Origin of the sequence: Oceanisphaera sp., from assembly GCF_048268965.1 — a bacterium.
Taxonomy (GTDB): Bacteria; Pseudomonadota; Gammaproteobacteria; order Enterobacterales; family Aeromonadaceae; genus Oceanimonas.
In genome coordinates this window covers 1-56,789 of the sequence record NZ_JBLWUK010000017.1, presented here as the reverse complement: position 1 = coordinate 56,789, position 56,789 = coordinate 1, and the positions used below count along the sequence as shown (strand labels likewise).

Sequence of the window (56,789 nt, the reverse complement as noted above, 5' to 3'; positions counted from 1 at the left end):
TTCCGGTCGCATGGCATATCAGGCCGGGTTGGCGGGCAAAAGCCAGTACGCGCAAGCTACCAGCCCACTGACAGATTTTCTGGATACGTTATGAGTTTTTTTGACGTATGGTCATCCCTGGATTGGGATGACATCAAGATGAGTATCTACGGCAAGCGGGCCCGGGATGTTGAGTTGGCGCTGGCCAAGCCCAAGCGCGATCTGCAGGATTTTATGGCGTTGATTTCGCCGGCTGCCGAACCGTACCTGGAGCAAATGGCGCAGCAGTCTTATCAATTGACTCGCCAGCGCTTTGGCAGCACGGTCGGGCTGTTTATTCCGCTGTATTTATCCAACCTGTGTGCCAATGACTGTACCTATTGCGGCTTTTCCATGAGTAACCGCATCAAACGCAAGACCCTGAGTGCCGAAGAAATCGAGCAGGAATGTCTGGCTATCAAGGCCATGGGCTTTGATACCGTGCTGCTGGTCACCGGGGAGCACGAAGGCAAGGTGGGTCTGGATTATTTCAAGCAGATGTTGCCGATCGTCAAGCGTCACTTCAGCTATGTGATGATGGAAGTGCAGCCCCTTTCTGAAGCCGAATATGCCGAGCTGCGCCAGTACGGTCTGGACAGCGTCATGGTGTATCAGGAAACCTACCAGCACCTGACCTACGACGAGCACCATATTCGTGGCAAGAAAAAGGATTTTCGCTGGCGGCTGGAGACCCCCGATCGGCTGGGCAAAGCGGGAATCGATAAAATTGGCCTGGGTGCCTTGTTTGGGCTGGAAGACTGGCGTGCCGACAGCTTCTATGTGGCGGCGCATCTGCGTTATTTGCAAAAGCAGTATTGGCAGACCCGTTATTCAGTATCCTTTCCGCGCTTGCGCCCCTGCGAGGGCGGCCTGGTACCCAAGTCGGTCATGACCGATCGTCAGCTGGTACAGCTGATTTGTGCTTATCGGCTGTTTGATAATGAGCTGGAGCTAAGCCTGTCGACGCGCGAGGCTGAGGCCTTTCGTGACAAGGTGATCCCGCTGGGGATCACCAGCATCAGCGCCGGCTCCAAGACTCAGCCCGGCGGCTATGTAGAAAACGTCAAGGAAGAGCTGGAACAGTTTGAAATAGACGACGACCGCAGCCCGAGCGACGTGGCCAGGGCCCTGGTGGCCACCGGCTTGCAACCAGTTTGGACCGACTGGGATAACAGCTACTCAGCCAGCCGTTAATCCGCAATCATGCACCATTGTAAAAGGCCCGTGAAGACGGGCTTTTTTATTGAACCACATGGAGTCGGAAAAGGGGCTTGCCTGAGCATCGGGTATGGGTGCCTTTCCCCGGGCCGCTGTCGTTAGTGCGTCGAGGAGCGACGCACCTTGTTGTCTGTTGCTCTTGATGCATGGCACTCATCAGAGGTAGCGGTTACTATGAGGCTTTAATGACATAGTGGGAGTTTGACGACATTGAACAACACGCACAGCAAGGTGATCGGCTATATCCTGTGGATCTTCGGGTTTATGGGAGCTCATCGCTTCTACTATGGTCGACCCATCAGCGGCGTTATTTATTTTTTTACTCTAGGCCTGTTTTTTATCGGCTGGATTGTGGATTTATTCTTGATCCCCGCCATGGACAGAGATGCGGACGAGCGCTATACCACAGGCGACACCGATTACAATATTGCCTGGATTCTGATGACCTTCCTCGGCATCTTTGGTATTCACCGCTTGTATATGGGTAAGTGGATTACCGCCATTATCTGGTTTTTTACCGGCGGCCTGTTTCTGCTGGGCTTCCTCTACGACTTCTGTACCCTTAACTCTCAGATCGACGAAGTTAACCGCAAAACACGACGCTTTGGCTGATATTTGTAACTGCTGATTCGTTTGAACAAAAGGCCCGTTATGACGGGCCTTTTGTTTGGTTAGCGGAACAGAGCCCTTCCCCCTCCTTGATATTACGGAGCTGCCTGCGTGGTGCCGTCTACAGATAGCTCGCCTTGGTGTTAGGGAAAAAGGATGCAGGAGTCACGGCGAGCTCTGTTACCTATTCCGGAACACCGAGTTGCCCAAGGACAGTGCTAGCAGGTGATTCTGCAGCATGAAGGAGGACAAAGGACTCTGCTCCACCGACCATCACATGACAGGGAAATCATGAGCTTAGCGCCATAGGGATGAGCTTGTAGCGAGCCGATGGAGAAGGTCGTTTACTCGACCTTTACATGAAGTAAAAACAGCTCAATTGTTGAGTGTAATTGGTATAAAATTCGTTTTGGTGGGTTTAAGTGTGACTCTTTGAAATTGATTGTTGGCGCGAACAAAATACTACGCAGGTAAGGCGCTAGGGCGTAGCACCACTTGGTTTGTAGTAGATGCTGTGGGTACAAGGTGCCACGCTATTACTATCTTGCTGCTGACTGGGCAGGTAGTGGAAGCTACCTTTTTGCACGTTGCTGAGCCTAAAAGCCGTGCCATGGCCGAAGTTACCCTCTTGGCCAGGTTGTACTCGGGACTTGCCAGTTCCACTCCCTTGTGCGGCTCGTATCGTGCTCTCACTTCGCAACGAAAAAGATTTACACCCCAAGTTCAATTGGCAATAAGCCGATTGGCGCATCTGGTTGAAAAATTATAAATAAAGATGATAGGTATTGTTAATCAGTCGAGCCGGTTTTTATGGCTATTTTTATTTGAGGAATCTAGTGACTTTTACAACATATAGACCGGATGTCGATGGTTTGAGGGCTATTGCAGTATTAACGGTGATAGTGTTCCACTTTAATAGTCAGTGGATGCCGGGTGGGTTTATTGGGGTTGATGTATTTTTTGTTATATCAGGCTATATCATCACCCGTATCATCTATGCTGAAATACAACAACAAACATTTTCTTTTGCAAGTTTTTATATTAAAAGAATAAAGAGGATATTACCGCTTTTTTATCTTGTTTCTATAGTTACACTGTTAGTGTCTTGGCTGATTCTCACACCCGATGATTTGGTGAGGCTGGCCGATAGCTTGCGCTATGCTAGCGTATTTATTGCCAATATTTATTTTGAAAAGAATTCGGGTTACTTTGCCCCCGCAGCAGATACGCTACCCTTGCTGCATATGTGGTCGCTTTCTGTCGAAGAGCAATTTTATTTTATTTGGCCGTTATTGCTTTTTTTATCAATAAGGTGTCTTTCTCCTAGATACAGAAAGTGTTTTTTTGTTTTGTTACTGCTGATACTTGTTGGTGTTTCCGAATATGCAGCTCGTGGCGGACAGGCCTCGGCCTACTATTTGATTCAGAACCGAGGGAGTGAGCTGTTGATTGGTGCTTTGCTCAGTATGTTTGTTCATGACAAAAAAGAAATATTATTTGCTCGTGAGTCTGCTTTGGCTTTGGCAGGTATGCTGGGGGCACTGATATTAGTAGGTCTATTTTTTTGGCTTGATGAGAGCGCTGTTTTTCCCGGTTTAAATGCTGCTCTCGTCTCCGTTGCCACAGCAGCCTTGATACTGAATGGTGAGTTGAGGAAAGGGCTGCTTTATCGCCTGTTAAGCTCGCGAGGATTGGCTCTTACCGGCAGACTGTCTTTTTCTTTGTATCTGTGGCATTGGCCTGTGCTGGCGCTTTATCGATACTATTTTAATGGTATCGATGCAACGGGCTACGTGACTTGCGCTGTGCTGACCTTTCTGCTTGCTTATTGCTCTTGGCAGTACTTCGAAAAGCCACTTAGGTATCTGAATATTAAGAAAAAATGGGTGTTGCTGGGTTATTTTGTTCTGCCTGTTATCATGTTGGTGGTGATAGCTAAGGATATCAAGCGACATCAGGGTTATGACGACCGACTGCCAGAGCAGGCACGGCGTCTCTACGAGATCTCCATTACCAGCTATGATGAGATTACTAAAGATGTATCGGCAGATAGTCGCTATCAGCCTTTTCAATTACTGCCTGTTGGTGATGCGTATTTGCTTCCCGAGAAACCGGGGGCCTTATTGTGGGGCGACTCTCATGCCGGACACTTTCGTCCTTTTGTTGAGGAGTTGGGGTTAAAAAACGGATTTTATAGTTTGTACGGTGGTGCTGGTGGTTGTCCTCCTTTGATTGGTGTCGACTTGATTAATAATGGTCGACCTGAGGCCGAGTGTACCGATACAAATAACAAGCTGTTTGAGGTGATTAAAAACTCTGAAGCAAAGGTTGTTTTTCTGGCGGGGCGTTGGGCCATGTATACGGAAACGACCCGTTCTGAAGGAGAAAAGGGAAGCCGTGTATTTCTTGGTGATAGTACTGACTATTCCGAATCACTTGCAAATAGTCGACGAGCATTTCGTAAGGGGATAGAGGCAACAATTCAGCAGCTAATAGCCAATAACAAACGGCCAGTATTATTCGAGCAAGTACCGTCTTATCCTTTTTTGCCCAGCAATTGCTTGATTAAAAAGGCGACATACTCTTGGATGAAGGAAGTAAGCTGTAATATTGAGCAGACTGATGTTGAACAACGGCAAGCTTATGCAAATAATATTATTACTGAGATGAGCGATAAGTATCCACAGCTGACAGTGATACGTGTTAATGATTTAATTTGTCGAGATGGGCAATGCTTCAGTGAGGTAGATACAGTTCCTCTATATAGAGATAATGATCATCTGAATAGAGAGGGGAGTAAAAAGCTGTTTGAGCTCTACTTAAAAACTGAAGGTTATCAATGGTTGCGACAGGTTTTTAAATGACCAGTGGGGCTTGCGCCCCATTCTTTTTATTTATAGGAGTTCGTCAATGTGAAGCAATGTTTGATTGATGGCTCCCTTATTATCCTCAACGACTTTACGAGCATTCCTTCCTATATGAAGCCGGTAAGATGCATCCTCGAACAGCTTTAAAAGAGCGGAGGCTAGCTCCGTACTGTTATTAACAGTGACAAGAGCATTGTTTCCCTTAAGTCGCCGATAAATATCATTGAAATTAAAGATAGAAGGCCCGGTGAGGACGGGTTTGCCCAACGCCGCTGGCTCAAGCAGGTTATGACCGCCACGTTCTATCAAGCTCCCGCCTACAAAGGCCACATCGGCGGCTGCCAGCATCACAGGTAACTCACCCATGGTATCGCCCAGATAGACCTGGGCATCAGCAACTGCCGCTTGAGTGCGACGGCTTAAAGTCAAGTTCTCGCGGATGATCAGCTCACCGACCTCGTTGAAGCGTTGCGGATGACGAGGCACCAGTATCAGTAGTGCATCGGGTCGTTGTGCGAGTAGTGTTTTATGGGCGGCCAATAGTTGTGCATCTTCCCCCTCATGAGTGGATGCTGCAATCCACACCGGACGTTCCAGGCCGAGTTGTTCGCGTAGCCGCAGCCCTTGCCGGCGGATCTCGTCGTCATAGTCGATGTCGAACTTGATGGAGCCGGTGATGCTGAGTTTGTTTCTGGCCAGGCCGAGATCGGCAAAGCGATTGGCATCATCCTGATTTTGGCAGGCAATGTGGCTAATATTCGCCGATAACAGCCGAAATATACCGTGGAAACGTTGGTATTTTTTGGCTGAACGAGCCGATAAGCGGGCATTGAGCACCATAACGGGAAGCTGTTTTCGGCCGCAGGCTAGCAGCCAGTTGGGCCAGAGTTCTGTTTCCATTATCAGTAGTGCCCGGGGATTAATCCGTCGTAAAAAAAGTGCCACCGCCCAAGGGAAGTCGAGCGGAGCATAACGATGCTCTATCAGCTCCCCGAGCTTTTCTGCCAAATCTGCCCCAGTGCGGGTGGTGGTGGTGACCAGAATGGGGAGCTCCGGATGTTCCGCCTTGATGGCTTTGATCAGCGGGGTGGCAGCAACCATTTCCCCGACACTGACCGCATGCAGCCAAACCGGATTCTGGTGTCTGGGCGCCGATACCAGCCCTAAGTGCTCCGGCCAGCGCCGGCCAAAGCCGGGCTTGCCTTTTTTAGGCCAGTACAGCAGCCCCAGCAGTAAAGGGCTGAGCAGATGAATTAGCAGGTTATATATCAAGCGATAAAGCATAAGGTTACCGAAGGCTGGCGATAAGATGTTCTGAAGCCGTCAGTTGTTTTATCGCGGCGAGGACTTTCTCTGCTGGCAGCTCTTTTAGGCACTTTAAATGGCCAAGGGGGCACTCTCGCTTGAAACAGGGGCGGCATTCAATATCGGTATGAACGATGGCGACTCGTTCTGCGAGTGGCGGTGTGTATTTAGGTGAAGTTGAACCATAAATCGCGACCAAGGGGCGTTGTAAGGCGGCTGCAATATGCATCAAGCCAGAATCATTAGAAACGACAATGGCGCTTAGCGCCATCAGGTCGATGGCCTGATGCAATGAGGTCTTACCCGCCAGAATGTGACAATGCGCTTGTAATCCAGTGGGCAGATAGTGGCGAATGGCTTCGGCAACCGGAATATCCTTGGCCGAACCAAATATCCATACCTGCTTTCCCTGCTCTATTTGATGGCGAGCGACTTCCGCATAGTGTTGCTCGGGCCAGCGTTTGGAGGGGCCAAACTCGGCGCCAGGGCATAGGCTAACGATTGGCCGCTGGACATTGAGCTGTAGCTCCTGCAAGGCGTCTTGCTGATTTGCAGTATCGGCTCGCAGACAAGGCCAGGGCAGGGCGGGAATCTGATGATTGTTCAGCATGTCTGCCTTGGGGTGGGCGAGCGCGACATAGCGTTCAACCATCAACGGAAAGTCGGTTTTGTTACTGCGCAGGTCGTTCAGTAATCCGTAGCGCGACTCGCCTTTCCAGCCGGTGCGCTTTTTGATGCCGGCGAACAGCGGTATCAGCGCCGATTTCAGGGAATTAGGCTGTACTATGGCCCAGTCGTAGCCTTCGGTGGCGAGTTGCCGGCCGAGGCGGAAGCGTTTGGCCAGTTTAAAGTCACCATGCCCCAGTGGCATGACGATGGCCTTGTCGACTTCGGGCATACGCTCTAGCAGAGCACAGCACCAGGCCGGCGCCATCACATGCAGCTCGGCATCGGGGTGCTCTTGTTTCAGGGTGATATACAGGCTCTGGGACATCACCATGTCGCCTACCCAAGAAGGGCCTATGACCAGAATTTTTTTAGACATTGAGAATGTTCCTCTTTGACAGGTAAACATTATACAATGTCAGCCAAATATTGACTCGGATTAATGCAGTTATGCTCAAAAAGTGGATCTCTTCATTGCAGTCAGCACGCGATGTCTGGCGTCGAAAGCTGGGACTAATGTTGTTTGACAGACAGAGTCAGCCTTTTGAATTGAACGGACCCTTGAAAAGGATAGTCCTGGTGCGCTGGGATGCTAAGTGGGGCGACTCTATCGTTTCTTCTTTTGTGTTTCGCGAGTGGAAAAGAGCATATCCGGGCATAAAGGTTGAAGTGATTACAACACCGAATATGTCACAGCTTTTTAAAGAATACTTTGCTGTTGACCATGTGTATGAAATAAATAAAAGGCCAAGCTATGCAGAGTTGAGTAAATTAGCGCGTGATATAGGTGAGGCTGACTTATTAGTGCATCTCAGCAAGGCACTAAAAATGAAAGATCTTTACTTCATGAGTAAAGTAAAGATTGACAATATTGCCGGTCTTGATGATGCTGTAGAACTTATTAATTTAAAGTTAGGGGGAATTACTCAAGATGAGCACTTTTCTGGTAAGTATCGCAAATTACTTGAACTGACAGGGGTTGTGGTACAAAGTGAATCCTATATTGTTCCTGATAATAAAGCATCTCAAGATAAAGTGGATCAATTCATTTCTTTAATTGATGAGCCTATTCTTGTATTTAACCCTTACGGAAGCGGCGGATCTCGGAAGTTAAATGAAAGGAAGATTAAAGAAGTTATAAGTGTAGTCAATGGTGAAAATGCTTCTGTTAATATAGTATTGTTGACTATACCGGAGAAAAAACATGAAGTAGAAAAGATATGTGCTGATTACAGTAATGTATATTATTATGCTGATAGCCAGTCTATTTATGACTCTATCGCTATTATGCGTCGAGCTGATTGGGTTGTCTCCGTAGATACAGCAACAGTACATATAGCGACAGGACTAAGAAAGCCTTTAATAGCCATATACAATCCAGATGAAGAAAACTATAAAGAGTGGCACCCAAACAGTAGTCTTTCAAAAAGTATATTCTCACAAAGAGTATACCCGCAAGATATTAACGGAATTAACCTGGGAGATTTTAAAGATTATATTTCTTATTTTATTTCATTTCATCTCGAGCATGTTAATAAGTAAGTCGCTCATTCCACGATATATTTTTTTTGATTGTCTTGGCAGGATTACCTGCTGCAATCGTATTTTTATCGTGTTGGCCAGTCACTACCGAGTTGGCACCGATTACGCAATCGCTTCCAATGCTAACCCCTTTAAGTATCATAACATTTTCTGCTAACCATACGTGATTTTTTATTATTATATCCGCAGCATAATTGATGCGCATGTTGTTTTCGTATATATCATGGCCATCACTTGTTAAAATCATTACATTGTTAGCAAGTAAACAGTCCTCTCCAATGATAATGCGAGTTTTCTTTTCTCTGCAAGAGAGCTTACATATACCAGTATTTGTTGTTCTAGCGCCAATGTGGACGATGCAGTCGTCGCCTAATATTTCTATTTTCATACTTCGTAAATTGCACAATTCATCAATTATTAAAGAGTTGTTTTCCCTTTAATAATTATTTCGCACTCTCTGATTCGAGTGCTTGGATGAATGTTAAGTGTATTCTTTTTGTCGATTCTTAACTTATTTCTTAATCGAATCTTTATTTTATTTAAATTCATGTTTTATCCAGTTAGTTATGCTGGAGTGCTTAAAGTTCACTATTGGCCCGCTTTCCTGAACACATAACTCCCTCGGATTTTCCGCCATAAACCGAATACGTCGGTGCGGGGAAAGATGGCGATGCGACGGATCTGATACGGATCTTGATGCATGGCAAGGGGGCCGCTGTTGGTGGCGACGGCAAAGGGGTAACCGAGCGCTTGGGCCAGGTCTTTGCTATCCTGGTTATGGCTACCGAACGGGTAGGCGAATGACATCAGTGGCTTGCCTAACAATTGTTCGAGTTGCGCCTTGTTTTCGGCAATCTCATGGTGCTGAGCGTCTTTGTCCAGCGAATCCAGATGGGGGTGGGTCAGGGTATGGCCACCAAATTCCACCAGCCCCGAATCGGCCATTTCTTTTATCTGGGCCGGGCTCATCAGCTCTACCCGCTTTTCGGGGTTGCTTGGGTGTTCTACGTCCCAGCGATTGAATTGCTCACCGGTCACCGCATAAATTACCGCTTTAAAGCCGTATTTTTTTAATAGTGGAAATAACAGCTCGTAATTGTCTTTATAACCGTCGTCGACGGTAATCATGATATATTTTTTGCCTGATGCCAGGCGCTCGGCCAAGCCCTGTTCGGCAAGATCGGCAAAGGTGAGCGTCTGGTAACCTAAAAACTTAAGCAGTTTAAAGTGCTTTTCCAACATGTCGACGTGCATATAAGTGCCATGTACGCCTTTCTCACTGTCATCTTTAATAAAGCGGTGGTACATGATGATGGGCATTTCACGGCGCAGGCGATGCACATACACGCTTTGGTAATCTTGCTCCAGTTGATCAACTACGGCGTGCAAGTCGTAATGGGCTTTAACCTGGGCAACCAGGCTTGCACCCGGTTGTGGTTGCTGCAAGGCCGTTGCTATTTGGCCAGGAAGGTCGGCAAAGTCGATATCCAGATCTTTGGGGCCAATATCACCAAAGTTACTGGCCATGGCAGACGCTAAATTATCGGTGGTGACAAGACCCGGCGCCATGGCTTCGCCGATCGCGAAAACAGGACGCTGCATTAATATTGTTTCCATGGCCACTCGGCCGGCGCCCATCACCAAGTCTGACTGTGCTATCAGGCCAGGAACATCCTGTACGTAACCCAAAAACCGTACTTGCGACTTAAAACGCTCAAATCTGGGCGGAACATCGGAGCCAGACGCAATTTGTACCCGGTAATTGTCCAGATCCAGACATTCATCCAGCAGGCGATAGCAGAGTTCACCCTTGGGGCCGGTGAGGCGACCGATAATGCTGATGACCGGCTTTGGGTTGTGCGGGGCAGAACAGGGCTGATATTGTTCGGTATTAATACCATTTCGGCCTATTGCAATCAGTCCGGGCGCCACGCCCAGGCTGGTGATCAACTGCTCGCGCACGGCCTCGCATACCGCTAGTGCCTTATCGCCCAGGGCATGAAACTTCTTGCGCGACGCATGTACCGGCTGGCGGCCATGCACACTGGTGATCATGGGCGTGCCGGTGAGCTTGCAGGCGACATAGCAGCTCCAGCTCGAGGCTCGACTATGGGCATGCACCAGCTGAATGCGGTGCTTTTTAATGAGATACACCAAATAGCCTACATGCCAGAAGCGGCGGGGCAGGCTGCGCTTGTTAAAGCGCAGCTTGAAGTACTGGCCTTGATGGGGCTTGGTCAGGGTGTCGGAAACATAGAATACCTTGTGGCCACGCTGACTCAGTTCATCACCTACCGTGGTGGCATAGACTTCGGCCCCAGTCACTTCCAGTTGTGACAGCGCCATCAAGATGTTCATGTAGTCGTATTACTCCCTATCCCATATCTGTAGTGAGACCAGTTCTTCACTCGTTCAATTGTTACTTATTCAAGCTGTTACTTATTTAGCCAGGCCATGTATTCACTCACGCCTTCGGCCACGGTTTTAAACGGGTGGGGGTAACCGGCGGCGCGCAGTTTGGTCAGGTCGGCCTGGGTAAAGCTCTGGTAACGACCTTTTAGCTGCTCGGGGAAGGGGATGTATTCGATGCTACCCTTGTTGTGGTGCTTGATCACGGCTTCGGCCACATTCTGGAAAGGCTCGGCCTGGCCGGTGCCGCAGTTGAAGATGCCGGATACTTCCGGGTTTTCCCAGAACCACAGGTTTACCTTGCACACATCTGCGACATAGATGAAATCGCGCATCTGGCCACCGTCAGGGAAGCCATCGCAACCTTCAAACAGCTTGGGGTTTTCCCCTTTATGCAGCTGGGTGTTGAGGTGGAAGGCCACGCTGGACATGCCGCCTTTATGCTGCTCGCGAGGGCCGTATACGTTGAAATACTTGAGGCCCACTACCTGAGAATTGATCTCGGGCAGCAGTTGACGCACATACTGGTCAAACAGTTGCTTGGAGTAGCCGTATACGTTGAGTGGCTGCTCGTATTGTGGCTCTTCAATAAAGTTGTCGTTGCGCCCGCCGTAGGTGGCGGCGGAAGAGGCATAAATGAAGGGGATTTCCCGCTCCAGGCAGTAGTGCAGCAAGTCTTTGGAATATTGATAGTTGTTTTCCATCATGAACTTGCCGTCCCACTCTGTGGTGGCCGAGCAGGCGCCTTCATGAAAGATTACTTCGATGCCGCCCCATTCTTCAAATTCGTCGCCGGAAAAGATACGCTGAATGAATTCGTCTTTGTCGAGGTAGTCGGCAATGGTGAGGTCGACCAGATTCACAAATTTGGTGCCATCGGTGAGGTCATCGATAACCACTATATCGGTGCGCCCTTGGTCGTTGAGGGTTTTTACCAGATTGCTGCCGATAAAGCCGGCGCCGCCAGTTACAATGATCATCGCTGTCTGCCTCTTGTTGGCCGGAAGCTGTCCGGCAAAACGAACTGAATTGACTGCAAAGTTTATCACGCTTGGCCGGCAGAAAACTAACCCGCTAGCCTGTGTTATGCTTCAGTAAACAATTTTCCAGCATTTGGTTCGTCTGATGAACACCAAAGAACGTATCGTGGCCGCCGCCTTGCAGCTGTTTAATGAGCAAGGGGAGGCGAATGTCACCACCAATCATATTGCCGCTCACCTGGGCATGAGCCCGGGTAATCTCTACTATCACTTCCGCAATAAAAACGACATTATTCACCGCATCTTCCTGCAATATGGCGAACATTTACGCAAGGGGTTTACCCCCATCAATGGCCCGGCCAGCGCCAACCCGGCGGTGTGGTTTCATTATCTGGATGCGATTTTCTACGTGATGTGGGAATTTCGCTTCTTCTACGCCAACCTCAACGATATTTTGCACCGCGACGCCGAACTGCACCGCCAGTATCTGGCGGTTCAGCAAGAGCTGAACATCAATCTGCAATCATTATTGCGCGAGCTGAACAAACAACAAGTGTTGATCATTCCCGATAGTGAAATAGAGCCCATCACAGAGGTACTCAAAATGCTGGTGTCGTTTTGGGTGAGCTACCAGTCGGCGCAATCGCTCACGCCTCACATCAGCCAGGCGGTGCTCTATGACGGTGTGTCCCGGGTCTTGCTGTTGCTTAAACCCTATTTTCATCCCGACCAGGGACTCGAACTGGCAAACCTGATGGCACATTATCAGGCGCTTGCCGGCAAACCCAGTGATCCCTTTCACAAATAGCGGTTGAGGGTGGAATATACTGTGCTAGCCTGGTCATTAAGAAGTAAAATGGTCCAACTAATCCTCAGATAGCCAGATTGATAGCGGGAGTTCACTATGTCAGCGGCATTTTATGCTTATTTATCCGAACAGCTAGCGCACACCAAAGCAGAAGGACTCTTCAAGCAAGAGCGTGTCATCAAGTCACCTCAAAGCGCCGCGATAGAAGTCGGGCAGCAAGAGGTTATCAACTTCTGTGCCAACAACTATCTGGGGCTGGCCAATCACCCCGATCTGATCGAGGCGGCTCAGCAGGGGTTGAACAGCCACGGCTTCGGTGTGGCCTCGGTGCGTTTTATCTGCGGTACGCAAGACTTGCACAAGCAATTGGAAGCCGATCTGTCCACCTTTTTGGGCACGGAAGACACCATTCTTTATACCTCCTGCTTTGATGCCAATACCGGTTTGTTTGAAACCCTGCTTGGCCCGGATGATGCCATTATTTCCGACGCGCTCAATCATGCGTCCATTATCGATGGCGTGCGTCTGTGCAAGGCGAAACGCTATCGCTACGCCAACAACGACATGGCGGAGCTGGAAGCCCAGCTGCAGCAGGCCGAGGCAGACGGTGCGCGTTTTAAACTGATTGCGACCGACGGTGTCTTCTCGATGGACGGCGTCATTGCCAACCTGGGCGCTATTTGCGACCTGGCCGAGCAATACAATGCCATGGTGATGGTGGATGACTCCCACGCGGTCGGCTTTGTCGGTGAACAAGGTCGCGGCACCCCGGAATACTGCAACGTGATGGACCGCGTCGACATTATTACCGGTACGCTGGGCAAAGCCCTGGGCGGCGCCTCCGGGGGTTATACCTCGGGCAAGAAAGAAGTGATCGACTGGTTGCGTCAGCGCTCGCGGCCGTACTTGTTCTCCAACTCGTTGGCCCCCACCATTGTTGCCGCTTCCATCAAGGTGCTCGACATGCTGAAAAGCGGCGACGAGTTACGGAACAAGGTGCGAGAAAACAGCGCCTATTTCCGCCAGCAGATGAGTGCGGCCGGTTTTACCCTGGCGGGTGAAGACCATGCCATTATTCCGGTGATGCTGGGCGATGCGGCGCTGGCCGCAAAAATGTCGGACAAGTTACTGGAGCGTGGCATTTACGTGATTGGTTTCTCCTTCCCGGTGGTGCCAAAAGGCCAGGCGCGGATCCGCACGCAAATGTCGGCGGCGCACAGCCGTGAACATCTGGATAAAGCCATTGCCGCCTTTATCGAAGTCGGCCAGGAACTGGGTGTGATTTAAGGAAGCCATGATGAAAGCATTAGCAAAACTGAAAGCAGAACCCGGCATCTGGATGACCGATGTACCCGAGCCCGAGCTTGGCCATAACGATTTATTGATAAAAATTCGCAAAACGGCCATTTGCGGTACCGATATTCATATTTATAACTGGGATGAGTGGTCGCAAAATACCATACCGGTCCCCATGGTAGTGGGGCATGAGTACGTAGGCGAAGTGGTTGCCATCGGCCAGGAAGTACGGGGCTTTACGGTCGGTGATCGGGTATCGGGTGAGGGCCACATTACCTGTGGCCATTGCCGTAACTGTCGCGCCGGACGCACCCACCTGTGCCGCAATACGGTAGGGGTCGGTGTTAACCGTGAAGGTGCCTTCGCCGAATATCTGGTGATACCGGCGTTTAATGCCTTTAAACTGCCCGACGAAGTGTCCGACGATCTGGCGGCTATTTTCGACCCCTTTGGTAACGCGGTGCATACTGCCTTGTCGTTCGACTTGGTGGGCGAAGATGTGTTGATCACCGGTGCCGGCCCCATTGGAATTATGGCGGCGGCGGTCGCTCGTCATGTTGGGGCTCGCCACGTGGTGATCACCGACGTGAACGAATACCGGCTGGATCTGGCGCGCAAGATGGGCGTAACCCGAGCGGTCAACGTGGCCAGCGAAAAGCTGGACACCGTGATGGCCGAACTGGGCATGACCGAGGGCTTCGATGTGGGGCTGGAAATGTCTGGCGTACCGGCAGCCTTCTGCGACATGCTCGATAAAATGAACCACGGCGGCAAGGTGGCCATGCTGGGTATTCCCCCCTCCGATATGGCAATTGACTGGACTAAGGTCATTTTCAAGGGCTTGGTACTCAAGGGCATCTATGGTCGCGAAATGTTTGAAACCTGGTACAAGATGGCCAGTCTGATCCAGTCCGGTCTGGATTTAACCCCCATGATCACGCATCACTTCAAGGTGGATGATTTTCAAAAAGGGTTCGACACCATGCGCTCGGGCCAGTCCGGCAAGGTGATCCTCGACTGGACCTGAGAGTCTGCCTGAACGTTTCGAGAACAAGAAGGTCGGCCTGGCCGGCCTTCTGTATTTAAAGCGCCTGTTTATCCTGTTCAGCCCGTTGGCTATCCTTTCTGTTGTCGTCACGCCTTGCTTCACAATTCTGGTATTTCTGCTATAACCGGTGTCATACGCAGCACTTTTTGCTTGTGAAAGTGGCACACTCGGGTTAGAAAAAGAACAGTCCGAAGTTTCTTCGGCGCAACAACTCAATGGATAGAGGGAAGCGACATGATCACATGGAACAAGAAAACGGTAGCAGCAGCGGTGTCGGTCGCACTGGGTTACGGGGCGGCGTTTTCGGCTTCGGCAGAAACCGTTAAAATCGGCATTGCCGGGCCCATTACCGGCGCCGTGGCGCAATACGGTGATATGCAGTTTACCGGTGGTCGCATGGCCGTCGAAATGCTGAATAAATCCGGCACTCTGGGGGACTATACTCTGGAGGCGGTAGAATACGATGATGCCTGTGACCCCAAGCAGGCGGTGGCGGTGGCGAACCGTGTCGTTAACGACGGCATCCAGTTTGTGGTCGGTCACCTGTGCTCCGACAGTACCTTGCCAGCCTCTGATGTTTATGATGATGAAGGCATCCTCATGATCACTCCCGCCTCTACCAACCCGGTGATCACCGAGCGTAATCAGGAATTTGTGATGCGCACCATAGGGCTGGACAGTGATCAGGGGCCCACGGCGGCTCGCTATATCATGGAGCAGGTCAAGCCCAAGCGGATTGCCATTATTCACGACAAAAAACAATACGGTGAAGGCCTGGCCTCCAGCGTGCGCGATGCACTGCAAGCGGCCGGTGTAGAAGTCGTGGCCTACGAAGGCGTCACCTCGGGCGATAAAGACTTTTCTACCCTGGTGGCCAAGCTGCAGCGTGATCAAGTCGACTTTGTGTATTACGGCGGTTATCACCCCGAGCTGGGGCTGATATTGCGCCAGTCTGCCGAGAAAGGTTTTAACGCCCGTTTCATGGGGCCGGAAGGCGTCGGGCATAAAGACATTACCTCCATAGCCGGCGACGCCTCGGAAGGCTTGCTGGTCACCTTGCCGAAAAAGTATGACCTGGATCCGGCAAACGTCGAAGTCGTACAGGCGATTCAGGCGAAGGGTGAGGATGCCAGCGGTCCGTTTGTGTGGACTACTTATGCGGCAATGGAAGCCATTGCCGAAGGCCTGAAAAGAGCCGGCACGGATCCTGCCGCGGTCGCAAAAGCGCTGCGTGCCGAGCCGGTGAGTACCGTGATGGGGCCTTTGTCCTGGGATGAAAAAGGCGATCTCATGGGGTTCGAGTTTGGCGTATTTGAATGGCATAAAGACGGCACCTCAACCCAGAAATAAGCCAGAGCCTGGCATTATCTAGTCGTCGATTAAGTCAGTATCGATGCAGCGGTTCGGCCCCGGGATGGCCGAGCCGCCGTTATCGAGCCAGTACCGTTTTATAGACAGATGAGAGCGCCAAAACATGGCGCCAGTATCCCCCCTCAAACCAAGGGGCTCTCTCGCTCTTACGACAAGGAAGGTTGTATGTCTGAGCCAGTTCTTTATTTTATTCAGCAAATGCTTAATGGCCTGACCATAGGCAGTACCTATGCATTAATCGCCATCGGTTACACCATGGTGTATGGCATTATCGGCATGATCAACTTCGCCCATGGCGAGGTGTACATGATTGGCGCCTATGCCTCCTTCATGGTGATGACGGGACTCATGATGGTGGGCATCGACAGCACTCTGTTGTTATTAACCGCCGCCTTTCTGGTCAGCATCATTTTAACCAGCGTCTATGGCTACTCCATAGAGCGAGTGGCTTACCGACCCCTGCGAGGCAGCAAACGACTCATTGCGCTGATTTCTGCCATCGGCATGTCGATTTTCTTGCAGAATATGATGCGGCTGTTTCAGGGATCGCGCGATATCGCCATGCCCCGTCTGATTTCCGGTGGCTGGACCTTTGGCGAGAGTGGTTTTCAGGCATCCCTGTCCTATATGCAGTTGGTTATCTTTGTGGTGACCGTGATCACCATGACCTTGCTGTCGTGGTTTATCTCTCGCTCGCGCATGGGGCGGGCCTGCCGCGCCTGTGCCGAAGATCTCAAGATGGCCAACCTGCTTGGCATCAACAGCAATATGGTTATTTCGCTGACCTTCGTGATTGGCGCCGCCCTGGCCGCGGTCGCCGGTGTCTTGCTGGGCTCTTACTACGGTGTGATCAACCCCTACATTGGCTTCATGGCGGGACTCAAGGCCTTTACCGCCGCCGTACTCGGTGGCATTGGCAGCATTCCCGGGGCCGTGATCGGTGGCCTCTTGCTGGGGGTGACCGAGGCCATGACCGGAGCTTATTTCAGTACCGAATATAAAGACGTGGTGTCCTTTGGTCTGCTCATCGGGGTGTTGTTATTTATGCCGACCGGCATTTTAGGCAAGCCGGAGGTAGAAAAAGTATGAGTAAACTCAAACCTGCTGTTATTGCTGCGTTGTTGTTTTTATTGCTGGCCGGCTGGCTGCTGGGCTTTCGACTGGAAACCGAAGGCACCCGGCTGATCGTCAGCAATCGACTGGACCAGGCCTGGGAGTGGCTGGCGCTGGGCGCCGGCCTGGTGTTTTTGGTGCAGCTGTTTCACCATCAATTGCGTAAACCCTTTCAGTACTGGGCGGAGCGCAAAAGTGGCTTTGCCTTGCCGGCACCAGAGGAACGGCCCGGTTTGTATCGCATTGGCACCGTGCTGGTGCTGGCTACCTTGGTTGTCTGGCCTTTTATGGGCTCGCGTGGTGCCGTGGATCTGGCGACCCTGACGCTGATTTATGTGATGTTGGGGCTGGGGCTCAACGTGGTAGTGGGCCTGGCTGGCTTGCTGGATTTGGGCTATGTCGCCTTTTATGCGGTGGGTGCCTACAGTTATGCGTTGCTTAATGCCTATCTGGGGCTGAATTTTTGGACCTGCCTGTTGATCTCCGGTGGTATGGCGGCGTTATTCGGGTTTTTGCTGGGGTTTCCGGTGCTTAGGTTGCGGGGCGACTATCTGGCGATAGTGACCCTGGGCTTTGGCGAAATTATCCGTATTCTGCTGAACAACATGACCGAGATCACCGGTGGCCCCAACGGTATTGCCGGTATTCCCAAGCCCACCCTGTTCGGCCTGGAGTTTGAACGGCGCGGCGATAACACCTTTCATCAATACTTTGATATTGCCTACAACTCCAGCCACAAGGTGATCTTTCTTTACCTGCTGGCGCTGGTGCTGGTCATCATGACTATCTTCGTGATCAACCGTTTGCTGCGGATGCCGCTGGGGCGGGCATGGGAAGCGCTGCGTGAAGATGAAATTGCCTGTCGTTCGCTAGGCCTCAACCCGACCTTGATTAAACTCAGCGCCTTTACCATAGGGGCGGCCTTTGCCGGGTTTGCCGGCAGTTTCTTTGCCGCGCGCCAGGGTTTTATCAGCCCCGAGTCGTTTATTTTTATCGAGTCGGCCATCATTCTGGCCATAGTGGTGCTGGGCGGCATGGGGTCCCAAATCGGGGTGGTGCTGGCGGCCATAGTGATGACCATATTGCCGGAGCTGACCCGCGAATTTAACGAATATCGCATGCTGTTATTTGGCTTGTTGATGGTGCTGATGATGATTTGGCGGCCACAGGGCCTGCTGCCGATGCACCGACCGCATATGGAGCTAAAACCATGACTGCTTTATTAACGGTTTCCGATCTCACCATGCGATTTGGCGGTTTGGTGGCGGTGGATCGAGTGGCGCTGAGCATGCAAGAGCGACAAATTGTTTCTGTCATCGGCCCGAATGGTGCCGGTAAAACCACTGTGTTTAACTGCTTGTCGGGCTTTTACCGGCCCAGTGGCGGCAGTGTGCAATTCAAGGGACAGGCCATTGCCGGCATGCCCGGCCATAAAATCGCTCGCCTGGGCATGGTGCGTACCTTTCAGCATGTGCGGCTGTTCAAGGAAATGACGGTGCTCGAAAACCTGCTGGTAGCGCAGCACCATCATCTTGATACCGGGTTTCTGGCGGGGCTGTTTAAAACTCCCGCCTTTCGTCGCTCGGAACGGGAAGGGCTGGCGCTGGCGCATTATTGGCTGGAAAAAGTACAGTTAACCGAATTTGCCAACCGTACCGCGGATAACCTGTCTTACGGTCAGCAACGGCGACTGGAAATTGCCCGCTGTATGGCGGCGCGACCCCAGCTGTTGATGCTGGATGAGCCGGCGGCAGGGCTCAACCCGAATGAAACACGGGAATTGAACCGGCTGATTTGTGACTTGCGTGACAACGAAGGGGTGAGCATTTTATTGATTGAACACGACATGAAGCTGGTGATGGATATTTCCGATTACATCTATGTGGTGAATCAGGGGCGTCCCCTGGCCGAAGGCACGCCAGATCAGGTGCGTAATAATGCGGATGTGATCAAAGCCTACCTGGGAGAAACCTGAACATGCTGCATGTGGATAATGTGAATGCCGGCTACGGCAAAATCCAGGCCTTGGAAAACGTCACCATCAATATAGAGCAGGGGGAAATCGTCACCCTGATTGGTGCCAACGGCGCCGGTAAAACCACCCTGATGATGACCATTTGCGGCGATCCCAAACCAACTCAGGGGCGAGTGATGTTTGAGGGCCAGGATCTCACCAGCCTGGATACCGCCGCCATTATGCGAAAAGACATCGCCATAGTGCCGGAAGGCCGGCGCATTTTTGCTCGGCTGACGGTGGAAGAAAACCTGTATATGGGCGCCTTTTTCGTCGATAAACGCGAACACCAAGGGTTATTGGCCGAGGTGTATCAGATGTTTCCTCGGCTTAAGGAGCGGATGCACCAGCGTGCGGGCACCATGTCCGGCGGGGAGCAGCAAATGCTGGCCATCGGCCGGGCCCTGATGAGCAAACCGCGGTTGTTGCTGCTGGATGAACCCTCGCTGGGGCTGGCGCCCATTATTATTGCGCAGATTTTTGCCACCATAGCGCGGCTGCGTGATGAAAAGGGCATGACCATCTTTTTGGTCGAGCAGAATGCCAACCAGGCACTGCAGCTGGCCGATCGAGGCTATGTTCTGGAAAACGGGCGCGTAATTCTGGCCGATACCGGCGCGGCGCTGTTGGTAAACGAACAAGTACGGCAGGCGTATCTGGGCGGTTAAGGGCAAAGTACTGTGAGGAGCAAATGGTAAGGGGTGAGGGGGCAGCAGCGGTAAGCCCTCTGACCTCTCTCTTAGCCACAAGTCGCTAACCAGTAAATTAATGCCCATAGGCGACTGGGTACCCTCCTCCGACACGCTGCGGATAAATGACACTCACCTTTTCAACCGCTGCGAACATTCACCGGATGTTCGGTCAGGTTGAAACGGTTCGTCACGGCGAGGCAAGCTCGCCCCCTGCACGCTCAGCACATGACGTCCTGTCATGTGATGGTCGGCTGAGGCTATCCCAATCGCCTCTTTTTAGGCCCCGAGCCTTCGGTGAGCATCACTGACCGACGGCACCGGTGTCAATGGGAAGGCAGAGGGTGTCTGCTCAACCGACCATCCGCGCCAGGGATGGCGCGTTTTGAGCCCCCATGGATGGGTTTACGGCGAGTCGGAGGAGTAGTGCCCTCTGCCTGACAAGCCACACTCATTTCAAAAAATATCAACAAATAGTTGTGACTAAGAGACAGGCCTTCGGACTGAGTGCCAATAACCAAACACCGCCTGATGCCAAGGGAGCCGAGATTGGTTAAACTGGGCCAAATTAATGCAAGGAGTTACCCATGGAGCAGTTTGCCCACATTTCTGTTGCCGAAGCCGAACAGCTGCTGTCGGAAGGACAGGCCCGGCTGGTAGATATTCGCGATCCCCAGTCGTTTGCCCTGGCTCATGTTGAGCAGTCTTTTCATTTAACCAACGACAGTCTGGTCGCCTTTACCAACGAGGTTGATTACGAAACGCCTGTCATCGTCATGTGTTATCACGGGGTCAGCAGCCAGGGTGCGGCTCAATATCTGATCAATCAAGGCTTTGAAGAAGTGTATAGTCTGGATGGCGGCTTTGAAGCCTGGCGGCGCACCCAGCCGGTGGTCGCGCAGTAATGAAGCTGCTGCTCGTGCTGGATGATCCGCGCCGTGCCCAGTCGTTTGTGGATTATCTGGCCGATATGGGCCTTAAATGCGAACTCACGCTGGATGACGACAACAATGTCAGTATCTGGCTGGTGGATGAGTTGCGCTGGCAGCAAGCCCAGCTTGAGGTGAAACGCTTTATTGCCGAGCCGCTGCACCCCCGCTATCAGGATGCCTCCTGGCGCCAGGGCGATACCCATGTGCAGTTTGCCCGGGGAGCCTCACAGCCAGGTCTGCTCCGTGATGTGCTGAGCCGTACGGGGCCGGTAAATATGCTGGTGTTACTCGCCTGCTTGGCGGTATATGGCCTGAGCTGGCTGAGGCTGCCCATGTTTGGGCTGCTGTCTTTTCCGCCCCAACTGTCGTTATTGCTGGGGCCCGACCTCTGGCGCGGCTTCACTCCTGCCTTATTGCACTTCTCCCTGATGCACCTGGTGTTCAATCTGTTCTGGTGGTGGTATCTGTCCACCATGGTGGAGCGGCACCGTGGGCATGGCAAGTTGCTGTTATTACTGCTGGTGGCGGCCCTGTTGCCTAATATAATGCAGTTTTTGGTCAGCGGTCCCCATTTTGGCGGCCTGTCCGGCGTGGTCTATGCCCTGCTGGCCTATGTCTGGCTCTCGGGCAGACTCAATCCGGCGGGAGGTGTCGGTTTGCCTGATGGCATGGCGGTGTTGATGGTGGTGTGGCTGGTGCTGGGCTTTACCGGTGCCCTGGGGCCGGTTGCCAACCTGGCCCATCTGGGGGGCGGATTGATAGGCCTGCTTCAGGCCTGGTTTGATCGACCCAAGTCGGTGTTGTAAGTCGCTTTAGTCGTGGCGGCTTATTGGTAGAGAAACTTGGTGAACAGCAGGCGGCGGATCGGTGCTTCACCCGTTTCTTCCAGTAACAGGTCGTTGAGCCGTTGCAGCCCTTGCTCTGCCAGTTGGTTACGTACGGTGAGCGAGCGGATATCCTGCTTGTTCTGCTCTGCCAGCAGGTGGTTGATGGCATCCCGCAGCAGGGGGGTATGTTGCTCTACCAGCGGCATTTGTGCGCTATCCTCCAGCATCAAATCTACCGTTACCCGAACATAGCCCAGGGTTTTCCCGGAGTTTTGGTAGTTGGTAATAATATCGGGTTCCATGGTGTAATATAGAGGCCCTTCGGGAGCCGCTTCTTGTGCCTGAAGAAGGCCAGCGACCAATACAATACAGGGTGCGAGTAAGCGAAGCATGAATCAGCCTTTCTAACAGAATGATATGGCTATTGTTTAAACAAAAGTGTGGGCCGGTCAAGTGAATACGTGTTTTTCAGGATTAAAGCAACGATTTAACCATGGGTGTTGCCACGGCAGTATGGGTAAAACGTCGTGATCCACAGCACAGATGCCGGCTGGAGCTGGAATAGCCGGGGGCCCGCGTCACTGGCAGCACCCCAACCGGAGTTGTCCCGCTGGCTGCAAGATACCGGCTCGCTAACCGAACGTCTGCGCCTGTGCTGCCGGCACTTTCGCGTACAGTTACAATGCACGCGAGCCCAGGTGAGTTTAACGCCCGAGCAAGCCGACTGGCTGGGGGGAGAACATGCCCATTGCCGGGAAGTCTTGTTACTGTGTGACGAGCAACCCTGGGTGTATGCCAGTTCCTTGTATTCTTCCGCCGCCTTGCAGGCTCTTCCTGCCCTGGGCGGACTGGGAGAGCGGGCCCTGGGCGAGCTCATGTTCGAGCACCCCGACCTCACCCGCAGTGACTTTGATTTTGCGCAGTTAACCGCCAACCAGTGGTGGCAGCTGGCGCAGCAGCAAAACCTCACCCAACCGGCACTCGGTGTGTCCGCCAGTCCCCAGGCCGATGCGCCGAACCGCTTGCCCTGGGCGCGGCGTTCATTGCTGGCCATACCTCGGGCGAGTGTGCTGGTCACCGAATTATTTTTGCCCGCCGCTCAGGCTTACAAAGAGTAAAAAACGATGACAACAACTGCAACCCGCCCGCGCTGGCGTGCCTATATGGCATTAGCCCGACTCGACAAGCCCATTGGTACCTTGCTACTGCTGTGGCCCACCTTGTGGGCCATCTGGATTGCCGGCAACGGCCAGCCTTCTCTCTGGTTATTACTGGTATTCGTGGTGGGGGTGTTTTCCATGCGCTCTGCCGGCTGTGTTATCAATGATTATGCCGACCGCCATATCGATGGTCACGTCAAGCGTACCGAGGGGCGACCACTGCCGATGGGGGAACTGACCGAGCGCCAGGCGCTGGGCTTTTTTGCCTTGCTGGTGGTCATTTCCTTTTTGCTGGTGCTCACCACCAACGCGCTGACCATTACGCTCTCGGTCGCGGGTCTGGGGTGGGCGGCGCTGTATCCCTTTATGAAGCGTTATACACACTTGCCGCAGCTGTTCCTGGGCATTGCCTTTTCCTGGGCCATTCCCATGGCATTTGCCGCCGAGAGCAACAGTTTGCCGGTGGGGCTCTGGTTATTATTTGCCGCCAACCTCACCTGGACCATTGCCTACGATACCATGTATGCCATGGTCGACCGGGATGATGACCTGCGCATTGGCGTCAAGTCCACCGCCATTCTGTTTGGCCGGCGCGACAAGTTGATGGTGGGGGTATTACAGCTATCCACGCTGATATTGCTGGTCGCCGCCGGGCAGGCCTTTGCACTCGGTCCGCTGTTTTACTGGAGCCTGCTGGGTGCCGCCGGCCTGTTTGTCTATCAACAGCGGCTGATCCGCGACCGGGAGCGCATGCCGTGTTTCCGCGCCTTTCTGAACAACAATTACGTGGGCATGCTGGTGTTTGCCGGCGTCGTGCTCACGCTGCTGTAACGCGCCAGCGTTATTGGTGAGAGGTGAGGGGCTTGAAGTCTGAGTGTCCCAGTGTGGCTCACTCTTCCCTCCTCACCCCTCACTCCTAACCCTCATTACTGCAGACTGCGGCGTACGGCACTGGGCAATAACGGATACAGTGCGCCGCGCAGCTGCTCCAGCTCGTCATATCCGGTTTGATCCTGATGCCCATAGCCTTCTGCTTCCAGGGCGTCGGCCAGCATGCTGAACAACGTCTTGTCGAACAGCTCGGGTGCCTGAATGCCGTGTAACATGGCCAGGTGTTCGGCGAGTTGCTGGCTGTCATCCTGCAGTTGCTGACGCTCGATGTCAGGTTGCAGGCACGCCACCACCACCCCGTAGCGCTGTAATGAAGGTCGAATAATGCGGGCCAGCAATAACAGCTGCAGTTGTTGTTGCGGCTCAACCCACCAGCCCTGCTGATGGAAACGGAGCAGTCCCAGCTGCTCCAGTGCCGCCAGGTGAGCCTCGATCCATGCCGGCAGGTCGTCGGCGGCGACATTCAGAAATAACTCGGCTTTCAGTAGTGGATACAGGCGCTGCAAGCGGCGTAATATTTCGCTGCTGACGATGCCTTCGTGCCGCTCTATCAAGGTCGCCAACAGCGCCGGCAAGGCGAACAGATGCAGTATGTTGTTGCGATAATAACTCAGCAGCACCGACTGGCGCCGATCCAGATAGATCACCTCGCCCAGCTTGCTACTTTCCCGCTCAAACTTGCCCAGCTCTAATGCCTGCTCCAATAACTGTTCGCTTTCTTGTTCCGGTATGACCAGCTGCTCGCTATAGGGGCACAGGCGCAAATAGTCGAGATACAGCTGCACTTGCTGCTGCAGTTGCTGGCGGGTGAGGGCATGACGATCCGAGGTGAGTAGCGCAGTCGCACTCAGCGTCAGGCCGTTCACCGCGGCGGCGGCGTTGATGCGCGTCATGACTTCGCGAGCCAGCGGGATCACCAGCTCGCGAGCCGTGCTCCGGGGAGTGCTTTCTTTATTCAGCCATTCGGTCAGGGGAAGTGGCTCGCCAAAGTTGACGAAGCCACGGCCAAAATTACGCAGCTTGCGAATGATGCCCAGCAGTTGCCAGGCGCTTTCGGTTTGTTTGCGGCCACCCTGCAACTCTTTATGGTAGCTGCCTACTTCCATTACGTGTTCATAACCCAGATACACAGGGATCAGGGTAATGGGGCGCTCCTTGTGCTGCATGGCGGCGTCGAGTGTCATCGACAGCATACCCGGCTTGGCGGGTAACAGGCGACCGGTGCGAGAGCGGCCCCCTTCGGCAAAGTATTCCACCGCATAACCGCGGCGAAACAGCAAGTTGAGGTATTCCCTGAATACAGTGGCGTACAGCTTGTTGTCTTTAAAGGTGCGGCGAATAAAGAAGGCACCGCCACGGCGAAACAAGGGACCGGCAGGAAAAAAGTTCAGGTTGATGCCGGCGGCAATATGAGGCGGCACCATGCCCTGATGATAAATTACGTATGACAGCAGCAGGTAATCCATGTGGCTGCGATGGCAGGGCAGATAGACCAGTTCATGCCCTTCCTGAGCCAGTTGCCGCACCCGCTCGGCACCGGTGACCGATAAGCCGCGATAGAGCTTGTGCCACAGCCAACCGAGCAGGCGGTCACCGAAACGGATCAGCGGATAGGAAAAGTTAGAGGCAATTTCATTCATATACCCCTGTGCCAGACGGCGGGATGCGGCTGGGTCTTGTTGCTGCTGCTGACTGTGTTGTTGTATGGCGTGCATTACCCCCTCTGTTTGCAGCAGCTGTGTCAGCAACAACTCTCTGTTTGGTAACTTGGGGCCGGTGGCGGCCAGTCGCTGGCGACTAAAATGAATGCGGGCAATACGGGCCAGCTTGTGGGCCAGCCTGGGGTCGGCTTCCGAGCGTTCGAGCAGCAGGGGCAGTAACAGCGGCGCACTGAAACGCACGCGATTTTCTCTGCCCTTCAGCAATACGATTAACGCTTTGCGCAAGGCGTTGGGGGAACGACTGCGCACTATGCTAAGGGAAGAAGGGCTATCTCCTTCGCGACCAGGCGCCCGGCCCCAGAACAGGCTGACCGGCACCAGCTGAATGGGCACAGTCTGTTGTTTTTGTGCCGCTAACAGTTGATTGAACTCGGCCAGATAAGGGGTGGCGCTGCGCGAGCGGCGGCCCAGCCCTGCCGGTTTATCCAGGCAGATAAAGCGGGGCAGGCTGCAGCCTTCAATATGCAAGGGCGCAAAGGGACTGGGCAGACCTAATTGTTCGCAGCTTAGCTCCAGGGTGAGCAGGTCCGAAATAGAAGCGGTTTTCAATATGTAAACAACAGGCTGCTCAAGATCGATGACCAGCTCGGTCACGGGATCGGCGGGCAGGCTTTTATGGTTTACCAAGGTGGCAATTAACGGACGAAACAAACGGCGAGTTAGAGAAGAGCCGAACATCATGCAGCGGAAACCCCAATATTTATGCGGTGGGCAAGATTATCAGATCAGACCTCTGATGTCTTGATGCGGGAGTCGCAGAACTTTGTACTTGCTCTGTTGAATTTACTGGATATACTGACAGTTAACTGTATAAAAAAACAGGTCTATTATGAAAGCCCTTACGCTTCGCCAGTCTCAGGTACTGGACATCATTAAAGAGCATATCCAGCAGACCGGCATGCCGCCGACGCGTGCCGAAATTGCCCGAACATTAGGCTTCAAGTCGGCCAACGCCGCCGAAGAGCATCTTAAGGCACTGGCCAAAAAAGGCGTGATCACCATGATGCCGGGTACCTCTCGTGGTATTCGACTGGTCGAAGAAGAGGAAGAGCTGGGGTTGCCGCTGATCGGCCGGGTCGCGGCGGGGGAACCCATTCTGGCTCAGCAGCATATTGAAAGCCATTACCAGCTGGATCCGGCACTGTTCCACCCCGCCGCCGATTTTTTGCTGCGGGTAAAGGGCATGAGCATGAAAAACATCGGCATTATGGACGGTGATCTGCTGGCGGTGCACAAAACCCAGGAAGTGCGCAATGGTCAGGTCGTGGTGGCGCGACTGGACGATGAAGTAACGGTAAAACGTTTTCAGCGCAAAGGCAGTAAAGTGAGTCTGTTGCCCGAAAACGAAGAGCTGTCTCCTATCGAAGTCGACCTGCGCAGCCAGGAGCTGATTATCGAAGGCCTGGCGGTTGGTGTTATCCGCAACGCCGATTTCTAGGTTTTTTATCCGCCCTTGAATCGGGGTAGCCCCGCTGCCCCGCCTGCCTATATTGACTAGCAATAGGCCGTATTGACTCGCCATCCCCCGGTAATCCGCGTTTTATATTTCCTCTCTGCTTCCTTGCTATTGCTGCTCTGGCCTCCCCCAAGGTGAAGACTTGCCGTCTTTTTCTTTCCTTTTCCATTTTCGGTGCTTTACTTACTGTGAGCGTCGGATCGATGATGAATGAGTCCGACCAGCACTGTCTTACAAGATAAGTACGCCAAAATTCAGGATGAAACTTGGGGGTGCGTGGTGAAGCTGATTTTTCTGCTGTTGTCCTTGCTGACAGCCCTGCCGATACGAGCGCAAACGCGTTTCAATATGACCGAAGGGGTCACCGATATCAGCCAGAAGGTGTATGGGTTGCACATGACCATACTCATTATCTGCGCCGTTATCGGGGTGGTGGTGTTCGGCGTCATGTTCTGGGCCATAATTCATCATCGAAAGTCCAAGGGTGCCCAGGCCGCCCAATTTCATGAAAGTACCAAGGTCGAAATTCTCTGGACCCTGATCCCCTTCGTGATCCTGATTGCCATGGCCGTGCCCGCGACCCGCACCCTGATCGCGATGGAAGACGCCAGCGAGTCTGATCTCACGGTGCAAGTTACCGGCTCCCAGTGGAAATGGCATTATCGCTACTTTGACCAGGGGGTAGAGTTCTACAGCCTGCTGGCCACCTTGCCGCAACAAATTCAGGGGCAGGTTACCAAGGGTAAAAACTACCTGCTCGAAGTTGACCACCCTCTGGTGCTGCCTACCGACCGCAAAATCCGCTTTCTGATTACCTCCGATGACGTGATTCACTCCTGGTGGGTACCGGCGTTTGCGGTGAAAAAAGATGCGGTGCCCGGCTTTATCAACGAGGCCTGGACCCGAATCAACGAGCCCGGTATTTATCGCGGCCAGTGTGCCGAGCTGTGCGGTAAAGATCATGGCTTTATGCCGATAGTCGTGGATGCGCGCAGCGGCGAGGAGTTCGATGATTGGCTGGCGAGCGTTCAGACCAGCCAGGCCGAGGCCAGGGCGGCCGAGCAAGCGCTGTTGGCTATGGAGATGACCATGGAAGAGTCGATGGAGCTGGGCGAGCAGGCATACCAGCGTGTGTGTGCCGCCTGTCATCAGGCCAATGGTGAGGGCATACCCGGCGCCTTTCCGGCCCTTAAAGGCAGTGAGCTGATTTTAAAGGATAAAGCGGCTCATATTAATATCGTACTGTACGGCAAGCCCGGTACCGCGATGCAAAGCTTTAACAAGCAGTTGTCACTGAAAGAGCTGGCGGCGGTCATCACCTATGAGCGTAACGCCTGGGGCAATGACACCCAAGATGTCATACAGCCCAGCGATATCGAGCAAGCCAGACAAGGACAATAGGGGGCAGGGATGGCACCGTTAAATAGAACCAATACCGCCGATGAGCATGTGAGCCTCAACGAGCACGAGGCGCATCATGGTCCGGCCAAAGGCATCAAGCGCTGGCTGTTTACCACCAACCACAAGGATATAGGTACTCTGTACCTGCTGTTCAGCCTGTGCATGTTTTTTGTGGGTGGCCTGATGGCCATGTTGATCCGGGCCGAGCTGTTTCAACCAGGACTGCAGTTGGTGGAGCCGAACTTCTTCAACCAGATGACCACCATGCACGGCCTGATCATGATTTTTGGCGCCGTAATGCCGTCTTTTGTCGGCCTGGCCAACTGGATGGTGCCCCTGATGATAGGGGCGCCGGACATGGCGCTGCCACGGATGAATAACTGGAGTTTCTGGATACTGCCCTTTGCCTTTGTGCTGATGCTGTCATCCTTGTTCATGCCGGGCGGCGGGCCCAACTTCGGCTGGACCTTTTATGCGCCGCTCTCCACCACCTATTCCCCCGACAGTACGGCTCTGTTCGCCTTTGCCATTCATATCATGGGCATCAGCTCCATTATGGGGGCCATCAACGTCATCGTGACCATCTGGAACATGCGCGCGCCGGGCATGACCTGGATGAAGCTGCCCATGTTCTGCTGGACCTGGCTGATCACCGCCTTTTTGCTGATCGCGGTGATGCCGGTGCTGGCGGGGGCGGTGACCATGGTATTGACCGACAAGTATTTCGGCACCAGCTTCTTTGATGCCGCCGGTGGGGGCGACCCCGTGATGTTCCAGCATATTTTCTGGTTTTTTGGCCATCCCGAGGTGTACATCATGATATTGCCGAGTTTTGGCATTATCTCGGCCATTATTCCTGCCTTTAGTCGCAAGCCCCTGTTTGGCTATGCCTCCATGGTTTACGCCACCGCGTCGATTGCCGGGTTGAGCTTTCTGGTGTGGGCTCATCACATGTTTACCGTGGGCATGCCGGTGGCGGCGGAACTGTTCTTTATGTACTGCACCATGCTGATCTCGGTGCCAACGGGGGTAAAGGTATTTAACTGGGTGGCCACCATGTGGCGCGGCTCACTGAGTTTTGAAGTGCCCATGCTGTTCGCCATCGCCTTTATCGTGCTGTTCTCCATCGGCGGCTTTAGCGGACTCATGCTGGCTATTACCCCCGCAGACTTCCAGTATCACGACACCTATTTTGTGGTGGCGCATTTTCATTATGTGCTGGTGACCGGTGCCATTTTCTCGGTGCTGTCGGCGGTGTACTACTGGTTGCCGAAATGGACCGGCTACATGTTTGATGAGCGGCTGGGCAAGTGGCACTTCTGGTGCTCGGTTGTCTCGGTGAACCTGTTGTTTTTCCCCATGCACTTTCTGGGACTGGGCGGTATGCCAAGACGGATCCCCGACTATTCGCTGCAATTCGCCGACATTAATGCCCTGGTCAGTATCGGCGGCTTTGCCTTCGGCTTGTCGCAGCTGATTTTTGTGGTGCTGCTGATCAAGTGTATTCGCGGTGGGGAAAAAGCCGCGCCTTGCCCCTGGGAAGGCGCGCATGGTCTGGAGTGGACAGTGCCTTCCCCCGCGCCTTATCACACCTTCAGTACGCCTCCGGAGGTCACGGATCATGATACACGGTAATAAGGCCTTCAAGCTGGCCCTGTTGGCGGTCGCCATGTTTGGCTTTGGTTTTTTGCTGGTGCCCCTGTATGACGTGTTTTGCGACATCACGGGCCTGAATGGCAAAACCGCCAACCGGGCCGTCGCCGAGTCCAGCGTGGTGGATGAGCAGCGGTTGATTACGGTGGAGTTTGTGACCTACCAAAGCAGTGGTTTGCGCGGTGAGTTTACGCCTTCGATCCGCCACTTGCAGGTGCGCCCCGGCGAGATGCACCAAGTGGACTTTACCGTTAGCAACCCCGGCAACAGCGACATCATACTCAGGGCCATTCCGTCTGTGTCACCCGGGCGAGCGGCCAGCCACTTGCGTAAGACGGAATGCTTTTGTTTTCAGGAGCAGCCCCTGGCAGGGCGAGGCGAGGCGATCATGCCGGTGCGCTTTTATGTGGATCAGGCGCTGCCGGTGGACATAGAGGTCTTTACCTTGTCCTATACCCTTTATGACATCACGGAGCGAGCCAGCAGCAGCTGAGCCAAGGAGGCAAACATGACGGTCAAGTTTCAGCCATATTATGTGCCGGACCAGAGTCCCTGGCCGCTGGTGGGTGCCTTGGGGTTGTTCTTGCTGGCTTCGGGGGCCGGGCTCTGGATCGCGGAGCTGGGCGGTATTGCCGGTCCCATCGTCTTTGCAGCCGGCACCCTGGTGATGACGGTGATGCTGTTTGGCTGGTTCAGTAATGTGATTGACGAGTCGAGCGCCGGACTGTACAGCAAGCAGCTGGACCGTTCGTTTCGCCTGGGCATGAGCTGGTTTATTTTTTCCGAAGTGATGTTCTTTGGTGCCTTCTTTGGCGCCTTGTTTTATGCCCGTATCTTGTCGGTGCCCTGGCTGGGCGGCGCGGGTAACAATGCGATGACCAACGCCGTATTGTGGCCGGAGTTTACCGCCAGCTGGCCCCTGCTAAGCACGCCGGGAGGTATAGAGACTACGGCCATGGGCTGGTTTGGCTTGCCGCTCATCAACACCATTATTCTGTTAACGTCATCGGTGACCGCACATTTGGCGCACCTGGCGCTGATTGATAACAAAAGACTGCGCCTGAGCCAGTGGCTGGGGCTCACGGTGCTGCTGGGGCTGATCTTCTTGACCCTGCAGGTATGGGAGTATGTGCATGCCTATGAAGAGCTGGGTCTGCGGCTGGACTCGGGGATTTATGGCAATACCTTCTTCCTGCTCACCGGTTTTCATGGTGCCCACGTTACCCTGGGAACGCTGATGCTGGCCATCATGTGGCTAAGGGTGCGCAAGGGGCATTTTACGCCGGCGCAGCATTTTGGTTTTCAGGCCACCAGCTGGTATTGGCACTTTGTGGACGTGGTCTGGCTCTGTCTGTTTATTTTTGTCTATATCTTGTAGCAGCGGTGAGGAGTCAAACAGCGACGTTTTGGAATGGCTGTTAAACCTCACCGTCTGGTTACAGTGGTCAGGGGCTCCTAGTAAGGACGGGTATGAGGGACGACCCAACCGGCGGCCAGGGCAAGGATCAGGAGCAGCACTATGATGACGGCAAACAGTAGACGCCGACCGATATAGCGACTCATCACTCGCGGATCCTGTTGCGAGATCAGGGCTTTAAGCCCCCAGAACAGGTTGCCAATCATGGCGAGCAGTAACAATACAATCAGTAGCTTGAATAGCATGGATGCGTTCCGGGAGAGACTGAATGTTGAGTATAGGAAAAAGTGGCGGCTTGCTGGTGCTGACGGCAGTGATCTCCCTGTTAATGATATTTATGGGTGCCTGGCAGCTTTCCCGTGCCGATGAGAAACGACTGTTGCTACTGGAGTGGCAGCAGCGCAACGACCTTGAATTGACCTTGAATGAAGCGCTCGCGATTCGCGCTCCCTTTGGCTATCGGCTGGCGGTGAATGGCCTGTTTCTGGCCGGCGGAGATGTCTGGCTCGATAATCAGATAGAGTCGGGGCGGGTGGGCTACCGCCTGATCCGCCCACTGCAAACCCGTCATGGCCTATTGACGGTAGACACCGGCTGGTGGCCGGCTCCTCCGGATAGGCGTCAGTTACCCACAGTGGCACCGCAAGCCGCACCGAGCCAGTTAGTCGGTCACCTTGTTCGTCCCTATGTTCCTCCTCTGGCCCTGGGTGAAGTGTCGTTTAATCCGGCTCACCCTCTGGTGGCGGATTTGGATCCCGCTTTGCTCGCTCAAATCTGGGGTGAGCCGGTCTTGCCCTTCGTGTTGAAGATGGGAGCAGAACAGGATGACTGGCAACCGGTCGTGATGGGACCCGAGCGGCATACCGGTTATGCGGTGCAATGGTTTGCGATGACTCTGGCGGTGTGGGTCGCCGCCGCCTGGTATTACCGGAGGCAAGATGATGAAGCATGAAACCGCGAACCCTGGTCGCAAGCCCAGGCCAGAACGCACCTTGCTGGCCTTGCTGGCGGTATTTGTATTGCCGGTGGCGTTGGCCTGGCTGACCCTGAATCAGGGCTGGTTTACCCCAGGTGTCAACAGCCATGGTGAATGGGTGCAAGGGCAGGTAGCCGAAGATGATCAGTGGCGTTTAATCCTGCCGATAGCCCCGGGCTGCGAAGCCTGTTTGAAGGCCGCCCCCCTGCTCGAAAATATTGATACCGCACTTGGCAGGGACGGCGACCGGGTGGCCGTGGTACAGCTGCCGGTCAGTCACGAGCTGGAAGCGGGATACATTTATATCGCCGATCCACCCGGTTTGCTGATCATGCGCTATGGGCTGCCAGAGACCGATCAAGAGCTGCCGCCCATGGGCAAGGCGCTACTGAGTGATCTGCGCCGCCTGCTCAAATATTCTCGTGCCGGCTAGGAGGAACCATGCGTCGACTGTGTCTGTTTGCTTTTTCTCTTACGCTGATTGTGGTGGTGCTGGGGGCCTATACCCGACTCACGGATGCAGGCCTGGGCTGCCCGGACTGGCCGGGCTGTTACGGCTTTAATTATGTGCCCAGCTCGGCACAGGAGCATGAGCTGGCGGCGCTGCGTTTTCCCGACCAGCCCGTAGAATTCATCAAGGCGCGTAACGAAATGGTCCACCGCTATGCGGCAGGTACCCTGGGATTCACTATTTTGCTGATGGCCTTGTGGTCGCTGCGTGCCGCTCATCGACACTACAGGGCACTAACATGGGTGCTGCTGGTGCTGGTCTGTGGGCAAGCCACCCTGGGCATGCTCACCGTCACCCTGAATCTGCTGCCCTTTGTGGTGATGGGGCACTTGCTGGGTGGCTTTACCCTGCTGGCCTTGCTGTTCTGGTTGCTGAGGCGCACCCGGGTGTCCCGGCCTCTTTATAACGGGCCGAATATGCGCGTCTGGTTGCCGCTGGCCCTGGTGGCGCTGCTGATACAGATAGCGCTGGGTGGCTGGACCGCCGCCAACTATGCGGCCATGGCCTGTCTGGAGCTGCCGGTATGTCAGGGCGACTGGATGAGTCAGTGGCAGTGGAGTGCCTTTCATCCTCACGGCGTGCCTGCCGAGACCTATCAATACGGTGTGCTGAGTGCCGCAGAGCGCATCACCATTCATGTTACACACCGTCTGTGGGCTCTGGTCACGGCCCTGGTGTTATTCGGTTTGGCCTGGCGATTATGGCAACAACCCTTGTTGCGACGCTGGGGAGTTGGGCTGGCGCTGGGGGTGTTGCTGCAGTTGGCGCTGGGCGTGGCGAATGTGGTGTTGCACTTGCCGCTGTGGGTGGCGGTGGCGCATAACGCCGGTGCCGCCCTCTTGTTGTTGATACTGACAGGCGTGGCGGAACGGGTTTGGCGAGCAAGGGAGGGTGTATGGCTAGAAGCGCGTTATTTTCCACAAGTTGGAGCCTAGGCTGGCGGGATTACTTTGCCCTGACCAAGCCAAAGGTGGTGGCGTTGATTCTGCTTACCGCTGTGGTAGGCATGTTTTTAACCGATACGGTCCCCAGCCTGCTGCGGGTGGTCAGTGCGACCCTGGGGATTGGCTTGATGGCAGGGGGAGCCGCCGCCATCAACCATGTGCTGGACCGGCGTATCGACCTTAAAATGGCCCGTACCCATCACAGGCCGGTGGCGCAAGGGCGAGTACAGAGTGGCTCGGCGCTGGCATTTGCCTTTGCCTTGTCGGGGATAGGGTTGGCCGTCTTGCTGTTGTGGGTGAATGCGCTGACCGCCTGGCTGACGCTGGCCTCTTTGCTGGGCTATGCCGTGGTATACACAGTGTGGCTGAAACGCGCCACACCGCAGAATATCGTGATTGGCGGTCTGGCGGGTGCCATGCCCCCCTTGCTGGGCTGGACGGCAATAACCGGGGAGTTTCATGGCCATGCCCTCCTGTTGGTGATGATTATCTTTGCCTGGACGCCACCGCATTTCTGGGCGCTGGCCATTCATCGGCGAGATGACTATGCCAAGGCCGGAGTACCTATGTTGCCGGTAACCCATGGCATCGAATTCAGTAAAACCTGTGTGTTGCTGTATACCTTGCTGCTCACCCTGATTTGTTTGCTGCCCTGGGTAGTCGGCATGTCGGGCCCGCTTTATCTGGTGGGGGTCTGCCTGCTGAATTTACGCTTTATCCAGTGGGCCTGGCGGCTGAAGTTTAGACCTTCGGCGCAAACCGCTCTACAATGCTTCCACTTTTCAATCAGTCACCTGATGTGGCTTTTTGTGTTGCTGCTCGCGGATCACTGGATAGATTATGGCTAAGACAAGCAAGTGGATATGGGCATTGGCAATTGCCCTGGTGGTGGCAGGTACCCTGAGTGGTGCCTATTGGTATGCCGATAAAAGGAACAGTCTGACGGAGGCCGTGGTGGTGTATCCCGAGCCACGCGAGCTGGCGGCATTCGCCCTGACCGATACCGACAATCAGCCCTTTACCGAGCAAAACCTGAAGGACCATTGGAGCCTGATTTTTGTGGGGTATACCTTTTGCCCCGATATCTGCCCGACCACACTGGCGGATTTGGCGCGTATCTATCCCGAGCTGACGGCAATCAGCGACCGGGTACAGGTGATCTTTGTCTCCGCCGACCCGGCCCGGGATACGCCGGAGCGACTCAAGGCCTATACCCAGTATTTCAATCCCGACTTTGTGGCGGTCACCGCCGAGCATGACGCTCTCATGCCCGCGGTGCAGCAGCTGGGGCTGATCTACGGAATCTTCAATCGCGATGCCGACAGTTACCTGGTCGATCATTCCGCTTCCATTGCCCTGGTGAACCCCAACGGGCAGCTGCATGCTTCCTTCCGGCCCGACTTCGATGAGCAAAGCGAAATGCCGCTGGTTAATGGCCCCGAGCTGGTTAAAAATTTCGCGAGCATAGTGGCGCGCTGGCGCGACTAGCAGCCGGTGCAACGTAAAGGGTGAGGCGTGAGCAGGATGACCCGCAATACCTGACGCCTCAACACTTACCGTCTTACTCCTGACGGCCTTTCCCCCTTCACTATATTGATAAGAATCTGTTATGTGGTCCTCTTTTTTTAACGCTGCCCGTCACCGTCAGGTGTTTGCGCTGGCGCTGCCCATGGTGCTGTCGAATATTACGGTGCCGCTGCTGGGGCTGGTCGATACCATCGTCATTGGTCATTTGGAGCATGCCTACTATCTGGGGGGCGTGGCAGTCGGGGCCACCATTATCAGTCTGATCTTCTGGTTGCTTGGTTTTTTACGGATGTCGACCACAGGGCTGGCCGCTCAGGCCGTGGGCGCCGGGGATAACGAGCGGTTACTGCAGGTGCTGGCGCGAGGCTGCTTGCTGGCCCTGGGACTGGCACTGCTTATTTTGCTGCTGCAGCAGCCGTTGACCGAGCTGGCATTCTGGTTGATGGGGGGCAGCGCCGAGGTGCAGTTTTATGGCCGCGAGTATGTGATGGTCAGGATCTGGAGTGCGCCGGCGGCTCTGATCAACCTGGTGTTGCTGGGCTGGTTGCTGGGAAATCAGAATGCCCGGGCACCCATGTTGTTGCTGATCCTGGGGAACGGGGCCAATATTCTGCTCGATATCTGGTTTGTACTGGGCCTGGGCTGGCAGGTTAAAGGAGCGGCGGCGGCGTCTGTGTTAGCCGATTACCTGGCGACGGCATTGGGTGCCTGGCTGGTATGGCGCACCCTGCAAAGACGTAATGTCTGGCCTGCGGCAGGCTTCTGGCGGCGCATCCTGCATCTGGCGGCGTTTAAAACGTTGCTGGGGCTCAATCGGGATATTTTTATTCGGGCGCTGTGCTTGCAGCTGACCTTTGCCTTCATGACCTTTCAGGGGGCCCGCCTTGGGGATGAGGTACTGGCCGCCAATGCGGTGCTGATGAACTTCCTGATGTTTATCTCTTTTGGTCTGGATGGCTTTGCCTATGCGGTGGAAGCCATGGTTGGCAAGGCGGTTGGTGCGCGCAACCGGGCCGAGTTTCGCCTGGCCTGCGCCCTGAACCTCTTCTGGGGCGGGGTGGTGGCGATCTTGTTCATGCTGCTCTTTGCCTTGGCCGGACAGACGCTACTTGGCCTGATCACCAGTATAGAGCCGGTGCGAGAGCAGGCCAGCCAATACCTGCCCTGGCTGATCTTGATGCCGCTGGCCGCCTGTTGGTGTTTTATTCTCGATGGTATTTTTATCGGTACCACCCGCGGGGGAGATATGCGTGACATGATGCTGTTGTCCACGGCCGGCGTATTCTTCCCGGTGTGGTTTTTGACCCAGTCGCTGGGTAATCATGGCCTGTGGCTGGCCATGCTGTGTTTTATGCTGGCCCGAGGGATAACCCTCGGCTGGGCCTGGTGGCGGGTGGAACGTCGGCAGGGGTTTATTATCAGCGACGGAACGCTGTGAAGAGTAAAGAGTGAAGCGCAAAGAGGACGAGATAACACCTAAACCTGCTCTTGCCACGGAATACACGGAAAAGTGCTAAGGAAAAGATGATTTATTGATAAAATCTAAACACCTCACCCTTTACTCTTCACTTATTACAGAGAAACCCATGTTTGATATTGCGCTTTACGAACCTGAAATTGCCCCTAATACCGGTAACATTATGCGTCTGGCGCGCAATAACGGTTGCCGGCTGCACCTTATCGAGCCACTGGGCTTTAATCTGGAAGAAAAAAAGCTGCGTCGCGCCGGACTGGATTATGCGGACTTTGGTCGCATCTTCCAGCACAAAAATTATGCCGATTTTCTGCAAGCTGTGGCCGGGCAGCGCATATTTGCCTGTACCACCAAGGGCAGTCAGCTTCATCACAAGGCGAGCTATCAGGCGGGTGATGTGCTGTTGTTTGGCCCGGAAACCCGAGGCCTGCCCGATGAGGTGCTGGCAGCGGTCGCGCCAGAGTTGCGTATTCGTATTCCCATGCAGGCGGACAGCCGCAGCCTGAACCTTGCCAACGCCGTGGCGATCATCAGTTATGAGGCATGGCGACAGCAGGATTTTGCTGGTGGACAGTAACGCACTCAGGAGTTGCAGATGAAAGAGCACTTACATCAGGGTACCGCCTCTTATGGCCGACTGGTGACCATAGCCGCCGTGGCCGCCACTGTGGTGGCAGGGCTGATGATAGTGGCCAAGCTGGTGGCCTGGTTTTATACCGGCTCCGCCAGCATGCTGGCTTCATTAACCGATTCATTGCTCGATATCAGTGCCTCAATCATTAACCTGATGGCGATCCGCTATGCACTGGTACCGCCGGATCAGGAGCATAGATTTGGTCATGGCAAGGCCGAGTCACTGGCGGGTCTGGCTCAGTCTGCCTTCATCAGCGGCTCGGCCATCTTTCTGATCATCAATGGCATTTCCCGCTTGTTTAATACTCAGCAAGTGCAGCATGCGGCGCTGGGCGTGGGGGTGATGCTGTTTTCATTATTATTGACTTTGGCATTGGTTCTGTTTCAAAGTTACGTGATAAAGAAAACCGACTCGGTCGCCATCCGGGCCGACCAGTTACATTATCGTTCCGATATCCTGCTCAATATAGGCGTCTTGCTCGCGATTGCCCTGGCCTGGCTGGGATGGCACTGGATTGATGGGCTGTTTGCGCTGCTGATCGGTGCCTACATTCTTAAGGGCGCGTTAAAAATAGGTTATGATGCGGTACAGATGCTGCTGGATAGGCGCTTGCCGCAGGCGGAGCAACAACGCATTGTGGATACCTGCCTGGTTATTAATGGTGTGCATGGGCTGCATGACTTGCGGACCCGGCAGTCGGGGCCGACCCGATTTATTCAGCTGCATTTAGAGCTTGATGCCCATCAGTCCCTGAATCAGGCTCACGATATTGCCGAGCGGGCGGAGCGGGAACTGCTGAAATGCTTTCCTGGCGCCGACATTATAATTCATATGGACCCTATCTCGGTCTCGCCCCAACAGCTTGACGCTCGGCACACGAGCGAACATCAATTCATAAAAGACAAGGTTTAACCCATGGAAGACGGCATTCAAGAGAGTACCTGGTTACGCATCCGCGAAGAAGCTCGGTGGATGATTGCAGAAGAGCCCATGCTGGGCAGCTTTTATTATTCAACCATTCTGAATCATGACACTCTTAAATGTTCGCTGAGTTTTATCCTGGCCAACAAGCTCGAAAGCTCGGTCATGCCGGCCATCAGCCTGCGTGAAGTGATAGAAAGCGTGGTGGACGCAGAGCCTGGCATCCTCGATATGGCTGCCACCGACATTTGTGCGGTACAGGAGCGGGATCCGGCCGTGGATCTGTTTTCGACCCCATTGCTGTATTTAAAAGGCTTTCATGCCCTGCAGGGATATAGAGTGGGCAACTGGCTGTGGCGTCATGGACGTCGCGCCCTGGCAACCTATCTGCAAAACCAGATATCGGTGGTATTCGGGGTAGACGTACACCCGGCCGCGCGCATTGGCAAGGGGATCATGTTTGACCACGCCACCGGCATAGTGGTGGGGGAAACCGCCGTCATTGAAGACGATGTGTCCATTCTGCAAAGCGTGACCCTGGGAGGCACCGGCAAGGAAGGCGGTGATCGCCACCCCAAGATACGACAAGGGGTCATGATTGGCGCCGGTGCCAAGATTCTGGGCAATATCGAGGTGGGCCACGGTGCCAAAATTGGTGCCGGCAGTGTGGTACTGGAGCCGGTACCGGCTCATACCACAGTGGCCGGGGTGCCGGCCCGGGTGGTGGGCAAGCCATGCTCGGATAAACCCTCCTTGAATATGAACCAGAATATTTAGCCCAGAGTCTGTTGACGTTAATTGACGCAACTGAAATAAATTTAATCTAATCGTCGCCGCAAGGGTGGCGGCTACTTGTTGTCTGACAACGGCCGCTGTATCCTCGATTACCGAGGGGCCCTCGGGCCAGATAACTGTGAGTTAGGGGTGAGTGCATGTCTTTTGATGTATTGGAAAAACTGGAAGCAAAAATTCAGGCGGCGGTTGATGCCATTGACTTGCTGCAAATGGAAGTGGAAGAGCTGAAAGAGCGGAACGGCCAGCTGGGTGAAGAAAATCAGCAGCTCAAGCACAACCACAGTCAGCTGGAGCAGGAAAACCAGCAGCTGAAGCAGCAGCATGAATCCTGGCAGGATCGCTTGCGCGTGTTGCTGGGTAAAATTGATCAGGTGGAAGAAAGCGCCTGAGTCATGTTGCCGGCATTGGCCGAGTGCTGAATATAACAAAGAGGGCAGCCCACGGGCTGCCCTCTTTGTATCCTGAGCCTGCTCTGGTAGCCAGGCTGCGGGTTATTCTATATCCAGCGGCTCGGGTGAGAGAATAATACCCGTGGTGTCGGCATACACATGGTCGGCCGGCAAAAAGGTGACGCCACCAAAGTTCACCGGTACTTCCTGCTCGCCAATGTCGTTATCATCGGCGCCAACGGGAATGGACGCCAGCGCCTGAATCCCAATATCCACGTCTTCCAGTGCATCCACTTCGCGTACGCAACCATAGCAGATAATGCCTTCCCAGCCGTTGTCCGCTGCGGTTTCGGCAATATTGGCGTCAATGAGGGCGCGACGCAGTGAACCGCCGCCGTCAATCAGTAACACCCGACCGACACCGTCTTCCTTCACCGCCTCGGCAATCAGGCCGTTGGACTCAAAGCATTTGATGGTGGAAATAGTGCCGCCGAACGAGTTACGGCCGCCAAAACTGGAGAACATGGGTTCAACCACATCCACCATATCAATATAGGTATCGCACAATTCTGAAGTATTGTATTCCATGGAATCAGCCACATCTGGAAACAAGGTGACTTCAAGTATAAAGCGGCGGGAGCGGTTTTCAATCACTATCGTGTCACCGCTCCCGTCAGGAGAAAAAATTAGAGGATGTAGCGGCTCAAATCTTCGTCTTCAATCAGGTTCTTGAGGTAGCGATCCACATAGGCCTCGTCCACCACTATGGTGGCTCCCGACTGGTCGGACGCTTCAAATGACAAGTCGTCCAGCAGGCGCTCCATGACCGTATGCAGACGGCGTGCACCAATGTTCTCGGTACTTTCGTTTACCCGCCAAGCGGCTTCGGCCAGGCGACGAATGCCTTCTTTGGTAAAGTCGACGGTGACGTTTTCGGTGGCCAGCAACGCCTGATACTGCTCGGTTAATGAGGCGTTCGGCTCGGTCAGAATACGCTCAAAGTCATCGGTATTCAGCGAAGACAATTCCACTCGAATCGGCAAACGACCCTGCAGCTCCGGGATCAGATCCGACGGCTTGGCCACCTGAAATGCGCCCGAGGCAATAAACAGCATGTGGTCGGTGCGTACCATACCGTGCTTGGTATTCACAGTGCTGCCCTCGATCAGCGGCAACAGATCGCGCTGTACCCCTTCACGAGACACGTCCGGGCCCGAGCTTTCACCGCGTTTGCAGATCTTGTCAAACTCATCGATAAAGACGATGCCGTGGTTTTCCACCGCATGAATCGCCTGTTCTTTCAGCTCTTCCGGGTTCAGCAGCTTGGCGGCTTCTTCTTCAATCAGCAGCTTGTTTGCGTCTTTGATTTTCATCTTGCGCTGTTTGCTGGTGTGGCCCGCAGACAGATTCTGGAACATGCCCTGCAGCTGGTTGGTCATTTCTTCCATGCCGGGGGGCGCCATGATTTCTACGCCCATCTGGGGAGCCGACACGTCAATTTCAATTTCTTTATCGTCGAGCTGACCTTCGCGCAGTTTCTTGCGGAATATCTGGCGACTGTTGCTGTTATCGGCTTTTTCCTCTTCGCCCCAGCTGTTGCGCGGGTTGGGCAGCAAGGCATCGAGTATGCGTTCTTCGGCGGCTTCTTCGGCGCTGTGACGATGTTTTTTGATCTGCTGATCGCGGATCATCTTCATGGCCACATCGGTCAGATCGCGAATGATGCTGTCTACTTCCTTGCCCACATAGCCGACCTCGGTAAACTTGGTCGCTTCTACCTTGATAAAAGGCGCGTTGGCCAGCTTGGCCAGACGGCGGGCAATTTCGGTTTTACCGACCCCGGTGGGGCCTATCATCAGAATATTCTTGGGGGTGACTTCCTGGCGCAGCTCGGGTGTAAGCTGCATACGACGCCAGCGGTTACGCAGGGCAATGGCTACTGCGCGCTTGGCATCAGACTGGCCAACAATGTGCTGGTCCAGCTCGTGGACTATCTCTCTTGGTGTCATGTCAGACATAATCAAATCCTATGGTGCGGGCAGCCATAGCAGGGTGCCCGAGGCAAATCAGTGGTTGTAATCCAGCTCTTCGATGGTCTGATTGCCATTGGTGAACACGCAGATCTCTCCGGCAATGGTGAGCGCCTTTTTGACAATATCAACGGCTTCCAGCTCGGTGTTTTCCAGCAGGGCGCGGGCGGCAGACTGGGCAAAGGAGCCACCCGAGCCAATGGCAATCAAGTCCTGCTCGGGCTGCACCACGTCACCGTTGCCGGTAATAATGAAGGAGTTCTTGTCATCGGCGACTGCCAGCAGCGCCTCCAGCCGACGCAGGGAACGATCGGTACGCCAGTCTTTCGCCAGCGCCACGGCGGCTCGCTCCAGGTTGCCCTGGTGGGCCTGCAGCTTGGCTTCAAAGCGTTCCAGCAGGGTAAAGGCGTCGGCGGTGCCACCGGCAAAGCCGGCCAGGACCTTGCCATTAAACAGGCGGTGCACCTTGCGGGCATTGCCTTTCATTACGGTATTACCTAGGGATACCTGGCCATCACCGCCGATAACCACTTTGCCATTACGGCGTACTGAAACGATCGTTGTCACTGTGAACCTCACTTGACTGTGTAGCCAGCCTGGCTGGCAAAAATGTCACTAACAACGAAATGGGGACGGTAGCGAGCGAGATCAACCCTCCCAGAACCAGATTGCACAATCGCTCACGGCTTTTGCCCTGATCAACTGGTGCTTGTGCTGCTCTGCCAGCCGTTTGCTGTCATAAGGGCCCAGGATCACGCGGTGCCAGGAGCTGCCACTTTTATGGCGCACTTGTGCCACCAGCCCCTGAAAAGCAATTTTGGCTTTCAGTTGCTCGGCCTGAGCGGCAGAACGAAACGAGCCGCACTGCATCAGGTAAGGGCGGGTGGATTCTGCAGCCTCGGGCACCTGTACCACCACCTCCTTGTTTTCCAGCTGCTCGATATAGGTCCATTTTTCGACCGGTTTTTGATCGATAGGGTTGACGACCGGGCGCTGAACCTGGGGGGCGGGAGCCTGGGTCGCCACCGGTGCGCTGGCGGGGTGCCGGCCGTCTGCCGCCCCTTTGATGATATAGATCAGATAGCCAAGAGCCGCCGCGACCATGATGAGCAAAATAATGGGCAGCACGGGGATCCGCCGCGGCTGCGGCGCCCGACTGCGCGTGCCGCCCTTGGCAGGGCGGCCTTTGCTCTTGGCTTTTGGCTTGCTATGTCTAACGTAATCCTTGGCCATGGATCACATGCGCTCCATGGTATCGATACCCAGCAGTGACAGACCTTGTTCCAGCACCTTGGCGGTGGCAGCACATAACCGCAGGCGGCTGTTACGCTCTTCCTGGCTCACCCCTTCCTTGTTGATGGGGCAGGCTTCATAAAAGCTCATGAAGGCGCCAGAGAGCTCATAGAGGTACAGACACATCAGGTGCGGCAAGCCTTTGTCGGCCACGGACTTGATGGTGTCGTTAAACTGCACCAGCTTTTGTGCCAGGGCTTCTTCTGCCGGCGCCTGAACGTTCACCTGTCCCTGCAGGCCGGCGTCCGGGGTGAGGCCGGATTTACGGAAAATGGACTGGATGCGGGTGTAGGCATATTGCAGGTAAGGGGCGGTATTGCCCTCGAAGGACAGCATATTGTCCCAGTCGAAGATGTAGTCCGTGGTACGGCTCTTGGACAGATCCGCATACTTGACGGCCCCCATGGCCACGCGGCGAACGATCTCGTCTTTTTCTGCTTCGCTGAGCCCGGTGTCTTTTTTGGCCAGCAGGGCCGCGGCTCTTTCTTGCGCTTCGTCCAGCAGATCGACCAGGCGCACGGTGCCACCCGAGCGGGTTTTGAACGGGCGGCCATCTTTACCCAGCATCATGCCAAACGCATGATGCTCCAGGCTGACCGACTCGGGAATGTAACCGGCTTTGCGCACTATGCTCCAGGCCTGCATCAGGTGTTGATGCTGACGGGAGTCGATAAAGTACAGCACGCGATCGGCACCCAGCTGCTCGTAGCGATACTTGGCACAGGCAATATCTGTGGTGGTATAGAGGTAGCCGCCGTCTTTCTTGCGGATAATCACCCCCATGGGGTCACCGTCTTTGTTTTTGTATTCGTCCAGGCGCACCACTATGGCGCCTTCGTCTTCTACGGCCAGCCCTTGCTGTTGCAGATCGTCGACTATGCCGGCCAGCATGGGGTTATACATGCTTTCACCCATCACATTATCCGGGGTCAAAGACACATTGAGTCGGTCGTACACCGCCTGATTATGCTGCAGGGTAATGTTGACCAGCTTCTGCCACATGGTCAGGCAATAGCTGTCGCCGCCCTGTAGCTTCACCACATAGTTGCGTGCCCGTTCGGCAAAGACCGGATCGGCATCGTATTTTTGCTTGGACTCGCGGTAAAACTGTTCCAGATCCGACAGACCGGAGTCGGCCACTTCCGGGTTTTCTTTTTCCAGCTCTTCCAGGTGGGCGATCAGCATACCGAACTGGGTACCCCAGTCGCCGATGTGGTTGGCACGGATCACCTTGTGGCCCTGAAACTCCAGGGTGCGTACCACGGCATCACCAATAATGGTGGAGCGCAGATGGCCGACGTGCATTTCCTTGGCCACGTTAGGGGCAGAATAATCAACGACTATGGTCTGTGGCTGCTCAGCGACCGGCACGTTGGCGCGATCATCTGCGACCATGGCGTCAATCTGACGGCCGAGCCAGTTGCTGTCGAGGAAAAAGTTGATGAAGCCGGGGCCGGCCAACTCGGTTTTGGCCACCAGCTCGGATGCGGGCAGGTTGTCTACCAGCAGCTGGGCCAGCGCGCGAGGGTTTTGTCCGGCCGGCTTGGCCAGCAGCAAGGCCAGGTTAGTCGCCAGATCTCCGTGGGCCTTGTCTTTGGTTCTGTCTACCTGAATGCGAGGAGCCAGTTCTGCAGGCAGTTTGCCTTGCTGTTTCAGAGTAGAGACCGTTTGCTCAAGCAGAGCTTGAATATGTTCTTTCATTATCAGTTCACCAAATTAAAGACAAGGTTGGAGCTAACCCGGGTAAGAAATTCTACTCATATCGGGTGCAGAAAACTACCGCCAAGGCAAAGGGAGCGCATTCACCACAGTTCGACCGGATCGATATCCAGTGACCAGCGCACCTTGCGGGCGGAAGATAGGGTGTCAATGAGTGCCAACGCCAATCGGCAGGCTGCCGCCAGCTCCCGTCGATTGTTGGCCTGTAATAATAGCTGATAGCGATACTGGCCCGCCTTGCGCTCCATTTGCGCACTGAGTGGACCCAGGCACAGCACGGTGGGCGGAAGCTGAGGCTGTAATTGTTGTACCAGCTGTTGTAAAAACGTTTGCACCTGCCGAGCGTCCGTGGCCTGGACGCGAAACAGCGCCTGAAAACTAAAGGGCGGCAAGGCGGCGGCTTGTCGCTCCTGCAGTGCGCTGTGGGCAAAGTGACGATAACCCTGATTGGCCAGATCCTGCAACAGGGCGTGTTCTGGCTGATGGGTCTGCAAGACCACGCGACCGGGTTTGCTGGCCCGGCCTGCTCTGCCGGCCACTTGAATATACAGCTGAGCAAAGCGCTCGGTGGCCCTGAAGTCACTGGCAAACAGCGCGCCGTCGGCATCCAGCATGGCCACCAGGGTTACATCGGGAAAATGATGGCCCTTGGCCAGCATCTGGGTGCCAATCAGGATCTGATACCGACCGTTGCGAATGCCTTCCAGATGCTGCGCAAAGCTGCCCTTGCGGCGGGTGTTATCGCGGTCGATACGAATAATGCCGTATTGCGGAAACAGTCCGGACAAGGCCTGTTCTACCTGTTCGGTGCCCAGGCCGGTGCCCACGAGTTGCTGGCCACCGCAGTGCGGGCAGGCCGGGGGAAGCGGGCGTTGATGATCGCAATGGTGGCAGTGCAGCCGCGATGGTTGACGGTGCCAGGTGTAATGGGCATCGCAGCGCTCGCAATCCGCCAACCAGCCACAACTGTGGCAGAGCAAGGCCGGTGCATAGCCACGCCGGTTTAAAAACAGCATCACCTGATTACCTTTGCCCAGCTCCTGGCCCAGCAGTTCAATCAGTTGCGGAGACAAACCCGCCTGCATCTGCACCTGCTTGCTGTCCAGCAGCACATGCTCGGCCACGGTCGCGGTGCCCGGACGCTGGCTGAGGGTCAGCAACTGATATTTGCCGTTGGCCGCATTCTGCAGACTTTCGAAACTCGGGGTGGCTGAGCCCAGCACAATCGGAATATCGAGCTGATGTGCCCGCAGCAGGCCCAGATCCCGGGCGTGGTAACGAAACCCTTCCTGTTGCTTGAACGAGGTGTCATGTTCTTCATCAATAATGATCAGCCCCAGCCGGGCAAAGGGCGTGAGCAGGGCAGAGCGAGTGCCAATGACGATGGCGGTGCTGCCGTCCCGGCATGCCAGCCAGGCATCCAGCCGTTCGCGTTCGTTCATGCCCGAATGCAAGGTGCTGATTGGTAAGCTAAAACGTTGCTGAAAGCGCGCTATGGTCTGGGGCGTCAGGCCAATTTCCGGTACCAGCACCAGTACCTGCAAGCCCGCCTGCAAGGTCGCTTCCATAATTTGCAGGTACACTTCGGTCTTGCCCGATCCGGTAATTCCTTCCAATAAAAAAGGGCTGAATCCGTGGGCGCCTTGAATAATGCTGACGGCCAGCGCCTGCTCTGTGGTCAGGCGAGGCTTGTCGTCCTCGGCAACCAGCAGGCTGGTATCGCGCCAGTCACTGGGCACGGGGACTTGCTCGCGCTTTTCTATCAGCTGTTTTTTGGCCAGCGCCTGCAAAATGGCGCTGCTGATCCCCCTTACCTGCAGTTCGCCGCTGCTCAGTGGCCCCTGGCGCAGCAGCGCCAGCGCCTGCTGCTGTTTGATGGCCTGGGCCGATACTTCGGCCTGCGTGTCCAGCAAGTGCCAGTAAGGCGAGCTGCGATAGGCTGCGGCCTCGCCCTTGCGCAACAGGGTGGGCAAGGCCTGAAAATACACCTCCCCCGGGGCATGCAGGTAATACTGAGTGGCCCAGGACAGCAGTTTAAGCTCGGCCTCGGCCAGTATGGGGGTCTCGTCCAGCACCGCGACTATGGGTTTTAATTTGGTCAGCGCTATGTCTGACTCGCCAGGGTGCGATAATACCAGCGCCGTCATTGCTCTGTTGCCAAATAACACCGATACTCTGCAACCGGGCTCCGGCAGGGGTAAAGGGCAGAGGTAATCAAATTCTCGCCGTAGCGGGACCGGCAGCACAACCCGCAGCAATGCAAGCTTTGTCGGTGTCGACATTGGTGATTTATTCTCCGTTTATCCTTGCCTGTAAAAAAGCGATACTATATTATTCGCACCCTTCACAAAACGTGAATCATTCGTGTGGTGTCTGGCATAGGATCAGATAGCGACACGGCCTACACATTCAGAGGTTGTCCCCATGAAAAACGGTATTCACCCAGAGTACAAAGATATTACTGCCAAATGTTCTTGTGGTAACGAGATTACTGTCGGCTCTACCTTAGGTAAAAGCCTGAACCTGGACGTTTGCTCAGCTTGCCACCCTTTCTACACTGGTAAGCAGAAAATGGTTGATAGCGGCGGCCGCGTTGACCGTTTCAACAAGCGTTTTGGTGCGCTTGCCAGCAAAAAATAAGCGATACTCGTCGCAAGAAGGGCGCCTTAGGGCGCCTTTTTTATTGCCTGTTTGACCGTGTCCGCCTTAATTTTTCCGGCAAGAAAAAGCAGGGTAGACCGGCATTGTTTAGATGGTGTAACTGGTATTTTTATTAATGGCAGTCGAATTATCTGCACAACCCGCAATATTACAGAATTCAGTAAACACAATGAGTTAGCTGCAGAATGAAATCTTAGTATTAGGGTTTGGGGCCCAATAAAATAAATCCAAATAAAGATTCGTTTGAAACTGGTTTTTGCCGTTGAAAGGCGTGATGATGAAGGCGTAGGTTGCCATGCAGAGCAGTAAAGTGCCGACCCCGTCGCCAGATTAAAATGGTGACTGGCTCAACAACAGAGCGTGGGCGGCAGGCGTTTGGCAACCGGAGCAGGGGCCTGGCTGACGGCGCGAATATCAGTCCGGTTCATGCACCATGAAGACATATTTGAATGATTCAAGCTTATCAGAGCTTATTTCACTACCGCCAGTGCCAGAGCATCGTCATTATGGCGGACAAGATACAAGTTGGCAGCTTTCGTACAGGATATTCAGCTGTTTGTTGACCACCAATTGCTATTTAACTGCTGCTATCTGCCGGTATGCCAAGTGAATGATCTCTGACAACTTGAGCAAATAAAGCAATGAATCTTACTGACCAATGTTGAATAAGTTGACTACTATCACATTATATAAACACTGTAATAAACTTGTTCACACATAAGCCGTATAAATGTCAACAATCGCATCAGGGTACTCGTAGAATGACCGACTTCCGTCAAAAAGCGCTCGATTATCATGCTTTCCCGACTCCGGGCAAGATCTCCGTTGAAATCAGTAAGCCGGCAGAAACCGCCCAGGATCTCGCCTTAGCCTACAGCCCGGGTGTGGCCGAGCCAGTGCGCGAAATCGCCGCCGATCCAAACAATGCCTATAAATATACCGGTAAGGGCAACCTGGTTGCCGTTATCACCAACGGTACCGCCATTCTGGGGCTGGGCAACCTGGGTCCATTGGCCTCCAAGCCAGTTATGGAAGGTAAAGCCTTGCTGTTCAAGCGTTTCGCTAATATCGACTCGGTTGATATTGAAGTGAAGCACCGCACCACAGAAGAGTTTATTCAGGTAGTAGCGGCCATTGCCGATACGTTTGGTGGTATCAACCTGGAAGATATCAAGGCGCCCGAATGCTTTGAAATCGAAAAGGCATTGATTGAGCGCTGTAACGTTCCTGTATTCCACGATGACCAGCACGGTACCGCTATTGTGACCGCCGCGGGTCTTATCAACTCGCTGGAAGTGCAGGGCAAGAATATTACCGACGCGCAAATTGTGTGCATGGGTGCCGGTGCCGCTGCCGTTGCCTGTATGGAACTGCTGATCAAGTGTGGCGCTCAGCGCGAAAATATCTATATGCTGGACCGTAACGGTGTTATCCACACGCGTCGTAGCGATCTGAACGAATATAAAGCCCTGTTCGCCAACAACACCGACAAGCGCACCCTGGAAGACGTGATCACTGGCGCCGACGTATTCGTTGGTGTGTCTGGTCCAGACGTATTGCCAGCGGAAGCCGTAGCACTGATGGCAGACAAGCCGGTTATTTTCGCCTGCTCCAACCCGGATCCGGAAATCAAGCCAGAACTGGCGCACTCCGTACGCCAGGATCTGATTATGGGTACCGGTCGCTCCGACTACCCGAACCAGGTGAACAACGTGCTGTGTTTCCCGTTCATCTTCCGTGGTGCGCTGGACGCTCGCGCCTCCTGCATCAACGACGAGATGAAAGTGGCCGCCGTGGACGCGATTCGCGCTCTGGCCAAAGAGCCGGTACCCCAAGCCGTACTGGATGCATCTGGTTACGAAAGCCTGGAATTTGGTAAGGATTACGTGATTCCCAAGCCAATGGACGCGCGTCTGCTGCCTCGCGTTGCCCGCGCCGTGGCCCTTGCCGCCGTGGAATCCGGCGTGGCCGGCATCGAACTGCCAGAAAACTACATGCTGGATTAATATCAGGCATGGCATAAAAAAGGGGAGCTTCGGCTCCCCTTTTTGATCCTGTGTTATTTGTGAGGAGGGGAGTTCTCCTCACTCCTTACGCATTACTCCTCACTCCTCACTTGCGAGTCAGATAAACCCCGGCTTCCATGTGGTGGGTATAGGGGAACTGATCGAACAGGGCGAAACGGCTGATGTCGTGGGTCTGTGACAGGGTCTCCAGATTCTGGCGCAATGTCTCCGGGTTGCAGGAGATATAAAGAATATTGTCGTATTCCTGTACCAGCTTGACGGTTTCTTCATCCAGCCCGGCTCGAGGCGGATCCACCAGTATGGTATTACACTCATAACTGGCCAGATCGATGCCTTGCAGCCGACGAAACTCACGTACGCCCCGCATGGCCTGGGTAAACTCTTCCGCCGACATCCGCAAAATGGTGACGTTATCGATGTGATTAGCCGCAATATTATACTGTGCCGACTTGACCGATGAGCTGGAAATTTCGGTGGCCAATACCCGGTTGAAGTTAGGCGCCAGGGCCAGTGAGAAGTTACCGTTACCGCAATACAGCTCCAGCAGATCACCGCTGGCGTCTTGCGTGGCGTCGAGCGCCCAGGAGAGCATCAGTTCATTCACGCGCCCGTTAGGCTGGGTAAAGCTGTTTTCTACCTGCTGATAAATCAGCTCTTTACCGGCCACCTGCAGCTTTTCGATGACATGATCCTGGCCCAGCACCACTTTTTGCTTTTTGGCGCGGCCAATAATGCTGGCATGAATGCCCTGTTGTTGTAACTGCTCGCGCACCCCTTGCATACCTTGCTGCCAGGCCTCATCCAGCTGGCGGTGATACAGCAGGCTAATCACCAGCTCGTCACTGAGCGAAGACAAAAAGTCCACCTGAAACAAGTTGCGACGCAACACAGGATCGGGCTTGATGGCTTCCAGCAGCAAGGGCATGGCCTGGTTGATCAGGCGCGAAGCAACAGGAAAGTGATCGACGCGATATTGTTGTTTGGTCGCCTGATCAAACATGATGTAGTACAGGTCATCACCTTGATGCCACACCCGAAACTCGGCGCGCATGCGATAATGATCGGGTTCAGAGGCAAACACATCCAGCTGCGGTGGATTAAAAGGCGCAAAGGTATCTTGAAGTTGGCGGGCTTTGGTATCCAACTGGGCCTGATAGGTGTGCGGGTTAACCACTGTGCTCATGACGTGCCTCTCTTGAAAACGAAGCGCCAATTTTAGCACGACCCACCGTGAATTTATGCACCCTGCTGTGTGGCGGTGGAATAGCTTCTGTGTCGGGGCTGGCATGACAATCGAATAGCAGGGGGATAGACGAATAAAAATGCCGCTGCGGGATGAGCGCGGCGGCATTGTTTATTGCTCATCTGGGGCCAGACTCTTTTACAAGATTAATTAGTCTGCTCAGGTTGGCTATAGGGGTTTTCTGGTCGTTGATCGGGCCGCAGCGGTGGGCGCCGAGCGTCTTCCTTGGGCCCATAGTTGCTGCTTAAATAGGTCAGAATGGTGTTCTCTGTATCGGCGTCAAACGCCCATAGTCCCTGAGATTCCTGCATCCAGCGGATTAACGATAACCAGTGTTCACGGCTACCGCTGTTCTGCGTGACCAGGCTGGCTGAGTGACAGGCAATGCAGTTATTGCGTACGGTTTCCCAACCCGGGGCAATAATAAAGCCGGTGTGTGGATCTTTCTCGGCGGCCGAAGCGGGAGCCGCCGCCAGGCCCAGCAGTAATGCCAGTGCAGCAGTACGTATCATGCTCACCTCCTAGACGATTTGTACCGCGATACGGTGACAGGCGTTGTTGAGATACCCTTTGGGGTTCCAGCCTGGTACCACCATGGGCTGCGCCTTGCCTTCACTGTCTACTGCCTTTGCCCAGATTTCATAGTAGCCTTTTTCCGGGAAGCTCAGTTCGCTGTTCCAGTGCTGCCAGGCCAGGCGGTTGGCCGGTGCACGCAGCTCGGTTTTTTGCCAGGTGGCACCGAAGTCGATGGAAACATGCAGTTCGCGCACATCCAGATCACCGGCCCAGGCATGGCCGCGCACCTGCAGCGTCTCTCCCAGCTTGTGAGTGATACCAGTCTTGGGGAAGGTGATCAATGATTTAACCGGCATGGAGCCGATGATTTGCATGTCCTCGTCGGGTACCTGGGTACCGGGAGCGACGGGATATTTGGGCACGCTGTAAGAAGGTGAGGCCATCTTGTTGCCGTCGTGTATCTTGTTGCGCACGACGATTTTCTTCAGCCACTTGCCCGAGGTGGAAGCCGGCCAGCCGCCACACACCAGTCGTAACGGATACCCGTTCAATACCGGAATGTCCTCGTCGTTCATGGCCCAGGCGATCAGGGTTTCGTCTTCCAGTGCCTTGGACATGGGCACGCCACGGGAAATAGCCGCTTTGCTGGCATCGCCACTGGGGTGCAAGTCTGCGGCGTAATAGCCGATATAAACCGCGTCGTCTTTAATGCCGCAGGCTTCCAGCACATCGCGCAGTCGAACCCCGGTAAACTTGGGACAGGCCACCGCCCCCGTCGTCCACTGGTTGCCGCTGGCCGACGGTACAAATTCGCTGCGGCCATTACCGCCACACTCCAGCGTGAGCTGATAGCTGTAATGTTTAAAGCGAGACTTGAGCTCGGATAAAGTAAAGGTGGTGGGTTTTTCACAAGACTCGCCGGCGATCTCCAGCGTCCAGCTCTCCGGATCCAGCGCCTTGATATCAGGCACCAGACCATTGTTGCGCACAAACATATGCTTGGCCGGGGGTAATCTCGTCATCCAGCAGGTGAGGCGGGGTTTCGGCGTTAAGCGGCCTGTCGTTGAGAATCGTCAGACCTTCTTTACCCGGAATGGCAAAAGGCTCGTCGGACTGGGCAAAGGCTGCGGGGATCAGTCCGGCCGGCATGTTTTTGGAAAAGGGAATGCTGGCCCCGATGGCCGTGGCCATGGCAAGCAGGCCACCACGCTTCAGAAACCCTCGGCGGCTGTTGGCATCTGTCTCCCGGTTCCAGACCAGCTCGTCGGCCTTAATCGGATCTTCGGCATAAAGCTCATGCAAGCCTCTGCTGGGCTGGTCGCCCTTGTTCTTTGGGTCGTTTGCCATCTTGTTCTCTCCTTGTACGCATTCAGCGTTTGACCATAACTATAGACTAAGCAACCTAGCAAATTACCAGATGTTGCCGCCATGTAAAGCGACTGTGGGCAAGAGTTGGAACTTATTCATTTTTATGAGGAAATGTGAGGGTTTTGTACTTGTGAATGCATGTACAGCCGACCTGCATTTTTCTATAATACCCGCGCTTTGGTGCCAACAGGCATAAACGGGAATCCGGTGAAAATCCGGAGCTGGCGCGCAGCGGTAAAGAGGAACGATACGACCCGGGGTAACCCAGGCACTGCCCAACAGGGTGGGAAGCCGTCGTTTAGGTGAGCCATAAAGGCTCGAGCCTCCAAGCCCGAAAACCTGCCAAAGAGCCAACGGGAATGACCCGTTGCCAACCACTACGCGTACTAGGAAGTCCTTCAATGTCTAAAATATGGCTGGCGGCAGCACTGTTGCCATGGGCGGCGTTTGCCCAAAATCCCACTACCTCTCAAAATGATGATGCCACCCACATCACCATCTACAGCAAAATCAAACAACCACTGACCAGCGCCCTGGCGCCGGTAGAAGTGATCACCAAAGCCGACATCGAACGCCGCCAGCCGCGCTCACTGGTCGATCTGCTCGAAACCCTGCCGGGCATGCAGTTTGGTAGTCAGAATGGTGGTATTGGTCAGCAGACCAGTCTGTTTGTACGCGGTACCGAGTCCGACCATGTGCTGGTGTTATTGAATGGTCGCCCCATGGCACAAATGGTCAACTCTAACGTCGATTTCAGCCAGTTACCCGTCAACAACGTCGAACGCATCGAATATATTCGTGGCCCCCGTGCCGCTATTTATGGATCGAGAGCTATAGGCGGAGTGGTCAACATTATTACAACTTCGCAGGTCAACAACAGGCAGCTGAGTGTGACGACGGGTAGCAATGACTATTATGCCGCCGATGTTTCCATCAATCAGTGGGTGACAGATGCAACTCGCTTGCAGTTAGCCACCGGCTATCGCGAAACCCGCGGTTATAATGTAACGTCCGATAATAAAGAACCAGACCGAGATGGTTTTGACAGTAAGAACCTGACACTAGGAATTGAACACCAGTTAGATCAATCTTGGACTTGGGACGCCAACTTTAATGGTTGGGAAAACAACACGGATTATGATGGCTTTTATAACACCAGTAATAATAAAGCTTACCAATTAGATACAGGCTTACTGTATCAAGACCAGCGGCTATCCGGTCAGCTAAATGCTAGTTATGGAGAGTATGAGTCTCAAAGCTGGGATGATAAATCGGATAGAGAGAGTGGTGGTAGTGCAGCAACTGCCACTACTCGTCTCGATGGTCTAATGCAGTATAGTCACTCAGAGCAAGGCTATACATTGGCAGGAATGGATTGGCAGCAGGATCGGCTGCTAGCTAAGACTAAAGGAATGGCTGCTCGGGACCGCGATAATACTGGTGTTTTTGCTTCAATTTTCCAAACGTGGAGCCCAGTGTCTTTTGAACTAACCGGTCGCGTAGATGACAACGAACAATTTGGTACTCACGGTACTTGGCAGAGCGCACTATCACTGGCTGTGCCTGAAAACCATAGAGCTACATTAAGTTACGGGACAGCTTTTAGAGCACCAAGTTTTACAGAGTTATATTATCCAAAGCATCCTATATGGGGAGGTGGCGGTAACTCTAATTTAGAGCCAGAAAAATCTCAGAATTGGGAGTTAGGTTTTACCGGCAACTATGATGTGCTGGATTGGCAATTAAATATATATCGGAATAACATAAACAACCTGATTGTTGGTAATGAAAACTCATTAGAGAATACCGATACTCTCATTAGAGGAGCAGAGTTGGTCATCAAAGCTACAACTGGACCAGTGCATCATACGGCAAGCTATGACTACACTAACTCTAAAAATATAGCTACTGCCAGACAGCTAGATCGTAGAGCTAAGCGCAAGTTTAGTTGGACTGGCGATATGGATATAGCTGAAGTTAACTTGTTTGCTCAAGTACTTTATGTCGGGGAGCGTAATGACAAAGATTTTGAAACGTTTTCTAAAGAAATCACATTACCCTCCTACACTATCTGGAACATTGGTGCCCGTTACCCACTGACTCAGCAGCTGACTCTGAACGGTAAGATCAACAACCTGTTCGACAAGGACTACAAAGTGGTTGATGGTTACGATGCGCCCGACATGGAGTTCTACGTCGGTGCCGATTATCGCTTCTAAGCGCAACTGACCTTTCTGTCGCTAACATTGATGATTATCCAAAGCCGGCCCGAGTGCCGGCTTTTTCATTGTTGGCTTTGGCGCTATGATACTGGCTTGCACAGCGAGGGCAGGTCTCGCATAGAAAGGACAGACAGTGGCAAATATTCTTATCTTCGACTCCGGCATGGGCGGTCTGTCCGTGTACCGCGAGCTCAACCAGACCCTGTCGGGTCACCAATACCTTTATCTGTTTGATAATGCCTGCTTCCCCTATGGCGAGCTGACCGAGTCACGACTGGTGGCGCGGGTAGTGGAATTATTTGAAGCCTTTGTGGCGCGCTATCCGATCGATATCGCCATTATTGCCTGTAATACCGCCAGCACTTACGTATTGCCTGCGCTACGCCAACGCTTGACCATTCCCGTGGTGGGTGTGGTGCCGGCCATCAAGCCGGCCGCCGAATACAGCCGTCAGCTTCAAGCAGCCAGCACCTTAACCAGCAAACCTGGCCATATCGGTCTGTTGGCGACGCCGGGTACCGTATCCCGTCGTTACACCGCCGATCTGATTGAACATTTTGCCGCCGATCTGCAGGTATCGCTGCTGGGTACGACCGAGCTGGTAAAAATGGCCGAAGACAAACTATCCGGTTTGCCTATTGATATGCAGCGGCTCTATAAGGTGTTGACGCCCTGGCTGGGGGAGCAGGGGCCTGACACCCTGGTGCTGGGCTGTACTCACTTTCCGCTGTTGGCCGACGAAATCAGCCAATGCTTGCCTGATGCCAAATTAATAGACTCGGGCGCGGCGATTGCAAGGCGTGTAACCAGTCTATTGGCAGAGGAAGAAGACAAAGGTGAGTGCAGTGCTCAACAGGGGCGGTTATTTTGTACTCGCTTAACAAAAAAAGCCCGGCTACAGGCCGGGGCTTTTAGTAAAGAAGGGTTCGGCGCACTGGAGTGCTTTACGCCTTAACCAGACATATCACCAGGTTCGGCGCAGCCAGGATTAAGCGTCGTTACCTTCTTCATCATCTTTACGCTCGTTGGCTTCTCTTACCTTCAGCGTACGCTGCTGAAACTCCGAGTCGTTTAATGCCTGTTGTGCGGCCAACGCGGCATCACTTGGCATTTCAACAAACCCAAAGCCTCTGCGTTTGCCGGTGTGCTTGTCTTTCATCAGCCTGACCGATAACACCTGGCCGAAACCTTCAAACAGTGCTCGTACCGATGCTTCATTGGCGCGGTAGGGCAAGTTTCCTACATATAAGGTAGTCGTGGGAATGGCCGCAGGTACCGGAGGGCGGGTGAGTAAAGGAATCAAAAAGCCGCCCAATAGCAAACCAAGTGCAAAAAGAACGGCAGCAGAAAGTGAAGGCGCAGCCCAACCAACAACAAAATAGCCGACCAGGGCCAACACAACGGCATAAAGGGCAGACTGAATATAAACAGGGTACTGGGATAACTTCATCGGCAGTCCAATCTCAAAGTGGATGAATGTGCATGGCATGCCCACATTAACCTAATGCAGCACAGGCCACCGATTACAGCATAGCCTCAATTGAGCTATGGAGTAATGCTTGTCGTCGATAAGCATGATAAATGTGATCTAAAAAGCGTTGTTGGTGAGGGGCGAAGGGGTAAGGTGAATTTAAAGTTCAAAGACATCTTTGCCACGGAATCCACGGAACCCACAGAAAAAGATTAAAACTGAAACGAAGAACTCCAGAGCTTACCCTTCTCTGCTTCACTACTGTTATCGCTCTTGGTCCGTGGTTTCTGTGCTTCTCGTTGTAAAGAGAGTCGTGGCAAAAAATGGTTAGGGGTTGGGTTTGCTCTTATGTTTTCCGCTTTCCCCCTTACGTTTCACTCTTTACCACCCTTAAGTGTGAATAACACTGTATATAAGCTGTGTGCTTGCTGGGTGTTTGAGCGGTCAGTCATCAAAGGCCGGTTTTTATCACAAAAGCGCTTGCGCTAAATCTCCCGCTCCCTATAATGCGCATCCACTGACACGGGGCAACACGCCAACGGTCACAAGGGTTTGAAGAGAACGAAACAAAGTTTGAATCAACGCTTGACGAACAATCTGGAATGCGTAGAATACGCATCCCTGACCTGAACAAGGTCAACGCTCTTTAACAACTTA

Annotated in this window: 55 protein-coding genes and 1 riboswitch (1 of these 56 running past the window's edge); of the genes, 36 read left to right on the top strand and 19 right to left on the bottom strand. The window is 53.8% G+C overall.

Annotated features, from left to right (window positions below; genetic code table 11):
• The 4 genes from ACN0VL_RS09455 to ACN0VL_RS09440 all read left to right on the top strand — a co-directional run.
• Positions 1–94, top strand: the end of a protein-coding gene (locus ACN0VL_RS09455; RefSeq protein ID WP_417616746.1) for a thiazole synthase. Its footprint begins 677 nt before the window's first position; 94 of the gene's 771 nt are visible here — the last part of the coding sequence; its start codon lies beyond the left edge, outside the window; it ends in the stop codon at positions 92–94.
• The gene (gene thiH, locus ACN0VL_RS09450; protein ID WP_417616744.1) at positions 91–1,212 is read left to right on the top strand and encodes a 2-iminoacetate synthase ThiH; all 1,122 of its coding nucleotides are present in this window, start codon (positions 91–93) and stop codon (positions 1,210–1,212) included. Before ACN0VL_RS09455 ends, thiH begins: the two co-directional genes overlap by 4 nt.
• Positions 1,213–1,446: 234 nt before the next feature.
• A complete protein-coding gene (locus tag ACN0VL_RS09445) occupies positions 1,447–1,848 on the top strand; it encodes an NINE protein (RefSeq protein WP_417616742.1) in 402 nt (133 codons plus the stop codon).
• Between the two features lie 833 nt (positions 1,849–2,681).
• Positions 2,682–4,709, top strand: a complete 2,028-nt coding sequence (locus ACN0VL_RS09440) for an acyltransferase family protein (protein WP_417616740.1) — start codon at positions 2,682–2,684, stop codon at positions 4,707–4,709.
• Positions 4,710–4,739: 30 nt separating this feature from the next.
• Here the strand turns inward: ACN0VL_RS09440 and waaA are convergent, their stop codons facing one another.
• Together waaA and waaF are read right to left on the bottom strand one after the other, a co-directional pair.
• Positions 4,740–5,996 (bottom strand): lipid IV(A) 3-deoxy-D-manno-octulosonic acid transferase, encoded by a 1,257-nt coding sequence (waaA, locus tag ACN0VL_RS09435; RefSeq protein WP_417616739.1) that lies wholly within the window; start codon positions 5,994–5,996, stop codon positions 4,740–4,742.
• A 4-nt stretch (positions 5,997–6,000) separates the two neighbouring features.
• Complete coding sequence (gene waaF, locus ACN0VL_RS09430) at positions 6,001–7,062, bottom strand: lipopolysaccharide heptosyltransferase II (RefSeq protein WP_417616737.1); 1,062 nt, start codon at positions 7,060–7,062, stop codon at positions 6,001–6,003.
• 200 nt (positions 7,063–7,262) lie between these two features.
• Here waaF and ACN0VL_RS09425 point away from each other — a divergent pair, with 200 nt between their 5' ends.
• A complete protein-coding gene (locus ACN0VL_RS09425; protein ID WP_417616735.1) occupies positions 7,263–8,225 on the top strand; it encodes a glycosyltransferase family 9 protein in 963 nt (320 codons plus the stop codon).
• Here ACN0VL_RS09425 and ACN0VL_RS09420 read toward each other — a convergent pair.
• The 3 genes from ACN0VL_RS09420 to rfaD all read right to left on the bottom strand — a co-directional run bounded on the left by ACN0VL_RS09420 (position 8,215) and on the right by rfaD (position 11,614).
• Entirely contained in the window at positions 8,215–8,613 is a 399-nt protein-coding gene (locus tag ACN0VL_RS09420) for an acyltransferase (protein WP_417616733.1), read from the bottom strand. The two genes, ACN0VL_RS09425 and ACN0VL_RS09420, sit on opposite strands and share 11 nt — an antisense overlap.
• A gap of 200 nt (positions 8,614–8,813) precedes the next feature.
• A complete protein-coding gene (locus tag ACN0VL_RS09415; protein ID WP_417616731.1) occupies positions 8,814–10,583 on the bottom strand; it encodes a polysaccharide deacetylase family protein in 1,770 nt (589 codons plus the stop codon).
• A gap of 77 nt (positions 10,584–10,660) precedes the next feature.
• Positions 10,661–11,614 carry an ADP-glyceromanno-heptose 6-epimerase gene (gene rfaD, locus ACN0VL_RS09410; RefSeq protein WP_417616729.1) on the bottom strand — a complete coding sequence of 318 codons (954 nt, stop codon included), beginning with the start codon at positions 11,612–11,614 and terminating at the stop codon, positions 10,661–10,663.
• Between the two features lie 145 nt (positions 11,615–11,759).
• Between rfaD and ACN0VL_RS09405 the strand changes: the two genes are divergently transcribed.
• From ACN0VL_RS09405 to glpG, 10 genes are all read left to right on the top strand, one after another.
• Complete coding sequence (locus ACN0VL_RS09405) at positions 11,760–12,422, top strand: TetR/AcrR family transcriptional regulator (RefSeq protein ID WP_417616728.1); 663 nt, start codon at positions 11,760–11,762, stop codon at positions 12,420–12,422.
• A gap of 96 nt (positions 12,423–12,518) precedes the next feature.
• Positions 12,519–13,709 carry a glycine C-acetyltransferase gene (locus tag ACN0VL_RS09400; RefSeq protein WP_417616727.1) on the top strand — a complete coding sequence of 397 codons (1,191 nt, stop codon included), beginning with the start codon at positions 12,519–12,521 and terminating at the stop codon, positions 13,707–13,709.
• Positions 13,710–13,719: 10 nt separating this feature from the next.
• Positions 13,720–14,745 carry an L-threonine 3-dehydrogenase gene (gene tdh, locus ACN0VL_RS09395; RefSeq protein WP_417616770.1) on the top strand — a complete coding sequence of 342 codons (1,026 nt, stop codon included), beginning with the start codon at positions 13,720–13,722 and terminating at the stop codon, positions 14,743–14,745.
• Between the two features lie 255 nt (positions 14,746–15,000).
• On the top strand, positions 15,001–16,116 hold the full coding sequence (locus ACN0VL_RS09390) for a branched-chain amino acid ABC transporter substrate-binding protein (RefSeq protein WP_417616726.1): 1,116 nt from the start codon (positions 15,001–15,003) through the stop codon (positions 16,114–16,116).
• A gap of 186 nt (positions 16,117–16,302) precedes the next feature.
• A complete protein-coding gene (livH, locus tag ACN0VL_RS09385; protein ID WP_417616725.1) occupies positions 16,303–17,226 on the top strand; it encodes a high-affinity branched-chain amino acid ABC transporter permease LivH in 924 nt (307 codons plus the stop codon).
• Positions 17,223–18,464 carry a high-affinity branched-chain amino acid ABC transporter permease LivM gene (locus ACN0VL_RS09380; RefSeq protein ID WP_417616724.1) on the top strand — a complete coding sequence of 414 codons (1,242 nt, stop codon included), beginning with the start codon at positions 17,223–17,225 and terminating at the stop codon, positions 18,462–18,464. The genes livH and ACN0VL_RS09380 overlap by 4 nt, the downstream gene beginning before the upstream one ends.
• Positions 18,461–19,225, top strand: coding sequence for a high-affinity branched-chain amino acid ABC transporter ATP-binding protein LivG (livG, locus tag ACN0VL_RS09375; protein WP_417616722.1), 765 nt, complete (start codon positions 18,461–18,463; stop codon positions 19,223–19,225). The genes ACN0VL_RS09380 and livG overlap by 4 nt, the downstream gene beginning before the upstream one ends.
• Before the next feature lie 2 nt (positions 19,226–19,227).
• Complete coding sequence (locus tag ACN0VL_RS09370; protein ID WP_417616720.1) at positions 19,228–19,932, top strand: ABC transporter ATP-binding protein; 705 nt, start codon at positions 19,228–19,230, stop codon at positions 19,930–19,932.
• 608 nt (positions 19,933–20,540) lie between these two features.
• On the top strand, positions 20,541–20,858 hold the full coding sequence (gene glpE, locus ACN0VL_RS09365; RefSeq protein ID WP_417616718.1) for a thiosulfate sulfurtransferase GlpE: 318 nt from the start codon (positions 20,541–20,543) through the stop codon (positions 20,856–20,858).
• Complete coding sequence (glpG, locus tag ACN0VL_RS09360; RefSeq protein ID WP_417616716.1) at positions 20,858–21,691, top strand: rhomboid family intramembrane serine protease GlpG; 834 nt, start codon at positions 20,858–20,860, stop codon at positions 21,689–21,691. Before glpE ends, glpG begins: the two co-directional genes overlap by 1 nt.
• Positions 21,692–21,711: 20 nt before the next feature.
• Here glpG and ACN0VL_RS09355 read toward each other — a convergent pair whose 3' ends face one another.
• On the bottom strand, positions 21,712–22,104 hold the full coding sequence (locus ACN0VL_RS09355; RefSeq protein ID WP_417616714.1) for a flagellar basal body-associated FliL family protein: 393 nt from the start codon (positions 22,102–22,104) through the stop codon (positions 21,712–21,714).
• Between the two features lie 135 nt (positions 22,105–22,239).
• Here ACN0VL_RS09355 and ACN0VL_RS09350 point away from each other — a divergent pair, with 135 nt between their 5' ends.
• Together ACN0VL_RS09350 and ubiA are read left to right on the top strand one after the other, a co-directional pair.
• Positions 22,240–22,830 carry a chorismate--pyruvate lyase family protein gene (locus tag ACN0VL_RS09350; RefSeq protein ID WP_417616712.1) on the top strand — a complete coding sequence of 197 codons (591 nt, stop codon included), beginning with the start codon at positions 22,240–22,242 and terminating at the stop codon, positions 22,828–22,830.
• Positions 22,831–22,836: 6 nt separating this feature from the next.
• Positions 22,837–23,703 (top strand): 4-hydroxybenzoate octaprenyltransferase, encoded by an 867-nt coding sequence (ubiA, locus tag ACN0VL_RS09345; RefSeq protein WP_417616710.1) that lies wholly within the window; start codon positions 22,837–22,839, stop codon positions 23,701–23,703.
• Between the two features lie 95 nt (positions 23,704–23,798).
• On the opposite strand, the gene plsB is transcribed toward ubiA, so the two are convergent.
• Positions 23,799–26,165: a glycerol-3-phosphate 1-O-acyltransferase PlsB gene (gene plsB / locus ACN0VL_RS09340; protein WP_417616708.1), complete on the bottom strand. Its 2,367-nt coding sequence runs from the start codon at positions 26,163–26,165 to the stop codon at positions 23,799–23,801.
• Between the two features lie 148 nt (positions 26,166–26,313).
• On the opposite strand from plsB, the gene lexA reads away from it, so the two are divergent.
• From lexA to ACN0VL_RS09315, 5 genes are all read left to right on the top strand, one after another.
• Complete coding sequence (lexA, locus tag ACN0VL_RS09335) at positions 26,314–26,922, top strand: transcriptional repressor LexA (RefSeq protein WP_417616706.1); 609 nt, start codon at positions 26,314–26,316, stop codon at positions 26,920–26,922.
• A gap of 297 nt (positions 26,923–27,219) precedes the next feature.
• Complete coding sequence (gene coxB, locus ACN0VL_RS09330) at positions 27,220–28,341, top strand: cytochrome c oxidase subunit II (protein ID WP_417616704.1); 1,122 nt, start codon at positions 27,220–27,222, stop codon at positions 28,339–28,341.
• A 9-nt stretch (positions 28,342–28,350) separates the two neighbouring features.
• Complete coding sequence (gene ctaD, locus ACN0VL_RS09325; protein ID WP_417616703.1) at positions 28,351–29,976, top strand: cytochrome c oxidase subunit I; 1,626 nt, start codon at positions 28,351–28,353, stop codon at positions 29,974–29,976.
• Positions 29,963–30,487 carry a cytochrome c oxidase assembly protein gene (locus tag ACN0VL_RS09320; RefSeq protein WP_417616701.1) on the top strand — a complete coding sequence of 175 codons (525 nt, stop codon included), beginning with the start codon at positions 29,963–29,965 and terminating at the stop codon, positions 30,485–30,487. Before ctaD ends, ACN0VL_RS09320 begins: the two co-directional genes overlap by 14 nt.
• A 15-nt stretch (positions 30,488–30,502) precedes the next feature.
• Entirely contained in the window at positions 30,503–31,372 is an 870-nt protein-coding gene (locus ACN0VL_RS09315) for a cytochrome c oxidase subunit 3 (RefSeq protein ID WP_417616699.1), read from the top strand.
• Positions 31,373–31,449: 77 nt separating this feature from the next.
• Here ACN0VL_RS09315 and ACN0VL_RS09310 read toward each other — a convergent pair whose 3' ends face one another.
• The gene (locus ACN0VL_RS09310; RefSeq protein ID WP_417616697.1) at positions 31,450–31,656 is read right to left on the bottom strand and encodes a DUF2909 family protein; all 207 of its coding nucleotides are present in this window, start codon (positions 31,654–31,656) and stop codon (positions 31,450–31,452) included.
• A gap of 23 nt (positions 31,657–31,679) precedes the next feature.
• Between ACN0VL_RS09310 and ACN0VL_RS09305 the strand changes: the two genes are divergently transcribed.
• From ACN0VL_RS09305 to zapB, 10 genes are all read left to right on the top strand, one after another.
• Positions 31,680–32,363, top strand: coding sequence for an SURF1 family protein (locus ACN0VL_RS09305; protein ID WP_417616696.1), 684 nt, complete (start codon positions 31,680–31,682; stop codon positions 32,361–32,363).
• Positions 32,350–32,820, top strand: coding sequence for a hypothetical protein (locus ACN0VL_RS09300; RefSeq protein WP_417616694.1), 471 nt, complete (start codon positions 32,350–32,352; stop codon positions 32,818–32,820). Before ACN0VL_RS09305 ends, ACN0VL_RS09300 begins: the two co-directional genes overlap by 14 nt.
• Positions 32,821–32,828: 8 nt before the next feature.
• Positions 32,829–33,833: a COX15/CtaA family protein gene (locus ACN0VL_RS09295; protein ID WP_417616693.1), complete on the top strand. Its 1,005-nt coding sequence runs from the start codon at positions 32,829–32,831 to the stop codon at positions 33,831–33,833.
• Positions 33,794–34,690: a heme o synthase gene (gene cyoE, locus ACN0VL_RS09290; protein WP_417616691.1), complete on the top strand. Its 897-nt coding sequence runs from the start codon at positions 33,794–33,796 to the stop codon at positions 34,688–34,690. The genes ACN0VL_RS09295 and cyoE overlap by 40 nt, the downstream gene beginning before the upstream one ends.
• Positions 34,683–35,330 carry an SCO family protein gene (locus tag ACN0VL_RS09285; protein ID WP_417616689.1) on the top strand — a complete coding sequence of 216 codons (648 nt, stop codon included), beginning with the start codon at positions 34,683–34,685 and terminating at the stop codon, positions 35,328–35,330. Before cyoE ends, ACN0VL_RS09285 begins: the two co-directional genes overlap by 8 nt.
• A 121-nt stretch (positions 35,331–35,451) precedes the next feature.
• Complete coding sequence (dinF, locus tag ACN0VL_RS09280) at positions 35,452–36,807, top strand: MATE family efflux transporter DinF (RefSeq protein WP_417616687.1); 1,356 nt, start codon at positions 35,452–35,454, stop codon at positions 36,805–36,807.
• A gap of 148 nt (positions 36,808–36,955) precedes the next feature.
• Complete coding sequence (locus tag ACN0VL_RS09275; RefSeq protein WP_417616686.1) at positions 36,956–37,420, top strand: tRNA (cytidine(34)-2'-O)-methyltransferase; 465 nt, start codon at positions 36,956–36,958, stop codon at positions 37,418–37,420.
• Between the two features lie 18 nt (positions 37,421–37,438).
• Positions 37,439–38,389 carry a cation diffusion facilitator family transporter gene (locus tag ACN0VL_RS09270; protein WP_417616684.1) on the top strand — a complete coding sequence of 317 codons (951 nt, stop codon included), beginning with the start codon at positions 37,439–37,441 and terminating at the stop codon, positions 38,387–38,389.
• Positions 38,390–38,392: 3 nt separating this feature from the next.
• On the top strand, positions 38,393–39,175 hold the full coding sequence (gene cysE / locus ACN0VL_RS09265; protein WP_417616682.1) for a serine O-acetyltransferase: 783 nt from the start codon (positions 38,393–38,395) through the stop codon (positions 39,173–39,175).
• 155 nt (positions 39,176–39,330) lie between these two features.
• Complete coding sequence (gene zapB, locus ACN0VL_RS09260; RefSeq protein WP_417616681.1) at positions 39,331–39,582, top strand: cell division protein ZapB; 252 nt, start codon at positions 39,331–39,333, stop codon at positions 39,580–39,582.
• Positions 39,583–39,684: 102 nt separating this feature from the next.
• On the opposite strand, the gene rraA is transcribed toward zapB, so the two are convergent.
• From rraA to priA, 6 genes are all read right to left on the bottom strand, one after another.
• Positions 39,685–40,170 (bottom strand): ribonuclease E activity regulator RraA, encoded by a 486-nt coding sequence (rraA, locus tag ACN0VL_RS09255; RefSeq protein ID WP_417616679.1) that lies wholly within the window; start codon positions 40,168–40,170, stop codon positions 39,685–39,687.
• 98 nt (positions 40,171–40,268) lie between these two features.
• Complete coding sequence (gene hslU / locus ACN0VL_RS09250; protein ID WP_417616677.1) at positions 40,269–41,600, bottom strand: HslU--HslV peptidase ATPase subunit; 1,332 nt, start codon at positions 41,598–41,600, stop codon at positions 40,269–40,271.
• 48 nt (positions 41,601–41,648) lie between these two features.
• Positions 41,649–42,179, bottom strand: coding sequence for an ATP-dependent protease subunit HslV (gene hslV / locus ACN0VL_RS09245; RefSeq protein ID WP_417616675.1), 531 nt, complete (start codon positions 42,177–42,179; stop codon positions 41,649–41,651).
• 81 nt (positions 42,180–42,260) lie between these two features.
• Complete coding sequence (locus ACN0VL_RS09240) at positions 42,261–42,845, bottom strand: SPOR domain-containing protein (RefSeq protein WP_417616673.1); 585 nt, start codon at positions 42,843–42,845, stop codon at positions 42,261–42,263.
• A gap of 3 nt (positions 42,846–42,848) precedes the next feature.
• Complete coding sequence (gene argS / locus ACN0VL_RS09235) at positions 42,849–44,606, bottom strand: arginine--tRNA ligase (RefSeq protein WP_417616671.1); 1,758 nt, start codon at positions 44,604–44,606, stop codon at positions 42,849–42,851.
• A gap of 101 nt (positions 44,607–44,707) precedes the next feature.
• Complete coding sequence (gene priA, locus ACN0VL_RS09230; RefSeq protein ID WP_417616669.1) at positions 44,708–46,906, bottom strand: primosomal protein N'; 2,199 nt, start codon at positions 46,904–46,906, stop codon at positions 44,708–44,710.
• Between the two features lie 142 nt (positions 46,907–47,048).
• Between priA and rpmE the strand changes: the two genes are divergently transcribed.
• Positions 47,049–47,264, top strand: a complete 216-nt coding sequence (gene rpmE, locus ACN0VL_RS09225) for a 50S ribosomal protein L31 (protein ID WP_188629340.1) — start codon at positions 47,049–47,051, stop codon at positions 47,262–47,264.
• Positions 47,265–48,046: 782 nt separating this feature from the next.
• Positions 48,047–49,291, top strand: coding sequence for a malic enzyme-like NAD(P)-binding protein (locus ACN0VL_RS09220; RefSeq protein ID WP_417616667.1), 1,245 nt, complete (start codon positions 48,047–48,049; stop codon positions 49,289–49,291).
• A 106-nt stretch (positions 49,292–49,397) separates the two neighbouring features.
• Here ACN0VL_RS09220 and trmA read toward each other — a convergent pair whose 3' ends face one another.
• The 4 genes from trmA to ACN0VL_RS09200 all read right to left on the bottom strand — a co-directional run bounded on the left by trmA (position 49,398) and on the right by ACN0VL_RS09200 (position 52,418).
• Entirely contained in the window at positions 49,398–50,495 is a 1,098-nt protein-coding gene (gene trmA, locus ACN0VL_RS09215; RefSeq protein ID WP_417616665.1) for a tRNA (uridine(54)-C5)-methyltransferase TrmA, read from the bottom strand.
• A 206-nt stretch (positions 50,496–50,701) separates the two neighbouring features.
• Positions 50,702–51,067 carry a hypothetical protein gene (locus tag ACN0VL_RS09210; RefSeq protein ID WP_417616663.1) on the bottom strand — a complete coding sequence of 122 codons (366 nt, stop codon included), beginning with the start codon at positions 51,065–51,067 and terminating at the stop codon, positions 50,702–50,704.
• Positions 51,068–51,076: 9 nt separating this feature from the next.
• Positions 51,077–52,060, bottom strand: a complete 984-nt coding sequence (locus ACN0VL_RS09205) for a sulfite oxidase (protein WP_417616661.1) — start codon at positions 52,058–52,060, stop codon at positions 51,077–51,079.
• The gene (locus ACN0VL_RS09200) at positions 52,035–52,418 is read right to left on the bottom strand and encodes a twin-arginine translocation signal domain-containing protein (RefSeq protein WP_417616659.1); all 384 of its coding nucleotides are present in this window, start codon (positions 52,416–52,418) and stop codon (positions 52,035–52,037) included. The genes ACN0VL_RS09205 and ACN0VL_RS09200 overlap by 26 nt, the downstream gene beginning before the upstream one ends.
• A gap of 182 nt (positions 52,419–52,600) precedes the next feature.
• Positions 52,601–52,801, top strand: a riboswitch (cobalamin riboswitch).
• 39 nt (positions 52,802–52,840) lie between these two features.
• Here ACN0VL_RS09200 and ACN0VL_RS09195 point away from each other — a divergent pair.
• Both ACN0VL_RS09195 and murI read left to right on the top strand, forming a co-directional pair.
• A complete protein-coding gene (locus ACN0VL_RS09195) occupies positions 52,841–54,658 on the top strand; it encodes a TonB-dependent receptor domain-containing protein (RefSeq protein WP_417616657.1) in 1,818 nt (605 codons plus the stop codon).
• A 136-nt stretch (positions 54,659–54,794) separates the two neighbouring features.
• Complete coding sequence (gene murI, locus ACN0VL_RS09190; protein WP_417616655.1) at positions 54,795–55,616, top strand: glutamate racemase; 822 nt, start codon at positions 54,795–54,797, stop codon at positions 55,614–55,616.
• Positions 55,617–55,649: 33 nt separating this feature from the next.
• On the opposite strand, the gene ACN0VL_RS09185 is transcribed toward murI, so the two are convergent.
• Complete coding sequence (locus tag ACN0VL_RS09185) at positions 55,650–56,111, bottom strand: RNA recognition motif domain-containing protein (protein ID WP_417616653.1); 462 nt, start codon at positions 56,109–56,111, stop codon at positions 55,650–55,652.
• Positions 56,112–56,789 lie beyond the last annotated feature (678 nt).

Excerpts from the sequence above, each read along its gene's own strand:
- cysE (WP_417616682.1), top strand. The coding sequence starts at position 38,393 with ATGGAAGACGGCATTCAAGAGAGTACCTGGTTACGCATCCGCGAAGAA.
- ACN0VL_RS09315 (WP_417616699.1), top strand. The coding sequence starts at position 30,503 with ATGACGGTCAAGTTTCAGCCATATTATGTGCCGGACCAGAGTCCCTGG.
- thiH (WP_417616744.1), top strand. The coding sequence starts at position 91 with ATGAGTTTTTTTGACGTATGGTCATCCCTGGATTGGGATGACATCAAG.
- ACN0VL_RS09195 (WP_417616657.1), top strand. The coding sequence starts at position 52,841 with ATGTCTAAAATATGGCTGGCGGCAGCACTGTTGCCATGGGCGGCGTTT.
- rraA (WP_417616679.1), bottom strand. The coding sequence starts at position 40,170 with ATGGAATACAATACTTCAGAATTGTGCGATACCTATATTGATATGGTG.
- ACN0VL_RS09415 (WP_417616731.1), bottom strand. The coding sequence starts at position 10,583 with ATGAACATCTTGATGGCGCTGTCACAACTGGAAGTGACTGGGGCCGAA.
- glpE (WP_417616718.1), top strand. The coding sequence starts at position 20,541 with ATGGAGCAGTTTGCCCACATTTCTGTTGCCGAAGCCGAACAGCTGCTG.
- ACN0VL_RS09295 (WP_417616693.1), top strand. The coding sequence starts at position 32,829 with ATGCGTCGACTGTGTCTGTTTGCTTTTTCTCTTACGCTGATTGTGGTG.
- ACN0VL_RS09240 (WP_417616673.1), bottom strand. The coding sequence starts at position 42,845 with ATGGCCAAGGATTACGTTAGACATAGCAAGCCAAAAGCCAAGAGCAAA.
- rpmE (WP_188629340.1), top strand. The coding sequence starts at position 47,049 with ATGAAAAACGGTATTCACCCAGAGTACAAAGATATTACTGCCAAATGT.
- ACN0VL_RS09320 (WP_417616701.1), top strand. The coding sequence starts at position 29,963 with ATGATACACGGTAATAAGGCCTTCAAGCTGGCCCTGTTGGCGGTCGCC.
- ACN0VL_RS09355 (WP_417616714.1), bottom strand. The coding sequence starts at position 22,104 with ATGCTTCGCTTACTCGCACCCTGTATTGTATTGGTCGCTGGCCTTCTT.
- trmA (WP_417616665.1), bottom strand. The coding sequence starts at position 50,495 with ATGAGCACAGTGGTTAACCCGCACACCTATCAGGCCCAGTTGGATACC.
- ACN0VL_RS09390 (WP_417616726.1), top strand. The coding sequence starts at position 15,001 with ATGATCACATGGAACAAGAAAACGGTAGCAGCAGCGGTGTCGGTCGCA.
- ACN0VL_RS09305 (WP_417616696.1), top strand. The coding sequence starts at position 31,680 with ATGTTGAGTATAGGAAAAAGTGGCGGCTTGCTGGTGCTGACGGCAGTG.
- ACN0VL_RS09420 (WP_417616733.1), bottom strand. The coding sequence starts at position 8,613 with ATGAAAATAGAAATATTAGGCGACGACTGCATCGTCCACATTGGCGCT.
- ACN0VL_RS09275 (WP_417616686.1), top strand. The coding sequence starts at position 36,956 with ATGTTTGATATTGCGCTTTACGAACCTGAAATTGCCCCTAATACCGGT.
- ACN0VL_RS09400 (WP_417616727.1), top strand. The coding sequence starts at position 12,519 with ATGTCAGCGGCATTTTATGCTTATTTATCCGAACAGCTAGCGCACACC.
- glpG (WP_417616716.1), top strand. The coding sequence starts at position 20,858 with ATGAAGCTGCTGCTCGTGCTGGATGATCCGCGCCGTGCCCAGTCGTTT.
- ACN0VL_RS09210 (WP_417616663.1), bottom strand. The coding sequence starts at position 51,067 with ATGATACGTACTGCTGCACTGGCATTACTGCTGGGCCTGGCGGCGGCT.
- waaA (WP_417616739.1), bottom strand. The coding sequence starts at position 5,996 with ATGCTTTATCGCTTGATATATAACCTGCTAATTCATCTGCTCAGCCCT.
- ACN0VL_RS09270 (WP_417616684.1), top strand. The coding sequence starts at position 37,439 with ATGAAAGAGCACTTACATCAGGGTACCGCCTCTTATGGCCGACTGGTG.
- waaF (WP_417616737.1), bottom strand. The coding sequence starts at position 7,062 with ATGTCTAAAAAAATTCTGGTCATAGGCCCTTCTTGGGTAGGCGACATG.
- cyoE (WP_417616691.1), top strand. The coding sequence starts at position 33,794 with ATGGCTAGAAGCGCGTTATTTTCCACAAGTTGGAGCCTAGGCTGGCGG.
- hslU (WP_417616677.1), bottom strand. The coding sequence starts at position 41,600 with ATGTCTGACATGACACCAAGAGAGATAGTCCACGAGCTGGACCAGCAC.
- argS (WP_417616671.1), bottom strand. The coding sequence starts at position 44,606 with ATGAAAGAACATATTCAAGCTCTGCTTGAGCAAACGGTCTCTACTCTG.
- rfaD (WP_417616729.1), bottom strand. The coding sequence starts at position 11,614 with ATGATCATTGTAACTGGCGGCGCCGGCTTTATCGGCAGCAATCTGGTA.
- ACN0VL_RS09405 (WP_417616728.1), top strand. The coding sequence starts at position 11,760 with ATGAACACCAAAGAACGTATCGTGGCCGCCGCCTTGCAGCTGTTTAAT.
- livH (WP_417616725.1), top strand. The coding sequence starts at position 16,303 with ATGTCTGAGCCAGTTCTTTATTTTATTCAGCAAATGCTTAATGGCCTG.
- ACN0VL_RS09220 (WP_417616667.1), top strand. The coding sequence starts at position 48,047 with ATGACCGACTTCCGTCAAAAAGCGCTCGATTATCATGCTTTCCCGACT.
- ACN0VL_RS09300 (WP_417616694.1), top strand. The coding sequence starts at position 32,350 with ATGATGAAGCATGAAACCGCGAACCCTGGTCGCAAGCCCAGGCCAGAA.
- ctaD (WP_417616703.1), top strand. The coding sequence starts at position 28,351 with ATGGCACCGTTAAATAGAACCAATACCGCCGATGAGCATGTGAGCCTC.
- zapB (WP_417616681.1), top strand. The coding sequence starts at position 39,331 with ATGTCTTTTGATGTATTGGAAAAACTGGAAGCAAAAATTCAGGCGGCG.
- ubiA (WP_417616710.1), top strand. The coding sequence starts at position 22,837 with ATGACAACAACTGCAACCCGCCCGCGCTGGCGTGCCTATATGGCATTA.
- dinF (WP_417616687.1), top strand. The coding sequence starts at position 35,452 with ATGTGGTCCTCTTTTTTTAACGCTGCCCGTCACCGTCAGGTGTTTGCG.
- livG (WP_417616722.1), top strand. The coding sequence starts at position 18,461 with ATGACTGCTTTATTAACGGTTTCCGATCTCACCATGCGATTTGGCGGT.
- ACN0VL_RS09310 (WP_417616697.1), bottom strand. The coding sequence starts at position 31,656 with ATGCTATTCAAGCTACTGATTGTATTGTTACTGCTCGCCATGATTGGC.
- ACN0VL_RS09285 (WP_417616689.1), top strand. The coding sequence starts at position 34,683 with ATGGCTAAGACAAGCAAGTGGATATGGGCATTGGCAATTGCCCTGGTG.
- tdh (WP_417616770.1), top strand. The coding sequence starts at position 13,720 with ATGAAAGCATTAGCAAAACTGAAAGCAGAACCCGGCATCTGGATGACC.
- ACN0VL_RS09200 (WP_417616659.1), bottom strand. The coding sequence starts at position 52,418 with ATGGCAAACGACCCAAAGAACAAGGGCGACCAGCCCAGCAGAGGCTTG.
- lexA (WP_417616706.1), top strand. The coding sequence starts at position 26,314 with ATGAAAGCCCTTACGCTTCGCCAGTCTCAGGTACTGGACATCATTAAA.
- ACN0VL_RS09370 (WP_417616720.1), top strand. The coding sequence starts at position 19,228 with ATGCTGCATGTGGATAATGTGAATGCCGGCTACGGCAAAATCCAGGCC.
- priA (WP_417616669.1), bottom strand. The coding sequence starts at position 46,906 with ATGTCGACACCGACAAAGCTTGCATTGCTGCGGGTTGTGCTGCCGGTC.
- ACN0VL_RS09380 (WP_417616724.1), top strand. The coding sequence starts at position 17,223 with ATGAGTAAACTCAAACCTGCTGTTATTGCTGCGTTGTTGTTTTTATTG.
- ACN0VL_RS09185 (WP_417616653.1), bottom strand. The coding sequence starts at position 56,111 with ATGAAGTTATCCCAGTACCCTGTTTATATTCAGTCTGCCCTTTATGCC.
- plsB (WP_417616708.1), bottom strand. The coding sequence starts at position 26,165 with ATGATGTTCGGCTCTTCTCTAACTCGCCGTTTGTTTCGTCCGTTAATT.